51 protein-coding genes and 1 pseudogene (1 of these 52 running past the window's edge) are annotated in these 57,671 nt (G+C 32.9%); 14 read left to right on the forward strand and 38 right to left on the reverse strand.

All coding sequences use genetic code 11. The features are described from left to right. Positions 1–289: transposase (locus tag B8963_RS11495; protein ID WP_143312522.1), on the forward strand; the 289-nt coding region annotated here is incomplete at its 5' end. Between the two features lie 1,171 nt (positions 290–1,460). On the opposite strand, the gene B8963_RS11500 is transcribed toward B8963_RS11495, so the two are convergent. From B8963_RS11500 to B8963_RS11535, 7 genes and pseudogenes are all read right to left on the reverse strand, one after another. Further along, positions 1,461–2,414: a hypothetical protein gene (locus B8963_RS11500; protein ID WP_143312523.1), complete on the reverse strand. Its 954-nt coding sequence runs from the start codon at positions 2,412–2,414 to the stop codon at positions 1,461–1,463. A gap of 146 nt (positions 2,415–2,560) precedes the next feature. Beyond that, positions 2,561–2,902 (reverse strand): hypothetical protein, encoded by a 342-nt coding sequence (locus tag B8963_RS11505; protein ID WP_143312524.1) that lies wholly within the window; start codon positions 2,900–2,902, stop codon positions 2,561–2,563. Between the two features lie 2 nt (positions 2,903–2,904). Continuing rightward, complete coding sequence (locus tag B8963_RS11510) at positions 2,905–3,336, reverse strand: hypothetical protein (RefSeq protein WP_084061680.1); 432 nt, start codon at positions 3,334–3,336, stop codon at positions 2,905–2,907. A gap of 151 nt (positions 3,337–3,487) precedes the next feature. Continuing rightward, entirely contained in the window at positions 3,488–4,528 is a 1,041-nt protein-coding gene (locus tag B8963_RS11515; RefSeq protein WP_159447295.1) for a hypothetical protein, read from the reverse strand. A gap of 172 nt (positions 4,529–4,700) precedes the next feature. After that, positions 4,701–5,519 carry a DUF2726 domain-containing protein gene (locus B8963_RS11520; protein ID WP_084061682.1) on the reverse strand — a complete coding sequence of 273 codons (819 nt, stop codon included), beginning with the start codon at positions 5,517–5,519 and terminating at the stop codon, positions 4,701–4,703. 223 nt (positions 5,520–5,742) lie between these two features. Then, positions 5,743–6,651 carry a hypothetical protein gene (locus tag B8963_RS11525; protein WP_143312526.1) on the reverse strand — a complete coding sequence of 303 codons (909 nt, stop codon included), beginning with the start codon at positions 6,649–6,651 and terminating at the stop codon, positions 5,743–5,745. A gap of 551 nt (positions 6,652–7,202) precedes the next feature. Next, positions 7,203–7,553: pseudogene (locus tag B8963_RS11535) on the reverse strand (DUF2200 domain-containing protein). Positions 7,554–7,732: 179 nt separating this feature from the next. Here B8963_RS11535 and B8963_RS11540 point away from each other — a divergent pair. Then, entirely contained in the window at positions 7,733–8,371 is a 639-nt protein-coding gene (locus B8963_RS11540; protein WP_084061685.1) for a DUF1801 domain-containing protein, read from the forward strand. Positions 8,372–8,516: 145 nt separating this feature from the next. Here B8963_RS11540 and B8963_RS11545 read toward each other — a convergent pair whose 3' ends face one another. From B8963_RS11545 to B8963_RS11570, 6 genes are all read right to left on the reverse strand, one after another. Next, a complete protein-coding gene (locus B8963_RS11545; protein ID WP_159447296.1) occupies positions 8,517–9,014 on the reverse strand; it encodes a hypothetical protein in 498 nt (165 codons plus the stop codon). A 229-nt stretch (positions 9,015–9,243) separates the two neighbouring features. After that, positions 9,244–9,684: a hypothetical protein gene (locus B8963_RS11550; protein ID WP_084061687.1), complete on the reverse strand. Its 441-nt coding sequence runs from the start codon at positions 9,682–9,684 to the stop codon at positions 9,244–9,246. Positions 9,685–9,744: 60 nt separating this feature from the next. After that, positions 9,745–10,524: a hypothetical protein gene (locus B8963_RS11555; protein WP_084061688.1), complete on the reverse strand. Its 780-nt coding sequence runs from the start codon at positions 10,522–10,524 to the stop codon at positions 9,745–9,747. Between the two features lie 33 nt (positions 10,525–10,557). Further along, positions 10,558–12,126 (reverse strand): FMN-binding glutamate synthase family protein, encoded by a 1,569-nt coding sequence (locus tag B8963_RS11560; RefSeq protein WP_084061689.1) that lies wholly within the window; start codon positions 12,124–12,126, stop codon positions 10,558–10,560. A gap of 43 nt (positions 12,127–12,169) precedes the next feature. Further along, on the reverse strand, positions 12,170–13,447 hold the full coding sequence (locus B8963_RS11565; protein WP_084061690.1) for an amidohydrolase: 1,278 nt from the start codon (positions 13,445–13,447) through the stop codon (positions 12,170–12,172). Positions 13,448–13,450: 3 nt separating this feature from the next. Then, entirely contained in the window at positions 13,451–13,990 is a 540-nt protein-coding gene (locus B8963_RS11570; RefSeq protein ID WP_084061691.1) for a DsrE family protein, read from the reverse strand. A 169-nt stretch (positions 13,991–14,159) separates the two neighbouring features. On the opposite strand from B8963_RS11570, the gene B8963_RS11575 reads away from it, so the two are divergent. The 3 genes from B8963_RS11575 to B8963_RS11585 all read left to right on the forward strand — a co-directional run bounded on the left by B8963_RS11575 (position 14,160) and on the right by B8963_RS11585 (position 18,076). After that, positions 14,160–16,490 carry an ATP-dependent helicase gene (locus B8963_RS11575; protein ID WP_084061692.1) on the forward strand — a complete coding sequence of 777 codons (2,331 nt, stop codon included), beginning with the start codon at positions 14,160–14,162 and terminating at the stop codon, positions 16,488–16,490. 172 nt (positions 16,491–16,662) lie between these two features. Continuing rightward, the gene (locus B8963_RS11580; protein ID WP_143312528.1) at positions 16,663–17,244 is read left to right on the forward strand and encodes a hypothetical protein; all 582 of its coding nucleotides are present in this window, start codon (positions 16,663–16,665) and stop codon (positions 17,242–17,244) included. Between the two features lie 211 nt (positions 17,245–17,455). Then, positions 17,456–18,076 carry an L-threonylcarbamoyladenylate synthase gene (locus B8963_RS11585; RefSeq protein ID WP_084061694.1) on the forward strand — a complete coding sequence of 207 codons (621 nt, stop codon included), beginning with the start codon at positions 17,456–17,458 and terminating at the stop codon, positions 18,074–18,076. Positions 18,077–18,186: 110 nt separating this feature from the next. Here B8963_RS11585 and B8963_RS16205 read toward each other — a convergent pair whose 3' ends face one another. The 4 genes from B8963_RS16205 to B8963_RS11605 form a co-directional block, all read right to left on the reverse strand. Then, positions 18,187–19,971 (reverse strand): OmpA family protein, encoded by a 1,785-nt coding sequence (locus tag B8963_RS16205; protein ID WP_084061695.1) that lies wholly within the window; start codon positions 19,969–19,971, stop codon positions 18,187–18,189. 123 nt (positions 19,972–20,094) lie between these two features. After that, entirely contained in the window at positions 20,095–20,946 is an 852-nt protein-coding gene (locus tag B8963_RS11595) for an OmpA/MotB family protein (protein WP_084061696.1), read from the reverse strand. 77 nt (positions 20,947–21,023) lie between these two features. Further along, positions 21,024–22,028 carry a glycosyltransferase family 2 protein gene (locus B8963_RS11600; RefSeq protein WP_084061697.1) on the reverse strand — a complete coding sequence of 335 codons (1,005 nt, stop codon included), beginning with the start codon at positions 22,026–22,028 and terminating at the stop codon, positions 21,024–21,026. 97 nt (positions 22,029–22,125) lie between these two features. Next, positions 22,126–22,572, reverse strand: a complete 447-nt coding sequence (locus B8963_RS11605; protein WP_084061698.1) for a type I restriction enzyme HsdR N-terminal domain-containing protein — start codon at positions 22,570–22,572, stop codon at positions 22,126–22,128. 26 nt (positions 22,573–22,598) lie between these two features. On the opposite strand from B8963_RS11605, the gene holA reads away from it, so the two are divergent. After that, positions 22,599–23,597: a DNA polymerase III subunit delta gene (gene holA, locus B8963_RS11610; protein WP_084061699.1), complete on the forward strand. Its 999-nt coding sequence runs from the start codon at positions 22,599–22,601 to the stop codon at positions 23,595–23,597. Between the two features lie 5 nt (positions 23,598–23,602). Here the strand turns inward: holA and B8963_RS11615 are convergent, their stop codons facing one another. The 5 genes from B8963_RS11615 to uvrA all read right to left on the reverse strand — a co-directional run bounded on the left by B8963_RS11615 (position 23,603) and on the right by uvrA (position 33,094). Next, positions 23,603–23,980 carry a DoxX family protein gene (locus B8963_RS11615; protein WP_084061700.1) on the reverse strand — a complete coding sequence of 126 codons (378 nt, stop codon included), beginning with the start codon at positions 23,978–23,980 and terminating at the stop codon, positions 23,603–23,605. A gap of 110 nt (positions 23,981–24,090) precedes the next feature. Then, positions 24,091–26,502, reverse strand: a complete 2,412-nt coding sequence (locus B8963_RS11620) for an alpha-ketoacid dehydrogenase subunit alpha/beta (RefSeq protein WP_084061701.1) — start codon at positions 26,500–26,502, stop codon at positions 24,091–24,093. A gap of 162 nt (positions 26,503–26,664) precedes the next feature. Further along, positions 26,665–29,475: a gluzincin family metallopeptidase gene (locus B8963_RS11625; RefSeq protein WP_234989659.1), complete on the reverse strand. Its 2,811-nt coding sequence runs from the start codon at positions 29,473–29,475 to the stop codon at positions 26,665–26,667. Positions 29,476–29,512: 37 nt separating this feature from the next. After that, positions 29,513–30,199: an LOG family protein gene (locus B8963_RS11630; RefSeq protein WP_084061703.1), complete on the reverse strand. Its 687-nt coding sequence runs from the start codon at positions 30,197–30,199 to the stop codon at positions 29,513–29,515. Positions 30,200–30,259: 60 nt separating this feature from the next. Beyond that, complete coding sequence (uvrA, locus tag B8963_RS11635) at positions 30,260–33,094, reverse strand: excinuclease ABC subunit UvrA (protein ID WP_084061704.1); 2,835 nt, start codon at positions 33,092–33,094, stop codon at positions 30,260–30,262. A 126-nt stretch (positions 33,095–33,220) separates the two neighbouring features. Between uvrA and B8963_RS11640 the strand changes: the two genes are divergently transcribed. Further along, positions 33,221–33,748: a hypothetical protein gene (locus B8963_RS11640; RefSeq protein WP_084061705.1), complete on the forward strand. Its 528-nt coding sequence runs from the start codon at positions 33,221–33,223 to the stop codon at positions 33,746–33,748. Positions 33,749–33,772: 24 nt separating this feature from the next. On the opposite strand, the gene B8963_RS11645 is transcribed toward B8963_RS11640, so the two are convergent. Genes B8963_RS11645 through B8963_RS11655 form a run of 3 tightly spaced genes read right to left on the reverse strand, consistent with a single transcriptional unit; the run spans position 33,773 to position 36,043 of the window. Then, entirely contained in the window at positions 33,773–34,546 is a 774-nt protein-coding gene (locus B8963_RS11645; protein WP_084061706.1) for a TIGR03915 family putative DNA repair protein, read from the reverse strand. A 16-nt stretch (positions 34,547–34,562) separates the two neighbouring features. Next, complete coding sequence (locus B8963_RS11650; RefSeq protein WP_084061707.1) at positions 34,563–34,751, reverse strand: hypothetical protein; 189 nt, start codon at positions 34,749–34,751, stop codon at positions 34,563–34,565. Positions 34,752–34,780: 29 nt separating this feature from the next. Beyond that, entirely contained in the window at positions 34,781–36,043 is a 1,263-nt protein-coding gene (locus tag B8963_RS11655; protein WP_084061708.1) for a putative DNA modification/repair radical SAM protein, read from the reverse strand. Between the two features lie 116 nt (positions 36,044–36,159). Between B8963_RS11655 and B8963_RS11660 the strand changes: the two genes are divergently transcribed. After that, positions 36,160–36,918, forward strand: a complete 759-nt coding sequence (locus B8963_RS11660) for an XRE family transcriptional regulator (protein ID WP_084061709.1) — start codon at positions 36,160–36,162, stop codon at positions 36,916–36,918. Positions 36,919–36,928: 10 nt separating this feature from the next. Here the strand turns inward: B8963_RS11660 and B8963_RS11665 are convergent, their stop codons facing one another. The 6 genes from B8963_RS11665 to B8963_RS11685 all read right to left on the reverse strand — a co-directional run bounded on the left by B8963_RS11665 (position 36,929) and on the right by B8963_RS11685 (position 41,296). Continuing rightward, positions 36,929–37,693, reverse strand: coding sequence for a YoaK family protein (locus B8963_RS11665; RefSeq protein WP_084061710.1), 765 nt, complete (start codon positions 37,691–37,693; stop codon positions 36,929–36,931). 37 nt (positions 37,694–37,730) lie between these two features. Beyond that, positions 37,731–38,012, reverse strand: coding sequence for a pyrimidine/purine nucleoside phosphorylase (gene ppnP, locus B8963_RS11670; RefSeq protein WP_084061711.1), 282 nt, complete (start codon positions 38,010–38,012; stop codon positions 37,731–37,733). A gap of 92 nt (positions 38,013–38,104) precedes the next feature. Next, positions 38,105–38,257 carry a hypothetical protein gene (locus B8963_RS16030; protein WP_200810833.1) on the reverse strand — a complete coding sequence of 51 codons (153 nt, stop codon included), beginning with the start codon at positions 38,255–38,257 and terminating at the stop codon, positions 38,105–38,107. Between the two features lie 3 nt (positions 38,258–38,260). Next, the gene (locus tag B8963_RS11675) at positions 38,261–38,977 is read right to left on the reverse strand and encodes a hypothetical protein (protein ID WP_084061712.1); all 717 of its coding nucleotides are present in this window, start codon (positions 38,975–38,977) and stop codon (positions 38,261–38,263) included. Positions 38,978–38,987: 10 nt separating this feature from the next. Next, the gene (gene ggt, locus B8963_RS11680) at positions 38,988–40,676 is read right to left on the reverse strand and encodes a gamma-glutamyltransferase (protein ID WP_084061713.1); all 1,689 of its coding nucleotides are present in this window, start codon (positions 40,674–40,676) and stop codon (positions 38,988–38,990) included. A gap of 35 nt (positions 40,677–40,711) precedes the next feature. Further along, positions 40,712–41,296, reverse strand: coding sequence for an acyl carrier protein phosphodiesterase (locus B8963_RS11685; protein ID WP_084061714.1), 585 nt, complete (start codon positions 41,294–41,296; stop codon positions 40,712–40,714). A 95-nt stretch (positions 41,297–41,391) separates the two neighbouring features. On the opposite strand from B8963_RS11685, the gene glmM reads away from it, so the two are divergent. Then, on the forward strand, positions 41,392–42,780 hold the full coding sequence (gene glmM, locus B8963_RS11690) for a phosphoglucosamine mutase (protein WP_084061715.1): 1,389 nt from the start codon (positions 41,392–41,394) through the stop codon (positions 42,778–42,780). A 65-nt stretch (positions 42,781–42,845) separates the two neighbouring features. On the opposite strand, the gene B8963_RS11695 is transcribed toward glmM, so the two are convergent. Then, complete coding sequence (locus B8963_RS11695; protein WP_084062150.1) at positions 42,846–43,727, reverse strand: lysophospholipid acyltransferase family protein; 882 nt, start codon at positions 43,725–43,727, stop codon at positions 42,846–42,848. A 58-nt stretch (positions 43,728–43,785) separates the two neighbouring features. Between B8963_RS11695 and B8963_RS11700 the strand changes: the two genes are divergently transcribed. Together B8963_RS11700 and B8963_RS11705 are read left to right on the forward strand one after the other, a co-directional pair. Next, positions 43,786–44,436, forward strand: coding sequence for a rhomboid family intramembrane serine protease (locus B8963_RS11700; protein ID WP_084061716.1), 651 nt, complete (start codon positions 43,786–43,788; stop codon positions 44,434–44,436). A 144-nt stretch (positions 44,437–44,580) separates the two neighbouring features. Beyond that, positions 44,581–46,218, forward strand: a complete 1,638-nt coding sequence (locus B8963_RS11705) for an LVIVD repeat-containing protein (protein ID WP_084061717.1) — start codon at positions 44,581–44,583, stop codon at positions 46,216–46,218. 73 nt (positions 46,219–46,291) lie between these two features. Here the strand turns inward: B8963_RS11705 and B8963_RS11710 are convergent, their stop codons facing one another. Next, positions 46,292–47,404 (reverse strand): TlpA disulfide reductase family protein, encoded by a 1,113-nt coding sequence (locus B8963_RS11710; RefSeq protein WP_084061718.1) that lies wholly within the window; start codon positions 47,402–47,404, stop codon positions 46,292–46,294. Between the two features lie 90 nt (positions 47,405–47,494). Further along, the gene (locus B8963_RS11715) at positions 47,495–48,010 is read right to left on the reverse strand and encodes a hypothetical protein (protein WP_084061719.1); all 516 of its coding nucleotides are present in this window, start codon (positions 48,008–48,010) and stop codon (positions 47,495–47,497) included. Positions 48,011–48,103: 93 nt separating this feature from the next. On the opposite strand from B8963_RS11715, the gene B8963_RS11720 reads away from it, so the two are divergent. Further along, entirely contained in the window at positions 48,104–51,013 is a 2,910-nt protein-coding gene (locus tag B8963_RS11720; RefSeq protein ID WP_084061720.1) for an FAD-binding and (Fe-S)-binding domain-containing protein, read from the forward strand. A gap of 102 nt (positions 51,014–51,115) precedes the next feature. Here the strand turns inward: B8963_RS11720 and B8963_RS11725 are convergent, their stop codons facing one another. From B8963_RS11725 to B8963_RS11740, 4 genes are all read right to left on the reverse strand, one after another. Then, positions 51,116–51,661, reverse strand: a complete 546-nt coding sequence (locus B8963_RS11725; protein ID WP_084061721.1) for a type 1 periplasmic binding fold superfamily protein — start codon at positions 51,659–51,661, stop codon at positions 51,116–51,118. A gap of 19 nt (positions 51,662–51,680) precedes the next feature. Next, positions 51,681–54,080 carry a TonB-dependent receptor gene (locus tag B8963_RS11730; protein ID WP_084061722.1) on the reverse strand — a complete coding sequence of 800 codons (2,400 nt, stop codon included), beginning with the start codon at positions 54,078–54,080 and terminating at the stop codon, positions 51,681–51,683. Positions 54,081–54,118: 38 nt separating this feature from the next. Continuing rightward, a complete protein-coding gene (locus B8963_RS11735; protein WP_084061723.1) occupies positions 54,119–54,448 on the reverse strand; it encodes a hypothetical protein in 330 nt (109 codons plus the stop codon). 144 nt (positions 54,449–54,592) lie between these two features. Next, positions 54,593–55,462 (reverse strand): UDP-2,3-diacylglucosamine diphosphatase, encoded by an 870-nt coding sequence (locus tag B8963_RS11740; RefSeq protein ID WP_084061724.1) that lies wholly within the window; start codon positions 55,460–55,462, stop codon positions 54,593–54,595. A gap of 192 nt (positions 55,463–55,654) precedes the next feature. Here B8963_RS11740 and aroC point away from each other — a divergent pair, with 192 nt between their 5' ends. Further along, a complete protein-coding gene (gene aroC, locus B8963_RS11745) occupies positions 55,655–56,719 on the forward strand; it encodes a chorismate synthase (RefSeq protein WP_084061725.1) in 1,065 nt (354 codons plus the stop codon). Between the two features lie 58 nt (positions 56,720–56,777). Further along, positions 56,778–57,671, forward strand: partial view of a dicarboxylate/amino acid:cation symporter gene (locus B8963_RS11750; RefSeq protein WP_084061726.1) — the 5' portion only. The gene runs 408 nt beyond the window's last position; the window shows 894 of its 1,302 coding nt (coding positions 1–894); its start codon is at positions 56,778–56,780; its stop codon lies off the right edge, out of view.

Consider the following 57,671-nt stretch of genomic DNA (forward strand, 5'->3'; position numbering starts at 1 on the left):
CCGAATTAGTAAAAAGGGAAACAGTCATATCCGAGCGGCCTTACATATGCCTTCGATGACTTGTGTGCGTTGTAATCCCACATTAAAGCAATTCTACAATAGACTTAAGCCAAAGAAAGCAAAGCCCTTGGTGGCTTTAATAGCAGTTCAGCGGAAGTTGTTAATCCTGATGTTCACCTTATGGAAGAATGAAGAAGTTTATAATTCAGATTTTGAGAAAAAAAAGCAGCAAAAGCATAATACTCTTGCTGCGCAGGATAACAAATTGATAAATCAACTTGTTTCCTAAAATTTTAAAGAAAAAGCTTGCTTTTTGACACAGTACCTATGAGTAGTGCGGAAGCAAGCTTTCGCTTACTTTAGGGTTTTGCACTAAGCAAAAGCTTTATGTTTTGTTTTTAAATTTTTGTTGTCTATGCAAAATCCTAAAGATTTTGCGTAGATATAAATATACACAAACCATTGGATTTAGCACCAAATTCCGCATTACTTATAGGTATTGTTAGCGAGTGTATTTTGTTAAGCGCTTAATATTGTTTAAGCAATAGCCAAGGCATTGAACCCAAGCCCTTTTTTAAAATGGTTTCTTTTTTTTATTTCCCACGAATTTTAATGATTTTGACTTAATAGACTGTGTTTACCCTGAATTTAGCAAGTAAGAGGCAAATCCATCTAGGTAAGAGTTGCGTCTGAGTAAAGTCCTACTAAACAAAGAGTGGTAAGCTAATTTTAGTATTAAAGTGCCGGAATTTTGGAAAACGACGGCTTAAAAGAAACCATTTTTAAAAAAACATGATTGCGCAAACCAAAAGTTTTTAAGTAAAAGAAATATTCAGGAGAATTGCGCTCTGATATTTTTTTTTTAATATACACGCTAACGTTGCGGCTATGCGAAGTGCGGAGGCTGATAAGAACTGATCTTAATTCCTAGCACTAAGGCAAAGCATTTTGTTCGCGTTTATTTTTTAATTTTTCAAATGCCGAATCAAACTGATTTGGCGACCTTATAAATATAGGCAAACCATTTAATTAAACACCGAACCACCGCATTACGCATAGGTTTTGTTAGCAAATCGTTTTTATTTTTTTGCGACCGAGTAAGAAAAAGCCAGCGTACTGCTTGCGTATTGAGAGCGTCTGAGTAAGAAAGTCTTGCGAACACCTCCGAATCCCTCCGAATCAAGCTAAAATCCATTACATATGAGTGAAAACCCTCGATTCCGACCCAGTATTGGAAGACAGGATTATAGATTAAGGACAAAACTAAATACTTGTGTAAAATGTTTGCTAACGGCTTCGGCTATGGCAAGTAGGGCAGGCAGGGAAACGAAGGGTTTCCGTATGCGCACGTAGCCAAAGCTTTTGCATTTTGTTTTTATCTTTATTTTTTAAAAGCCAAATCAAAAGATTTGGCGTACTTAGTAAACAAGTCCAAGCCTTTAAATATAGCACATTATGTCCTATTTGTTATAGCCAATGTTAGCAATAGTTTTTCTCAGTTCATGTTTTGTTCTGAATGAATTTGGCCTCAACTTGCTTTCTGCAATAATTCTTTTTCTGTCTTTTCGTAACTCCTTCAGTTGTCTTCTTATTCCACCAACAAGTCCATTTGAGTTGTCTTTTTCTGCCTCGGAAAGTTCATCTTCTAAGGTTTCGATATCTAAGTCGATTTGATTGAGTTCAAAAATACCGTAATAATAAATTCTCTTTTTTTGCTCGAATTCCTCTAATAATTCGGTCAAACAAGGAGCAAAACTCCCATTTCTAATATCGAATATTATGGGTTCATTATTTGGTAAAGAGTCCAATAGACTAATTAAAGCTTCGTTTCCGTCTCGACATCCAGAAATCCTGCCCGCAACTCGATATTCAATTGGGTTATTACTTACCCTCTTTATTGGTAAGGTGTAATGAAAGTAATCCTGAATATTTTCTGTAAGGCTTTGTCCTTTATTGTTGTTTTTGATTGTACTATGAGCTAATGCAAAAAACGCATCTAGAATTTGGTAGTCTTTAAGATATTTTTCTTGCCTATTTGGGCTTGTTGAAATTAAAGAAATAGAGTCATTCCATTGATTAATTTTACTGAACCTAAAACTAATTCCATCGAGTACTTCGCGATTATGCTGAATTGAACTGTCCAATTTGACAGACTCAATCCTTTCCAAAAATGTATTTAGAACTTTTCTGTCGATTTGGTACTCTTCATTAATTAAGTTGTTTGAACCTTGAATGTGTCCTTCAATTTTTAATTGCTTACTATTCTGGGATAGGATACTTTTTTCAATGTCAATCGTATAGTGAATAGGTGTAATAAATGCAGGGTAAAATTCGTAAACTATTTTATCTCTAGCACATGAGAACAAAAACAATGAAAATAGTATGGTGATAATTCGGTTCAAATTTTTCTTCAAAATTATTGCTAACGGTTTTGTGTATGATTTCGTTGCGTGTTTCAGCAACTAAATTAGTAAACTAAAACGAACCAGAGGAAATTCCGAAGGAATTTCCAAGTAGGCGAGTACTAGCAATGAATTATACACGTTGTTGCCACACGTTTTTATTCGACTGTTCTTGACATTGCAATTGTCATCATAATTCCAAAATATAGAAATGGTAATAAACCAATTAAAATCCAAATCCAATATTTTTTCCATTGTTTTCTCTTTTCTGATATTACAATTAATGGATGGAAAAAAGACCAACCTATCATTAAAAGAACAATTCCTTTTGATAATAAACTACCATATTGATAAATCCATCGATAGTCAGAAAAACGAAACCATTTTTCAAGGTATCTTGCAGTTATCATTCCTGTAAAACAAAGAACACAAATAGTAATCGCTGACAATTTTGGATTGTATAAAAATCGGCTAATCGTATTTAGTTTTTTAGTTTCCAAACTTATTCTTTTATGTTGTTTTTCAGCCAGTAACTTCCCATTGTCAACATTTCGTCCGTAAACATATTTTTGAGTTCAATTTTTTGGAAATAAGTACAACCTGAACAGACAGAAACTAATTCAGTCGATTTTTTAATTTCCGTAATCAAATTCAATTCCGTTTGGTTGAGTTTATATTTTCCGAGTTCAGTCAGTTTCTCCAGAGAGATAACTGACATATATTTTTCCGCTTTATTTTCAGATTCCAGCCGTTTTGAAATCCATTTATAATTTTCACTATTCAGTTTTTTAGTATATTTTTCTACAGTTTTCGAAGGTTGTCCTGCAAAGTAACAAGCAAATCCAACCATTTCATTTTTGAACACGTTTTCTTGAGCGTTCATTACGCTTAAAATTCCGATTAAGAATACTATGGTTAATATTTTAGTTCGCATTTTTTCAAATGTGTGGCAACGTGTTTGTATATGGTTTGTTGCGTGTTTTAAACACCTAATTTAACAAATAAAAACCGAATAGAAAATCCGCGAGGATTTTCGTGAGTAGGCTAGAACTAGCAATAAAATATATACGGTGTTAGCCACAGGTTTATTTTTTTACAGTTGAAATTATTTTCAAAATTTTATCAATTTCTATTTTATCCTTTCCTTCTTCCGATATGAGGTCAACTTCATTACTGATTACTTTTCTATTTAGATGATTTGATATTATTTTATCAAGTGCGCTGTTAACTCTTGTAATTCCATCGTTAATATCAAGCGATAAATTGTTAATCGATAAAAGTAAGCCCTGTATATATTTTATACTATGGATATTATTTGATATTGCTATAAGTTGTCTTTGAGCTCTATTCATTTGAAATATAAATCCCCACATTAATGCTCCTGCGATAGGTAAAGGAAGAAGAATAATTAAGTATTCATTCAATTTTGGTAATTCAACAGAATTAGATATCTTATATAATAGTGTTATTTCGCAAATGACTATTAGAATCAAAGTAATAATGCAAAGAATAGCATAAGCATAATATAAAATATTTAACCTCTTATGTTCATTCTCAATTGGTTTTAAATATTCTTTAAGATTATCAAAAGTTTCATTTATTTTCTGTTCCCAATCATTTTTTGCATCTTCTTGTTTTTCTTTTAATTCGAGTTCTTTCTTTTTTTTATTCAACTCGTTTTCAATGACTTTTAATTGTTCGTTGGTTTCAATTGCTAATCTTCTTTGCTCTTCGGTTTCATTTTTATTGTATTCAAGAAATTTTCTTAATTCAGCCTCTCTTGATTCCAATTCGTTAATTTTTTTACTATAATACTCTTCAGAATTTATACTATTATTTCTATAAGAATCCGACATATTTAGTCGGTCTCTTAAATATTCTAGAGTGTGAATTATATTAGATAAATCTGAATTATCATAATTTACTTCTATATCGCTAAACTGATTAAACAATGAGTCAAGATGTTCAATTATTAGCGCTCTGGTTTTATGATGATTAACATTGTCTAAAAGAACGTTTACTGTCTCAATTGCTCTATCTTTTCTGATATTGCTAAATTTTGAGTTTAACAAAACTTCTCGAAGAATGTATAACTTCTGCTTTAAATCCTCAATTTCTTCGTACATTCTTTTTGTTATTCCCATTTTTTTTTGCGTCTAGGTTTTACTTGTGGCTAACGTGTTTGTGTAAGATTAGTTGCGTTGTTTAAGCACCTAATTTAACAAATACAAACCAAATAGAAAATCCGCGAGGATTTTCGTAAGTAGGCTCGTACCAAGCAATTAATTTTACACGTTGTTAGCACACGTAATTGTTCGTAATGTATAATTCAAATATTTCTTCCATACTCCGATTTTCTTTCTTCCGCAATCTATGTAATTCCATTCCAGCTTTTTCAAAAATCTCGTCTTTCATTCTGTCATTTTCGATTTGCTTTGGTTTGTCGTGCCAACTACTATCTAATTCAATAAAAAACTTTGGTTTAAAAGTTTCTGAATCGACAATACACAAATCCAATGTTGAATGAAAGAAAAAAGTTTTAGTTTTTTTCTCAAGTAGCTCGATAACTTTAGAATTTATAATAGAACTTAAAGCAATATTAGGCAGAATTATTTCACTTTTCAAAATTCTTCTCGAAGCTAAATAAAGTTCTTTTTCCTGCGGTGAATTAAAAATTGATTTTGAAAAATCTAATTTTCCAGAAGCTCCAATTTTAACATTTAAGTTTGATGCAAGAATAGTTTTCTCAATTTTTTCCGTTCTTTCAATATTTTTATTCTTTAGATAATTTTGAGCATCTATATTTTCAGTCAATACTTTTGCGTAATGTTCCGAAGGGTGTTTTTCAAACAAATATTCGGCAAGTTCTAATACACAATTGTTAGATAGTTTTAAAATCTTTGAATTTTGGCTTAATTGAAAAATTCTTGCAAGTACAGTTGAAAGATTTTCATCGCCATTATTTTCGTAACGTCTGACTTCGTTTATTAAATTCGTCTCAAAAATCGAAAAAATTGGGTCGTCCGCTAATTCTTTACAATTATTTTCGTCAGACAGAAGTTCGTTTAACTTCAGCCATTCCTTGGTTTGTAAGAAAATAAGACAGTTTTCAGTCATATTTACGGTTGTTTGTTTTTATGTGTGCTAACGGTTGTGTATATGGCTCGTAGCGTGCAAATTAGCGATTATTTTTCGGTTTAGCACGAGCCGAATTTTTTAATTTTCTTATTACCTTTTCTTTTCAATAAGCCAAATTAAAAAATTTGGCGGACTTGCAAATATGCCTTAACTTCGATTAAGCAACTGATTAGCTATGAGTTATATACGTTGTTGTGAGCAGTTATAATTCGTCAGTTTCTTCATTATTAAATCCAAAAGCATTGTCCAATAGCTCGTGCGTAAATACATTTTTTTCCATTCCGTTCTTTAGGACTTTTAATAGTTCAATTCCGTATTCGTAAACCGCTTCTAATTTTTTCTTTCCGACTGATTTTTTTAGTCGACCGTGGGAAATTTGATTGCGATAATCTCTAAATTGATGATATTTACTTTTCAAGTCAATATATTCTTCTTCGGTCAATTCATTTGTTTCGTTCAGAATTCTCAATAAAACATTCATAGAATACATCATTGGCATTGATAGTTTTCTGCGAATATTTATGTCCTTTGTATTTTTGGTTTCTCTAAATGGCTTTATAATATCAAAACCTATTTTCTCAATATCTCCTGATATTTGCAAAATTGCCATTTCTACAGAAACATCTTTTAATTTCTTGATGTGGTCTAATTCACTTTTTGAAATGCCTAATAGTTCCAAATTATCTTTGGAAAGATAAACTTCTAATTCTTCTCTTAATGAAGAATTATATTCGTCTTTTAGAAAACGATGAAAAAAGTCTTTTGTACCAGTCAAATAGAAATACACCGCTTCTTCATTAGGAAAACCAAATCTGTGCTGAAGTGTATTTCTATCATCGACAAGTAGTTCAATTATTGGTTTTTCAGGAATTTTAATACCTAAATCTGCTAAACCTTTAAAAGATTCCCAAATTCCGATTGTCAAATTCTGATTTTTAGTACTATAAATAGATTTTCCTTCTACTAATAATTTGTCTTTAAGAATTAACTCAACTGAATTCGCCAAATGAAGAATGACAAACTTAAATTTTCTGTCATTTTTTTCTCCGTAAAGTTCGGTTGCGTGTGCTAATAATTCTATTGCACTTACATATAATGGCGATTTCATCATAATTTTACGAATGTTTGTTTTAATTGCTCACAACTTGTTTATATAGATGTAAAATACATCTTTATACAACCAATATGGAATAAAAGTAGTCAAAAAATATGTTTTTATATTAAATTTCAAAATCATTAAATGGGTTTTTTATTTTATCTAAACTAGTAGTGCTTACATGTGTGTAAATCATTGTGGTTATGGGACTATTATGACCTAAAGCTCTTGAATATTTATAATATCTGTTCCATTTTCTACTATAAACATACCATTACTGTACCTTAAGGTAGGTAAGATTACAGCAAGGGCATAACGAATCATTGAAATGGGTTTTGGTGCTAATTTATACACATATTTTTCGAAAAACAAAAAAGGAGAAGTTTATCTGTTTGTGTATGAATATAAATTTATGAAACTAAAAGAAAGCACTTCTGAAAAGTACATTTTAATACAATGGCAAGACTATATGAATAAAGCAAAAAAAAATATTGTAATATCCTTCTAAAAACCATTGGATACTAGCTTTTAATGTATTGCTTCCTGAAAAATATTTTACCTTCTCATTAAGACCGTAAAATACGTTCCATTTTTTTACCTCTGGCTAATTCATCAATCAATTTGTCTAGATACCTGATTTTTTGCATTAATTTATCTTCTATATCCTCTATACGATATCCACAAATTACACCTGTTATTTTAGATACATTGGCATTTAGTTGTGGAGCTTGGTTAAAAAAAGTCTCAAAATCTGTTTTATTAGCAATAATTTCTTGCAAGTCTTCTTGGGTATAGCCTGTTTACCAGCAGATAATAGTATCAACATCTGCCTTAGTTTTACCTTTCTTCTCTGCTTTTGTTATATAATTTGGATACACACTGGAAAATGCCATTTTAAATACGCGATGCTTGGTCATTGCTAAGATATTTTAATACCTTAAATTTAATATAAATTGTGCATTTTTATTTTTATTACCTGTTGAGCTATTATCGGTACTAGGTAATACTGGGATGTTTTTGTAATTTAATCGTTCTGAATTTACTACATAGTAAACCAACTCAAGCAAAAAACAACTAGCTAATAAGACTAAAATATATGAATAGTAAGGTTGATGATTTTATAAACCAAAACGAAAAATGGCAGCAAGAATTTATTCTTTTGCGCAGGTTACTGCTAGATTGTTTGTTTACCGAAGAAATAAAGTGGGGAAAGCCATGCTACACCTACAACCGTAAAAATTGTATTATTCTTTATAGTCCTAAAGATTATTGTGCGTTAGGTTTTATGAAGGGATCCTTAATGAAGGATACCGAAAACTTACTAGTGAAACCTGGTGAAAACTCGCAATCTAGCCGCTACATGAAATTTTTAAATATAGAAGAAATTCATGCCAAAACACCCATCATAAAGGCATACCTATTTGAAGCTATAGCCATAGAAAAATCTGGTATTGAAGTAGATTTTAAAGCGAAAAACAACCTTACTTTTCCTGAAGAATTATTACATTTTTTTGATAAAGACCCAGCTTATAAAGAGGCATTTTTTAGCTTAACACCAGGGCGACAAAGAGCGTATAATTTGCACTTTTGCGGTGCCAAACAATCACAAACAAAAATTACCAGAATACAAAAGTATAGAGACCGAATACTTTCGGGCAAAGGCATAAACGATTGCATTTGTGGGTACTCTAAGCGTATGCCGCAGTGCGATGGTTCGCATAAAAACTATGTTTAAGTAGTGATTTAGAATTCCTAACGGCAGCACACTTATTTTAATGTTGATATATTTCTAATTTTAAAATTATCCACATAAGTCCAGTATACTATGTAGCGTCTTTATAAATACACCTAGGTTTTTTGATTTTGCTGCAAATAGTGTTTTATTCCGGGTATCCTTTACCAACGTATGTAGTGACTACAAAATCAGAATTTGGATCAAGTAAACGGAAAAAATTTAATTTTACCATCGGCAGTACAAAGTCATTTTCATCATAAATTTCTAGCAAAATACTTGCATAAATGAAGCGATTAAATTCTTTGTTTTCTCTAGCTAATTTTGAAACTTTTTGATTAAAAAGAAAACTTTTTGAGTGGGTCTCATTAAAATATTTCACCCTTTTTGCCAAAATTTCAGGAGAAGGACCCTTATAATTGAGTCGTTTCGCGAGATTTTGAAGCGAATCCTCAATATTAAAGTCAATCTTATATTCTTTGTGTTTGTCTAAGCTTACTTCGTTTAGTAATCCAACATAACTTTTATAATCGGAATTTTCGATAATACCTTTTGAAATCAAATGTTCTTGAAATTCTTTTAAAATTGTTTTAAGCCCATTATAATATTGAGGGTTTTCTTGTTCTATTCCTTTTTCAAGTTCCAATTCAAATTTATTCGACGACATTTGGGAATAGGCATTTATGTTAAATAAAAAACCGTAAATTATACATATCAAAATATGTATTTTCATAAATTTCCTCATGGTCTTGTTTAGGGTTTCATTATGGAATGATTTTACTATTCCATTCCGTTGTAAACAAATACGAGCAATTACATAGGGATTTCTTATAGGAAATTCTACAGAAATGCACTATAATCTTTTCTAGCCACTGCTAGTCACTCGTTTTATTCCTATTTTTTATTAGTCCGTAAATTATATTAATCGGAAACATTAATTGACCAATAACAATTAACAGAATAATCAGTGTGATAATCATTGTCAGATTGTCATTAAATTTATACTCCATTAAATCAGTCTTATAAAATTTTGTCAAAATCCAAACAATTAAAGCTCCACCAAAAGTCAATCCAATATGAAACCAATTTAACCACTTTGATAATTTTCTATTTGCTTTTTGCATAATCCAATATCCGATTCCGATTATTCCAAAAATTATTGAAATTAGAATTGCCAAAACTAAATAGGCAATAACGTAATACGTGTTGTGAATATTTATATTAAACGTTGCATCTCCACTCAAAATCCCAATCAATATTAATAATGGAATTGCAAGCAAAAAAATGAGATGTGGTTTTTCAATAATTTTGATCATTCAATTTGTGGTTAACTGTAACCTATCAATAAATAACCCCTTCACAAAGTACTATTAAAACTAATTATTGGTTTTTAATTGTTCTCTTAGTGTAAAATAAAAAGCATCAAACTTTGGTATCACTTTTACATTTAAGCCCTCAGAAAAACCACCATCTTTAGATACCGCAGAAATTCTGTTGGTGTTTATACTATGTTGCTTAACAAATTTATTTACTAGGGTAGTGGCTTGGTTTAACGCTATATCAAATTCTCCTGTATTTGTGGCGGATTCTACAACAATAGTAGCATCACCATAAATTTTTATTACACCGGCTATTTTTTTGATAAATTCATCTGTTTTTGCGCGGGCAGCGGCATCTTTACTTGTAAGTCCGTTTCGGGTAACTTCATTCAATGCCACAATTACGGCACCACTAGCAACAGTAATATTTCCATTTTCACCTAATACTCTTTTAAAATCGGTTAAAACGGCTAAAGCAACAGAATCATGACTACTAAACCTATCGGTAATCGCTTTTAATTGCTTTTCTTTTTCTTGTAAACTTTCTAGCGTTTTTCCAATATTCTCAGACTTTTCTATAGAAGCTTTGGTAAAACTATTAATGTTTTCCATTAAAGACTTATTGGTTTCTAACAATTCATCGGCTTGAGCTTTGTACGATTCTGCTTCGGTTTTACTCACTACTTCTTTTTTACGAGAAATGGCTAAGCTATTTTTTACAGAATCTAATGCGGTTTTTAATTCCGCTATTTCCGAAACTAAATCGCTCTTTTTTTGCGCTTGTACTGATGCACTACTTAGAAATAAAACTACTGCTAGGGTAAAATATTTAATCATACTATTTAAAAAATTAGTTTTAAAAGATCAAAATTAAGATTTGTTTTTATCGCTTGCTAGTTGACCACCTAAATAATTACAATTTAACAAATCTTGTACACTAGTAAAGGGTACAGGGTGTTTTTGATATTTATAGGTAGCTCGTAAATTTCTATTCAGTTCTGTGTCATCCACATTTACTTGAACATCTTCCATATGAAACTGACACGGATGTTCGTAACCTGCAGCATGGGTAATCTCTAACAATTCTTTTCTGAACGATTTAAAGTATTGCCCAAGTCGGTCTGATTTTAAGGGTACATCTATACCGTTTTGTAACCATTTTTTTTGAGTGGCAATTCCAGTAGGGCAGCGGTTGGTATGGCAAACCTGTGCTTGTATGCATCCAATACTCATCATAGCTTCTCGCGCTACGTTAATACAGTCTACACCCATTGCAAATGCCATTGCTGCTTTTGCCGGAAATCCTAATTTACCACTGCCAATAAATACAATTCTATCGGTTAATTCGCGGTCTAAAAACAATTTATATAGACTAGAAAACCCATATACCCATGGTAACGAAACATGGTCTGCAAAACTTGGTGGTGCCGCTCCCGTGCCACCTTCACCACCGTCAATAGTAATAAAATCGGGTCCTTTTCCTGTTTTCTTCATTAAATCTGCCAATTGTTCCCACTGATCTAATTTACCTATGGCGGCTTTAATACCCACCGGTAACCCTGTTTCTTCGGCTATTTTCTCAATTAATTGAAGCAATTCTGGTATACTTTTGAACGCTTTATGCGTTGCCGGAGATAGTACATCTTTACCTACTTCAACACCTCTAATTTCTGCGAGTTCTGGTGTGATTTTAGCGCCTGGTAAAACACCGCCTTTTCCTGGTTTTGCTCCTTGTGACAGCTTAATTTCGATGGCTTTTATACACGGATTATCAGCAACTAATTGCTTCAACTTTTCCATTGATAAACTTCCTTCAGGGCTGCGCACTCCAAAATATCCAGTACCAAAATGAAAGATTACATCGCCCCCTTGCTTATGATAGGGCGATAAACCGCCTTCTCCTGTATTATGATACGCATTTGCTTTGAGTACTCCTTTATTCATTGCTTCAACAGCCGCTGCTGAAAGCGATCCAAAACTCATGGCCGAAACATTTATGACTGACGCCGGACGGTATGGTTTTCTGCGTTTGTTATAAGCTCCCATAACCTTCGCACAAGGCACAAAACTAGTATCGGTATAATTAGGATGGTTCTCTGCAACCTCATACGCCATCATTTGATTTTTTATAAAGATGTGCTGATGTTCATAAATATCTCTATCCGTACCAAAGCCTTCGTAATTATTCTCCTTTTTTGCTGAAGCATAAATCCAACTTCGTTCTATTCGATTAAAAGGAAGTTCTTCGCGGTTATTGGCTACAAAATATTGACGCATTTCGGGTCCTATACTTTCTAACCAATACCTAAAATGACCAACTATCGGAAAATTATGGGAAATGGTATGTGCCCTTTGAAAAAAAACATCTCGAATAGCCACAGCAAATAAAACCACCAAGAGCCAAACCCACCAAGGAATTGAAGTAATAAAATTAATCATGAAAAAAAATCTATTTTAATCTTTAAATAATATAAAAGTATGGCTATTTCTTGTTCAAGTAATCCAAACTCAATTCTGTTAATGCTTTTACCCCAAGTAATAATCCACTATCATCTATTTTAAAATCTGGCGTGTGGTGTGGGTAAGATTCTGTATTTCCTGGCGTCATTCCTCCTAAAAAGAAATATATTCCTGGTACTTTTTCTTGAAAAAAGCTGAAATCTTCACCACCAGTAGTGGCCTTTACTAATTTTACGTGATCCGCACCAGCAACATTTTTTAAGGTTGGAAGCATTTCTTCGGTCAACTGTAAATCGTTATAAGTTATTGCAGTATTATTTTGAAAACTTATGGTAGCAGAACCTCCATAGGCTTTGGCTAAACCTTCGGTCATTTCTGTCATTCTTCGTATAATATGCGATTTCATATCCGGATCGAGTGTACGCACTGTACCAATCATTTCCGCACTTTCTGGAATAATATTAAATCGAACACCAGAAGTTATTTTCCCTACCGTAATTACGGCTGGTTCTACTAATAAATTTGCTTCTCTACTTATTATAGATTGATAACCATCTATGATTTTTGCAGAAATATAAATAGGGTCAACACCGCTCCATGGTTGCGAGCCATGTGTTTGTTTTCCTTTTACAATAACCTTAAATTCTTCGGTTGCAGCCATGGTTCCCCCTGGTTTGTAAGCAATGGTGCCTACTGGAGTAGCACTATTAATATGTAATCCAAAAATGACATCAACATCAGGGTTTTTTAAAACACCCTCTTTGATCATTAATCCTGCACCACCTTCTTCACCAGATGGTGGCCCTTCTTCAGCGGGTTGAAATATGAATTTTATAGTCCCATTAATTTTGTCTTTGTTTTTAGACAATACTTCGGCCACGCCCATTAAAATAGCAATATGAGTATCATGTCCACAGGCATGCATAACTCCTGTATCAACCCCCATAAATTCCGTTCTTACATTAGATTTAAAAGGCAAATCATTACGCTCCGTTACCGGTAAAGCATCAATATCTGCTCGTAAAGCAACAACTTTTCCTGGATTATTACCTTTCAAAACACCTACAACTCCAGTATGTGCAACACCAGTTTGCACTTCAATTCCTAACGACTTTAAATGTTTGGCAATTTTTTCAGCAGTTTTAAATTCTCGGTTTGATAGTTCTGGATTTTGGTGAAAATACCTGCGCCATTCTACTACTTTACCTTCTACTGAAGTGTAATCTTTGTTTAGTTCGGTGTGCTGCCCAAATGCAATACAGCCAAGAAATAAAAAACTTCCAAATAGTAAATTCTTCATATGTTAAAATTTAATTAGTCTATAATTTTCGTTTTGTAATTGAATCAGCGCAGTCATTGCTGATAATGATAACTGTACGCCTGCTATAAGATCCTCTTTTGCAACACCTCTTGACATGGCCGATTGTCCGCAAAAAATTACTTGCACATTTGCTGCAAGTAAGGCTTTAATCAAATCAGCATTCGGATTATTAACACCGTATTTTTTACTATAAGAAGCATTATTCATAATGTCTTTTGATGCTAAATTATGCACAACTATGGCAGCATGCAATTGTTCTTCAGGCACACCTGCCTGCGCATGCATGTTTAAAAACCGAGCCGCCGTTTCTATATACGGATTTATAGCTTCATGCCCTTCAGGGGTGTTCATTACATCAAAAACCGCCTTAAAGTCTTGTCGCAAGTCTGTTTTAAAATCGGTGTTTTCTACTTTAAAGACTTTTCCGTACTCCTTTATTATTGGACCAGCTGCCTTTTCTTGAGCCGTAGAAACATAAAAAAATACTGAACAAAGGAATAACGTAAGGATACTATTTTTCATTTCGAATAGATAAAAACAAACTGTTAGAACATTAAAAAATGCTTGTCTTTCAAATATATTCAAATTCAATTGAATGGATGCGCATTGTTCATAATTATTAAAGTCATCATTTTAGTATGCTACCAATTATAGTTAAATTCACGCTCCCGTAGAAAACAAATAAAATACATTGGAAAACTATATAAATCAGTTAAATGATGCTCAAAGAGCACCAGTATTGCATAAGGATGGTCCTTTAATTGTTATTGCTGGCGCAGGTTCTGGAAAAACTAGGGTGTTAACGTATCGTATTGCTTATTTAATGAGTAAAGGCGTTGATTCTTTTAATATTTTGGCATTGACCTTTACCAATAAAGCCGCTCGCGAAATGAAAGCGCGTATATCCGCAATTGTGGGGAGTTCCGAAGCAAAGAATTTAATGATGGGTACTTTCCATTCTGTTTTTGCTAAATTACTCCGCTATGATGGTGATAAGCTTGGATTTCCTAGCAATTTTACTATTTATGATACACAAGATTCTCAGCGTTTAATTGCCTCAATTATTAAAGAAATGGGGCTTGATAAAGACATCTACAAGTACAAACAAGTACAAAATAGAATATCGTCTTATAAAAATAGTTTAATTACTGTTCGTGCCTATTTTAATGATGCGGAATTACAAGAAGCAGATGCTATGGCAAAACGCCCTAGAATGGGAGATATTTATCAAAATTATGTGGATAGATGTTTTAAAGCAGGGGCTATGGATTTTGATGATTTATTGCTTAGAACTAATGAATTATTAAATAGATTCCCTGAAGTTTTAGCAAAATATCAAGATCGTTTTAGATATATTTTGGTTGATGAGTATCAAGATACCAACCACTCACAATACTTAATTGTAAAAGCCTTATCCGATAAATTTCAGAATATATGTGTTGTAGGTGATGATGCGCAGAGTATTTACTCTTTCCGTGGGGCGAATATTAGCAACATCTTAAACTTTCAAAAAGATTATGATAATGTAGAAATGTATCGCTTGGAGCAAAATTATCGTTCTACACGAAATATTGTAAATGCGGCAAACTCCATTATCGCCAAGAATAAAAATCAATTAGAAAAAGTGGTTTGGACAGATAATGATGATGGCAATGCTATAAAAATTCATCGCAGTCCAACTGATGCGGAGGAAGGAAGGTTTGTAGCTGGTTCTATTTTTGAAAATAGAATGCAGCACCAAATGTCTAACGGAAGTTTTGCTGTTTTATATCGTACCAACTCACAATCTAGAGCTATCGAAGATGCCTTACGTAAGCGTGATATTCCGTATCGTATTTACGGAGGACTTTCTTTTTATCAGCGTAAAGAAATAAAAGATGTGCTTTCTTATCTGCGATTAGTTATCAATCCAAAAGACGAAGAAGCATTAAAGCGTGTTATTAATTTTCCTGCGCGTGGAATAGGGCAGAGCACCTTAGATAAATTAACCGTTGCTGCCAACCATTATGGCAGATCTATTATAGAGGTAATTGAGAATTTAGATAAAATAAACCTAAAAATAAATTCAGGCACAAAAAACAAACTGGTAGATTTTACCAACATGATTAAGAGTTTTCAAATCATGAACGAAACTACCGATGCGTTTACCTTAGCAGAACATGTAGCCAAAAAAACAGGAATACTTTTAGAATTTAAAAAAGATGGTACACCAGAAGGTATTGCCCGTATGGATAATATTGAGGAATTACTAAATGGTATTAAAGATTTTGTTGAAGGTCAAAAAGAAATCGATGGTGCTACCGGTAATATTGGTGAGTTTTTAGAAGATGTAGCACTTGCAACAGATCTTGATAATGATACTGGTGATGATGACCGTGTTGCCTTAATGACCATACATTTGGCGAAAGGATTGGAATTTCCGTATGTGTATATTGTGGGTATGGAAGAAGACTTATTTCCTTCAGGAATGAGTATGAACACCAGAAGCGAATTAGAAGAGGAAAGACGTTTATTCTACGTAGCCTTAACAAGAGCTGAAAAACAAGCGTATTTAACGTACACCCAAAATAGATACCGATGGGGAAAATTAATTGATGCAGAGCCTAGTAGATTTCTTGAGGAAATAGACGAAAAGTATGTTGAAAATTTAACGCCAATTGACAAACCAACTTATCGTTATAAATCTTTAATAGATACTGATATTTTTGGTGATGTAGACAAAAGCAAATTAAGACAAGTAAAACCTACCAATGGCATACCGCCAATAACTTCTAAACCCTCTGAAAATCAGTTACGAAAACTACGTAAACTAAAGCCTGAACTGGCACAACCTATTGGAAACACCAACACCATAGATCCAAATTTAGTAGAAGGTAGTGTTATAAATCACACGCGTTTTGGTAGAGGTAGAGTAGTGAAATTGGAAGGAGTAGGCAATGATCGTAAAGCTGAAATACAGTTTGAATCTGCAGGATTAAAGAAATTGCTTTTACGTTTCGCTAAACTAGATGTAATTGGATAAAGATTAAAAATAATTAAGCTATAAACTAGTACTACAATTATATACTTGTTACCCAACATTTTAAATGTACATTTTCAATAGAAAGACAAACCATAGGCATATTCAACAGTTTGAGTATACTATTGCCGAATTATTAAAGTATGAATTACCCCAATTGAAAAAGGCACTTGATATGTCAAAAATTGAAGGAATTTATTTCACGTATAAACCAAAAGGAATCTCCATTACACATAGTTATTCTGAAAAAGACTTTGCAGAAATCAATCAAAATGTTAAGTCAAGTTTTGTTTTAAATGGTATTTCTGTTTGGAATAAAGAATCAAAAAGTTTTGAAGAAATTTCATTAAGCTACCTAAACAATACTATTTCTTGGTTTGCAGTTCAGAACCCTGAACGTTTTCATAAAACATTTGATTTGAGCCAACTTAAAAAAGGGCAAATCAAACTGGAGCAAAAAGAAATTAAGAATTCCAATAAAGAAAAAGTACAAAAACTTCTAAAATCTTTATCTAAAGAGCAACTTGGGCTTCTGGAATTGGAACATACTTTTGAAATGGAGCTTGATGAAAAACTGTTATATCCGATTTTGAATATGGAAGACGGGAACTATATTGCTGTGGACAACAAAGGAAAAATATATAGGCTAAACCATGACCATGAAGAAGAGGTTAGGTTAATAGCAAATAAGCCCAAAGACTTCTTCGATATCTATAATGGACAAAAAAGTGAACTGGATAAAATCATGTACGACTAAAAACGTTAGGTAAAAAAAGTTTGTAATTGGACAACTCACTCAAACACAACTGTTGTGCTGATGGACTTACCACTCCGATTGAAAAACTAACTCGGACAGAAAAAACGTTGGGTGACAATGCCTAAAGGTAATAATAACCTCAAATCCAAGATTTAAGTTTTAATTACCTAAAAAATTAATGTAATTTGTAAAAAGATTTATAAACTATAGTATGTCCGAATTTATTAAAATATACCCTGAAAATCCTAATCCTAAGGAAATTAAGAAGGTGGTAGATGTGCTAAAAAAAGGTGGATTAGTAATTTATCCGACTGATACCGTGTATGGATTAGGCTGCGATATAACCAATACAAAGGCTCTTGAGAAAATTGCCCGAATAAAAGGCATTAAGCTCGACAAGGCTAATTGGTCATTTATTTGTGCCGATCTTAGTAATTTATCGGATTATACCCGCCAGATTGATACACGTACTTTTAAAATATTAAAACGTGCATTACCAGGTCCTTATACGTTTATTTTGCCTGGAAATAATAACCTACCAAAAGAGTTTAAAAAGAAAAAAACAGTTGGTATACGTGTTCCGGATAATTCCATCGCAAAAACATTGGTAGAAGTGCTAGGAAATCCAATAGTGTCAACCTCCATTCATGATGAAGATGAATTGCTGGAGTACACTACAGATCCTGAACTAATTTATGAAAAGTGGAAAAATTTAGTGGATATTGTGATTGATGGTGGTTATGGCGACAATGTGGCTTCTACGGTCATTGATTTATCGGAAGGAGAGCCAATAGTTTTAAGAGAAGGCAAGGGGAGTATCGATATATTTTAAATAAAAAAACTGTCTCTAAAACTACAATGTTACACTATAATGTTAAAGACAGCTCTTCAATAACTACTATTATTTGTATTTCACCAAATCAAAAAAATACAAATTAAGAATTATTCATTCGGACAGATAACTTTAAATTCTGTTCTTCGGTTTATTGCATATTGCTCTTCGGTACAATTAATATAATCTCTACAAATATTTAAAGGTTTAGTTTCTCCTAACCCAATGGCAATTAAGCGATCTTTAGCTATTCCCTTAGACACCAAATAATCCACCGTGGATTGTGCTCTTTTTTGTGATAAATTTTGATTAAAAGCATTACTACCTCGAGCGTCTGTATGCGAAGACATTTCTACTTTAATAGCTGGATTTTCTACCATTAATTCTATAACATATTCCAATTCTGGAATTGCAGATGGAAGAATATCCCATTTTCCTAAATCAAAATTTATATGCTCTAATCTTATAGCCTTACCGCAAGGGTCTACACACATTTGAAAATCTATAAATAAAGATTTATTTCGGTCGTATTTTTTGGTATCTACCTCAATTTCATGTGAAAAATAGCCATCTTTATTACCTTTTAATTTATATATGGTTACTTGACGTAATTGAAAATTAAACTTTCCATTTAGATCAGATATTGTATTTTTTTGAATTGCAGAATTGGCATCATTTAATAATACATCTACATTAGCAATAGTTACGATTGAATTACATTCAATTATTTCTCCTTCTAGAATAAAATTTTCATCAGTATATAAAATTTCTTTTTCTATAGGCTTACCATTCTCCTTGCAATCTTTAAAATCTTCAATAGTAATTGGCGCTGATTCTAATTCAATTCCAAATCCATTCCCTTTTATAGTATATACTCCGTTCGGAACGGCATCAAAAAATACTGCACCATAAAGATTCGTTTTTCCTGTTCTAATTATTTTACCATCGGCATCTTCTAAAAATACATCAGCTTCAGGTATTCTTTCTTTACTAAACTTATCTTTTGCTACGATATTAACATTGCAGTTTGCTGCAACTTCGCAATGTGGTTTATGGTCTAGTTCACATACAGGACATACTTTTGCTGCTTTTTCAGATGTACCAAAGCGATAACTAATTCCTGCAAATGCGCCAATGGAGCTGATGTCTGTATCTTTTGGTTGCGCAACAACTGGATTTGGTTCTCTACTCAACACATTTATTATATTGCCCTCTTTGTCGGGCATTTCATTAAAAGGCTGGTATGCAGAAGCAAAGCCAAGTGCATTAAGCTCTGTAGCTCCAAAATGTTGCAAATAATAACTACCTACTGTAAATCCGAAATTTTTTGTAAAATAGTATGTTAACCGTATTTGCCCTTTTGCGGCAAGTACATTTTTTACATCGTAACCAGAATGATAATTTAAAAAAGCACCTGTAGCATCTGTTACACTAGTTCTTCCACCTTTAATAATAGACAAACCAACTCTGGTGTTTAATTCAGTAACGAATTTTCTATTTTTTGTCTGATATCTAAAATTTGGTCCTATTCCCCAAAACATTCTAGTAATCTGTTCTTCGCTCAATGTTAAATTAGTTAAAGGCGTTACGCCATCAGATTGAAATAGATTAATAGTTGGATACCTATTTTCAGGAGAATTATTGATGTAATCAAAATCCGCTCCTACACCAATAAAACTAAAATAGTAATCTATTGAAGCCCCTAAGTCTAAACCTCCGCCATAATCCACGTAAGGAGTTTGATTGTTATACGTTGGAATAATGTCATAACCGACTCGGGCTGTCAAAATCAAATCATTTTTTTTCTTCTCAACCTCTTGAGAGAATATTGTTAGCGAGGTAAGAAACAAGAAAAATCCTAGGTATAATTTACAAGTAAAAGTTACATTTTTCATAATAGTAAAGTTTTAAGTATACTATTACATACGTGTACCTATAAAATTGTTACCCTAAAAATTTAAAAATAAAAAAGGCGACCAATTAAGGTCGCCTTTAATACTATAGATTTTTTTTAAATCTTATTTGTTGATTGCTGGATCTTTCATTCCTTCCTCAATCATTTCATAGAACTGATCAATTTTTGGAAGTACAACGATACGAGTTCTTCTGTTTTTAGATTTATCTGTCGAAGATACTGGTACATATTGAGATCTTGCTGCAGCAGTCATACGTTTTGGATCAACTTTGTAATCGTTTTGTAAAATACGAACAACAGCAGTTGCTCTTTTAGCACTTAAATCCCAGTTGTCTAATAAAACACCTCCGCTATATGGTACATCATCTGTATGACCTTCTACCATAAAGTCGAAATCTGGTTTGTTGTTAACTACTTTAGCAACTTTTCCTAAAATTTCTTTAGCTCTGCTAGTTACATTATAACTTCCGCTGCTAAATAATAATTTATCAGATATAGATACGAATACCACACCTTTTTCAACGCTAATTTCAATATCTTGATCATCTAAATTACCAAGAACACCTTTTAAGCTTTGTACTAAAGATAAGTTAACAGAATCTCTACGTGTAATAGCATCGTTTAATTTTCTGATAGTCAAATCTTTTTCTTGTAAACTTTCTAAAGATTTTTCTAAGTTTTGAGCTCCTTTTGAAGAAAGAGTAGTTAAATTACCCATGTTGTTAATTAACTCTTGGTTATTACTCTTCAAGAAAGCGTTTTGATCTTCTAATGTTTTTAATCTAGAAGTAGCAGATGCCTTTTCTTCCAAACAACTATTTAATTTAACAGTTGCAGAATTTAATAAATCTTGTGTTTCTTTACTCTTTGCCTCTAACTCCGCATATTTCTTTTGCGATACACAAGAGGATAGTAATAAAGTAACTCCTATACAGCCTAAAATGATTTTCCTCATAATTATTTATTCTTAAATTAAATTGTTAATTCTCCGCAAAATTATACAAAAACCAATACGTTAACATTCTGAATTCGTTAATCTTTTACTAAAATGTTAAATTTCTTAATGTGATATACAAAATGTGCCCAAACAATGGACTTTGCAGCGTAATAATCTTGTTTATAATTTACAGTTTCCCGTTTTTTATAAATTCTAGAAAAGTTTTTGTAAAAACTCAAATGCGCCTTTAAAATAGCAAAACAATGGCTTAATTTTCCTTGGAATATAAAGCGAACTCCGGCAACACCATCTAACAGCAATCTAATAAAAATAATAGGAAAAGCCTTCTTTCCTGGCAAGTTTTTGGTGATGGAGTAAAGCGAATTCCTGAAATTTAAAAAGGTTTTTTTTGGGTTCATATTACTTAAGGTAGAGCCACCTAAATGATAAACCATAGAAGCGCCAACATAAACTATTTTATACCCCTTATTTTGTGCTCTCCAGCATAAATCTACTTCTTCTTGATGGGCAAAATAATCTTCATCAAAACCGTTCAACACCTTAAAAACACTTGATTTTATAAATAAACAAGCTCCTGTTGCCCAAAATATTTCTTTCTGATCGTTGTATTGACCTTTATCCTTTTCCAATGCTTGAAATATTCTACCACGACAAAATGGATATCCCAATTGATCTATAAAACCACCCGCTGCGCCTGCATATTCAAAGTAATTTTTACGTTTGTAATCTAATATTTTTGGCTGAATAATGGCAATAGAACTATTTTCTTCAAAAGCTTTTGCAATTGGCACCAACCAATCTTTAGTTACTTCCACATCAGAATTTAAAAGACAATAAATTTCAGCATCTACATGTTTTAATGCATCATTATAGCCTTTTGCAAAACCTCCATTCTCTGTATTCTGAATAATTTGTACGTTGGGGTAGTTGGTTTTTATAAATGTAATGGAATTATCGGTAGAGGCATTATCTGCTACATAAATGGTAGCCTCGGAAGAATATTCTTTAACAGAGGGTAAAAATTGCTCTAACAATTGTTCTCCGTTCCAATTAAGTATTACGATTGCTATTTTTGACATCCAAACTTGGTCCAACGAAATTTCCGCTGCCGTTTATTTTTATTTTCTATTGTTTGATTTTAAAATAAGTGTTCCTCTTATTTTTGAAGTTCACAAATTAACGGCTAAAATCAGGAATATTCTCTAAAAAAGTATATTTTTCTTGTTTATGATCTATTTTACAATAAAAATGCTGTAAGCCATTGGTTACCATTAAATACTCCGATTGTAATTGCATATTATACCGCGCAATCTGATCAAACGTAATTTGTGTTATAGAAACTTCTGGAGCTTTACACTCTATAAGTATTTGAATAGCTCCGTTGGGCTCAAAAACAACAATATCATATCTTCGCTTTAAGTTGTTCACCCTGAGTTGTTTTTCAACATTAATTAAGCTTAAGGGATAATTTTTCTCAAAGATTAAATAGTGAATTACGTGTTGCCTTACCCATTCTTCGGGTTGTAATACAACAAATTTTTTGCGGACCACATCAAAAATATAGACTTTATTTTCTGTATTTTTGAAACGAAAGTCATAAGCAGGAAAGTTTAATACTTGCATGATACAAATTTGATGTTTTTTTCTGAATGGATGAAGTAAAAAAAATTGTTAACGATATAAAATCTGGCCATATAAAGCCTATTTACTTTTTAATGGGTGATGAAGCTTACTATATAGATAAGCTTGCTGAATTTATTGAAAACAATATACTTTCCGAAGAAGAGCGTGGTTTTAATCAAATGACTTTATATGGTAAAGATGTTACCATTGAAGATATTATAGGCAATGCCAAAAGGTATCCTATGATGGCGGAGCATCAAGTTATAATTGTAAAAGAAGCACAACATTTATCAAGAACTATTGAGAATTTGAGTGCCTATGCAGAGCATCCTCAAATGTCTACCGTATTAGTGCTTTGTTATAAATATGCAAAGCTAGATAAGCGTAAAAAAATATATAAAGCCATACAGAAGACTGGTCTTATCTTTGAAAGTAAAAAACTTTACGAAAATCAAGTTGCCGATTGGATTAAAAAAGTTCTTGCTGGAAGTGGCTATTCGATAACACCAAAAGCTGCTATATTACTAGTTGAATTTTTAGGTACAGATTTAAGTAAAATAAACAACGAGTTGGAGAAATTGAAATTGGTAATCCCTAAAACCAAAGAAATTGATCCTGAAGCCATTGAAGCAAATATTGGTATTAGTAAAGATTATAATAATTTTGAGCTTAAAAAGGCACTTGGAGAACGCAATGTTTTAAAGGCAACACGAATTTTAAATTATTTTGCGCAAAACCCGAAAGACAATCCTTTTGTATTGACAATTACCTTGTTAAATAGCTTTTTTACGCAGCTATTGCAATATCACGGCATGAAAGACCATAATCCAAAAAATGTAGCGAGTATATTGGGTATTAGTCCTTATTTTGTAAGTGAGTACCAAATTGCTGCAAAAAATTATCCAATGAAAAAAGTAAGTGCAATAATTGCAGACTTACGAGAACTGGATGCTAAAGGTAAAGGTGTTGGTGCTAATTTATCACAAGAAGATTTGTTAAAAGAACTTCTTATCAAGATAATCTAACGTATTTATTTTTTATCTACACTGTATTTACCAGGACCAACCATCATTATGACTACAAAAAATGTTAGGTAGAGTAGTGCTAGTTCTTTTTTCTGTAGTGGATCAGAACCATGAGCTATAAATGCTGCTACCGCCATAGTTATTGCAGCAGGCAATGCCGCCCATCTTGTTTTAAAACCCAAAATAATTAAAATTGGACAAACCAATTCTCCAACCACGGCAAGAAATAAAGAGGGCGCTGGACCAATTCCTATAGGATCACCAAATTTTATATCACCACTTAGTAAGTTTTGTAATTTGGGAAAACCATGTGTTATCATCAGTATTGAAGGAACTACACGTAATAATAATAAACCAATCTCGTTAAATAATTTTTTCTGCATAATCTTTGGGGGATCTTAAAGCACTAAAAGTAATACTATTTTCGTAAAAAAATTAAGCCAACCCATATTTTTCGATAAAAAAACGAAATACAGAATATAATCCCTTTGAATTATTTTAATTTAGGGTAATCTACTGGATTTGTTTCGTGCATCATTCCGTATATTTTTTCAAATATATCTTCAGCATTTGGTTTCGAAAAATAATCTCCATCTGTTGCATAAGCTGGCCTATGGCTGTTTGCTGTTAATGTTTGAGGAGCGCTGTCTAAATAATTATAAGCGCCTTGTTTTTCAACAATCTCATGGATTAAATACGCCGAACATCCACCAGGAACATCTTCATCTACTACCAATAAACGGTTGGTCTTTTGTATGCTTTTCAGCATATCATGATGAACATCAAAAGGCAATAAACTTTGAGCGTCAATAACTTCAACATCAATACCCACTTCTCTTAATTCTTCGGCTACTTGCAGTACTATTCGTAAGGTAGAACCATAAGACAATACGGTGATGTCAGCACCTTCTTTTAGTGTTTCAACAACACCAACTGGAGTGCATAATTCGCCTAAATTATTTGGTAAATCTTCTTTTAAACGGTATCCATTTAAACTTTCGATGACAATAGCTGGTTCATCACTTTTTAAAAGCGTATTATAAAAGCCTGCTGCCTTTACCATGTTTCTAGGCACCAGAATATATATGCCACGTAATAAATGGATTATGCCACCCATCTGAGATCCCGAATGCCAAATACCCTCTAATCTATGACCTCTTGTTCTTATAATTAAAGGTGCTTTTTGCTTCCCAACTGTTCTATAAAGCAATGTAGCCAAATCATCACTTAAGGTTTGGAGTCCGTATAATAAATAATCTAAATACTGAATTTCTGCAATGGGTCTTAATCCTCTTAAAGCGAGTCCAATACCTTGGCCTACAATAGTAGCCTCACGTATTCCTGTATCAGCAACTCGTAATTCGCCATACTTTTTCTGTAAGCCTTCTAAACCTTGATTTACATCGCCAATTGCCCCACTATCCTCTCCAAAAATAAGCGCCTCTGGGTACATTGAAAAAAGCTTATCGAAATTATCTCTTAAAATAACTCTACCATCTACCTTTTCAGGATTTTCATCATATGTAGCCTCAATTTCAGGAATACTTAATACATTATTAGGCAACTCACTGTGTAAATGTGAACTAAATTTAGGTTGATTTTCTGCATAAAAAGCATCAATCCATGCAATAAGTTCTTTTTTCGCTGGTGAATCTTCCCCGATTAAATAACGTAAAGCTTTACGTGCTTTAGAAGCTAAATCTTTTTTAATGGGTTCATCAATAGCAATTAAATCGTTTTTAATTCTACTAATAAACACTTTATTTGGGCTACTTAAACTAACCTTCTCTAAAATAGTAAGCAGTGTATCCTTTGCTTTTTTATGAGGATTCAGAAACTCATTCCAAGCTTCTTTCTTAGCAGTTCTAACATTTTTACGGATGTCTTTTTCTAAAGCTTTTAATTCATCATCAGTAGCAATACCAATTTCAAGAATCCACTCTCTAAATCTTTTGTTACAATCGTTATCTCTTTCCCATTGTAATCGTGCCTCCGATTTATAACGTTCATGTGAGCCTGATGTAGAATGCCCCTGTGGTTGTGTAAGTTCTTTTACATGAATTAATACTGGAACATGTTCTTCACGCGCTATATCCGATGCATTTTCGTAAGCATGTATTAAAGCGGTGTAATCCCAACCGTTAACTTTTAATATTTCATAACCCTTAGCCTTTTCCGTTCTTTGGAATCCTTTTAAAATTTCTGAAATATCTTCTTTGGTTGTTTGATGCTTTGCATGAACGGAAATTCCGTAATTATCATCCCAAACACTTATAACCATAGGAACTTGCAATACTCCGGCAGCGTTAATTGTTTCGAAAAAATGACCTTCACTAGTGCTAGCGTTTCCAATAGTACCCCATGCTACTTCATTTCCATTATTAGAAAATTTGGCAGCATCAATACCTTTTACATTTCTATAAATTTTTGAAGCCTGTGCTAATCCTAAAAGTCTAGGCATTTGCCCAGCAGTTGGCGATATATCCGCGCTACTATTTTTTTGTGCTGTTAAATCTTTCCAGGTGCCGTCTTCATTTAAGCTATGTGTAACAAAATGACCACCCATTTGACGGCCAGCACTCATCGGCTCTTTCTCTAAATTTGTGGTAGCATATAAACCATGGAAAAACTCCTTAGGCGTTAAGTTACCCAAGGCCATCATAAAAGTTTGATCCCTATAGTAACCACTTCTAAAATCTCCATTTTTAAAAGCGCGAGCCATTGCAAGCTGCGGTAGCTCTTTACCATCACCAAATATTCCAAATTTAGCCTTTCCGGTAAGTACTTCTCTTCTTCCTAATAAACTACATTCCCGACTAATAACAGCAATTTCATAATCATTAAGTATTTGCACCTTAAAATCTTCAAAAGAAATATCGTTATTGTACTGTAGATCTACTTTCATTTTTAGGAATATGAATTTTGACAAAAATATCAAAACTGAATGGATTTTACAATCCTAAAGTTGTTATAAATCTTTATAGAATATTAAATTTTTATGAAATTAGTAGAATTGAATTATCATATTGATAAAATAATTGCTATAAAAATAAGAATATTCTAATATTTAGAACCATTTCCTCGTAACTAAACGTGTTAATGTTTTAGGACTTAACGTTACGATAAATCTTATTTTTTCTCCATAATCTGGCTGAGCAATCTCCCATCCATTATTAGAATAGAATGGTAAATAAAGCTCAAAATAATCGGTGACTAGGTTTAAACGCACACCAGCATCATAAACAAAACGTGTGCTTTCTTTCTTATTTTTTATAAATCCTAAATCGCCATACAACTCTATCCAACGCCATACACTAACACTAGTATTTGTAGTTGCAATAAAATCATCAGCAAAAGGATCCTGGATTTTAGATTTAAATCCGCCTTCGGCAACTATTAATTGTTGACTATAAATACCGGAAGACTCTGATCTCCCTAAATAATTATAATCAAACAAATAATCTGTTGGACGGTCTAAAGCAAAACTGTAGAAATCAGAATTACTAGTATTGGTAATAAATTTACCAATAAAGAATCTTGAATTAAACTGCATATTATTTTCAAAGAGCTTTCTATACTCCAAATTAAAAGCCACTTTACTAAAATCACCGGCATATTGCGCGTCTGCAAACCATGAAAAATAATCTATAATTCCGTTATTAAAACTACCATACCTAGCATTAACAACACTATAGTTTGGCGGAGTTTCTAATTCTTCTAAGCCTTCGTCCACAGACCTATAAATATTTACAAATCTTAAATTCAAATAATCCCTTTTATTTGATCTAAAGTCATCTGGACGCCAACCAAAACTGATAGAAGGAGTTACCGATAAATACCGAGAATTTACTTGAAAATGGTAAGTTGAAGCATTAAAAGAGTAGTTAGAAAGATAAAACCCAGTTTTATTGTGGTATTGCCTAAAATTAAACCCTGCTGAACCAACAAGTGCTTTCTCTTTAAATGCATATGCTGGAGAAATATCAAACAAAAACGGACGTTCTAAAAATGTTTTATTATACAATCGCATGGCAGGAGTAATCCCATCGTAAATATTAAAACGAAGCGTTGGTACATAAAAAATTTGGTTGTAAAAAGGATCTTCAGTATCCTTAAAAAATTGAAATTTTAGTTTTTTATTACTGGATAGAAAACCTTTTAATGATTTCCAATTATCGCGTTGGTTAAATTCTGGTATTTTCTGATCATAATTCAACACCAATCTATCCTCACCATTTCTTGGAATACTAAAGGTTTTGGTGCTATCTATTCCTGTAAACCAATAACGAGAAACAATAGAGTCTTTTTGGAGTCCAAACATAGAAATTGGAACATTGGTGCCACTTTTATTTTTTAGCGTTACTTGTAGCGAATCTTCAAACTTGGTAACCGTTTTAATCTTAAAATCTATACGATCATTGGTCGTTACATATTCATCTAAAAACCAAGAAATATCTTTATCTACACTATAGGCCAAAATTCTTTCATAATCTTTAGACGATACTGGTTTTAGTTTGAATTGCGCATAAAAATCTTTTATACTCTCGTTTACCTTTTCTTTGCCTACATAATTTGCTAAAAAAGATAACCCAGCTCCGGCCTTATACCTATTTCCGATTTTATGATTATATTTTAAAAGAGAATCATTTGAGGTAATTAAAGGTTGATCTATATTCTTTCGAGCAGCATACATGTATAATAATGGGTACTGTTCTTCAAACTTTAATTTAGCAAGGTTAAAGCTTCTAAATCCCCAAATTTTAGAAAGTTTACCTAATAATTTTTGATTGGGATAAAATTCTTCAACATAGGATATCATCATATAATTTATTAATGCATCCATTACCCATCGTTCTTTTCTTGGGTCTAAAAAAAGCGTTTCATCAAAGAAATTATTTAAAGCTGTCTTTAAATATTTTAATTCAAACTGAAATTGATCTTCATAAGGTCTAACAAAAGAAGGGAGTTGGTTTATTCCGTATAGCGGATCCTTATTATAATCAATAGTACTCACCAATAACTCGGAATGTGGGTAACTGCCTAGGTGTTCGAAAATATATTTTGATACTTTTTCAATAGCGATAGCCCTAGAAATTTCATCGAATTTAGAAACGTTTATATCTGTAACCACAGTGCCATATTCCGTAACATGCTTGGTAAAAGATGATAACGGAGATAGAATAATTTCACAACTTTTTCTATAATCTCCTCTTAAAATAGCTTCGTTAGCGTCAATAGATTTTATTTCGCTTTCTTTTTCAAAGTTAGAAACTAGAAATAGATTTTGAGGATAGTTGAAGGTGATGTCGGTATTGGTTATACCTGTATATAAATCTTCTAAGTCTTTATTAGAATATAAATGCCATTCTCCATCATACACCGCAGGAGTAAGGTACCAGTCTTTTAAGTAATATTCTCCTCTGGAACTATACCCAAATAATGTAAACCTATTGGGAGGTAAAACTACCTGATAGGTCATAACAAAAGTTACAGACTCATTAGGTGCTAGGGCGGAATTTAGATTAAATTTAATGATATCGCTCTCTGGTGTACGATCCCAATTTACAACAGAAAATTTGTCGTCTACTATATTAAATATTTTAGTAAAACCGCGCTCTTCATCTTTTGCTAGATGAAATGTTTTCTTGAATTCTTCTTCAAAACGCTTTGCTAGCGGAGTTTTTTTGTTACTATAAGCATTCGCCCAATCGTTAAAATATAGTGTTTTAAGGGTGTCTTCTGTTGCGTTTAAATATTTAAACTCTTGAATAATATTAATCGTCTTTTTATCCCCGTTTAATGTCGCGGTAATTTTATTGTAATGTTGGCAATAGGCTTTTCCGCCAAGAAAAAATAGCGCAAAACATAGTATAGCCATAAATAAGAAATTGCATTTCTTTTTTAACATACAACTATTAAAAATTAGGACTGTGAAGATGCCCCTTATAGAAGGAATCTATAATATTTACCACTTCTTCTTTGGTATCTACTAATTGGATTAAATCTAGATCTTTTGGACTAATATTTCCTTGTGTTAGCATTGTATTCTTTACCCAATCTATTAATCCTTCCCAAAAAGTAGTTCCTACCAAAATTATTGGAAACTTCTCTATTTTATTCGTTTGTATAAGTGTAATTGCTTCAAAAAGTTCATCTAATGTTCCGAAACCACCAGGCATAACCACAAAACCTTGGCTATATTTTACAAACATCACTTTTCGAACAAAAAAGTAGTCAAAATCTAGGCTTTTATCACTGTCAATATAAGGATTGTCATGTTGTTCAAATGGAAGATCAATATTTAAACCCACAGAAGTTCCACCGGCTAAATGCGCACCTCTATTTCCTGCCTCCATAATTCCTGGTCCACCACCAGTAATAACGCCGTATCCAGCTTCGGCAATACTTTTTGCAATTTCTATAGCAAGTTGGTAATACTTGTCATTTTCTTTGGTTCTTGCTGATCCAAAAATAGAAACACATGGACCAATTAAACTCATTTTTTCAAATCCGTTTACAAATTCACCCATTATTTTAAATAAAGCCCAGGAATCATTTGTTTTAATTTCATTCCATCCTTTGTGATGCTGCTCTTTTCTCATGCTCTAGTATATAAACTTAAATATTCTTAATTCTTTGCAATTTTATTATATTTTCACGACCTACAAACCTAGTTCTTTTCTAAGAAATTTTGCGGTGTAACTCTTTTTATCTTTCGCAACTTCTTCAGGGGTACCCTCGGCAACTAACATTCCGCCTCCTTTACCACCTTCATAGCCAATATCAAACAAATAATCAGCCATTTTTATTACATCTAAATTATGCTCAATAACTAAAATGGTATTGCCTTTATCCACTAAACGATTTAAAACCTCCATTAACACACGAATATCTTCAAAATGAAGGCCAGTGGTAGGTTCATCTAAAATATAAAATGTATTACCCGTATCGCGTTTTGATAATTCTGTTGCCAGTTTTATACGCTGTGCCTCACCACCAGAAAGTGTTGTGGATTGCTGACCTAATGATATATAACCCAAACCAACCTCCTTTATTGTTTGTAATTTACGGTATATTTTAGGTATGGCTTCAAAAAAATCAACAGCTTCATTTATTGTCATATCCAATACATCAGAAATAGATTTTCCTTTGTACCTAATTTCTAATGTCTCCCGATTAAATCGTTTACCATTACAGGTTTCGCATTCTACATATACATCGGGTAAAAAATTCATTTCAATAACGCGTAAACCACCACCTTGACAGGTTTCGCAGCGACCACCTTTAACATTAAAGCTAAATCTTCCTGGTTTGTAACCGCGTATTGCTGCCTCAGGAGTTTTGGTGAATAACGAACGTATTTCACTAAAAACGCCCGTATACGTGGCAGGGTTTGAGCGTGGTGTTCTCCCAATTGGGGATTGATTAATATCTATAACCTTATCAATATGCTCTAATCCTGTAATTTTTTTATAAGGCATTGGTCTCTTTACACCATTAAAATAATGCGCGTTCATAATAGGGTAGAGGGTTTCATTAATTAAAGTGGACTTACCACTTCCTGAAACACCAGTTACACCTATTAGCTTGCCTAAAGGAATTGTAATCGATATGTTTTTTAAATTATTACCTGTACAACCAGTCAAAGAAATGCTCTTACCATTTCCTTTTCTTCTTTTTTCAGGGACTTCTATTTGTCTTTTACCAGAAATATAATCTGCCGTTAAGGTGTTATATTTTTTAAGATCAGCTGGTTTACCTTGCGATATTATTTCCCCACCATGCTTACCTGCTCTTGGTCCAATATCTATTACATGATCTGCACGTTCAATCATATCTTTGTCGTGCTCCACCACAATTACAGAATTGCCAATATCACGTAAGGACTCTAACGATTTAATCAAGCGTTCATTATCACGCTGGTGCAACCCTATACTTGGCTCATCTAAAATATACAAAACGCCTACTAATTGCGATCCTATTTGAGTGGCTAAACGAATACGTTGCGCCTCTCCACCAGAAAGGGTTTTAGATCCTCTGTTTAAAGACAAATAATCTAGGCCAACATCCAATAGAAACTGAACTCTGGTACTTATTTCTTTAATTATTTCTTCAGCAATTTTTAATTGATTTCCTTCAATTTTACTAGGAAGATTTTCAAAGAAAACAGCTAATTCAGAAATATCTAAAAGTGCGAGTTCGGCAATGTTCTTTTCATTAATCTTAAAGTTTAAAGATTCTTTTCTTAACCGCGATCCCTCACATGTTGAACATTTATTCTTGTCCATGTATTCCTTAGCCCACCTTTTTATTGACGTGGATTCGGCTTCATCAAACTGATTTTTAATAAAATTAGCAATACCATCATAGTCAATCTTATAGGTTCGTTTTACACCTAAAGTTTTAGAATCTATTTCAAAGCTCTCCACGGTACCATTTAGCAGTACATTAATGGCTTCCTCTGATATTTTTTCAATGGGGTCCGTAATAGAAAAATTATACCGCTGACCAATGGTATCAATCTGCTTAAAAGCCCATGAATTTTTATATTCACCCAAAGGAGCAATACCTCCTGCTTTTATTGATAATTTTTTGTTAGGGAAAATTTTATTAACATTCACCTCATAAACATGACCCAAACCATTACAGTCAGGGCACATACCTTTTGGAGAATTAAATGAAAAAGTATTTGGTTCTGGGTTCGGATAGGAGATTCCCGTAGAAGGACACATTAAATCTCTACTAAAATATCGGGCTATTTCGGCGCCTTCTTCCAAGACCATTAGCACATTTTCACCACTATACATTGCTGTATTTATGGTTTCAGATAAACGCTTATCAAAATCTTCGGTATCGATAACTTTTAGCCTATCAATTACTATTTCTATATCGTGAACCTTATAACGGTCCACTTTCATACCCTTGGTAATATCTTTTACCTCGCCATCTACCCGTACTTTTACAAAGCCTTGCTTGGCTATTTGTTCAAATAATTCGCGATAATGCCCTTTACGAGATTTTATAACGGGAGCTAGAATATTTATTTTCTTCTGATCGTATTCTTGCTTAATTAAATCTCTAATTTGCTCATCGCTATAACTGACCATTTTTTCGCCAGTATTATAACTGTAAGCATCAGCGGCACGAGCAAAAAGTAATCGGAGAAAATCGTAAATCTCGGTAATAGTCCCAACTGTTGAACGTGGTGACTTAGAAGTAGTTTTTTGTTCAATAGCAATTACAGGTGATAATCCATCTATTTTATCCACATCGGGGCGTTCCAAACCGCCTAAAAATTGCCTTGCGTAGGCTGAAAAAGTTTCGATATACCGGCGTTGCCCTTCTGCATAAATGGTATCAAAAGCTAAGGATGATTTTCCACTGCCGGAAAGCCCTGTAATCACAACTAACTTTTCTCTGGGAATTGTAATATCTATATTTTTAAGGTTATGGACACGAGCGCCCTTAACCTCTATATTCTCTTCGTAATTTATCATTTTCTTTATCTGCAACTACAAAAATACAATTTTGACAGCTATTTTAATAGTAGGCTAGGTTTAGTTTTTTGTGATTTGAAAAGCTTAACATAAATTAGCATTTTAAACTTTCAATTTAATAGAATTATGCAATTATTAGGAATAGGATCAAGAATAAAACATGCAGAATATGGACTTGGTGTGGTTACCAATGTAACTTCAAAACACTACTGGGTTACTTTTATTGAAAACGGATTAGAAACAATTGACATAAATTCTGAATTTGAAGTAATTGAAGCTCTTGAAGACGAGGTGGATACCATAAGTTTTTCTGAAGTAGAGCAATCACTTATTTCCATACTTAGAAAATGGAGCGATGCAAGTTCTTTAACTCCAATTGCCGATAAATGGCGTGGTGGAAGTTTGGTATTAAAACCAGGTGATGCTAATTTGAGTGACAAAGAAGTTCCGATTGATACATTTTTTCATAAAATAGTAATGGTTCGTGATCGAATTCGCGTGATGGAGCAAAAAATTAACTCAAGCAATAATTTAGACGACCAAGAAAAAGTGGATCTTCAGCAATATATTACTAGAATTTACGGTAGTCTAACCACTTTTAATGTTTTGTTTAAAAACCAAAGTGACAATTTTGTAGGCGATAAATCTAAGTAGACTTAATTTAAAAGTTTACTCCAACTATACCGCTTTTTTTTCACTTAAATATTTCCAATAGCGTTTTGGCACATGTTGAATATGAAGCTTCATATTCACCCGAGACGCTATATTTGTACTTTTAAAATAGTTATTCCAAAGGTCTTGATACTCATATTCACCAGTAGTAAATGCCGCACTTTTTATTGTTTTATTGGTATACACTTCGTTTAAATTTAATGTAACCATTTCCACAGAATGTAAATCATAATAAATCCCGTATTTCCGTTTAACATCATAAATAAGCCATTTTTGATCCGCATATCTACTCTTAAAGTGTTTAGAAATTAAGGGCAACACATCAAAATCTGGTTCTATATTAGAAAAATAGATCTCATCTTTAGTTAATTGAAAACGAACAAAAGCTTCCATTCTATGTTTTTCACGCCCCACTGATTTCGCCAACTGAGCTACTTTTATAACATGATCATCGGAAAAATTTAAATGCAGCATTTCTGTTTTAGAAAATAATTTTTGAATGTATCTATAAAGCAATAATTCTATACCAGGATTTTCACTTAAAAAAGCAAAATAAATATTTTTAATAGTGGTATTACTCTTTTTTTCAATCCCATTCCATACGCGTTTTGCCTTATCAACATCAGTATAAACCGTTTCTACATCAGAAAACAAACCACTTTGCGATTGTGAATCTTTCTGAATATCTGCAATTACTAATTTTTGCTCAAAAGCAGTAAATATTGCAGTTAAATAGCCATTAAAGCTACCATCATATACTAAAATTTTTGCTTCTTTCATTTGTAAGATTTTTTGATTAAACCATTCGTCTGTTTTGATGTATTCTGTTTAATTTACTCGGCTTTGAAACGGATTGTTTTTTAACAATTTGTTTAAAAACTAATTTTAACTTCCTTTTTAGTACACTTTTAAATTCGATAAAATCATAGCCTAATTTCAAAATAGCACCTCTGCCTTTTTCAAGTTTTGTGTTAGATGTTTTCATAATTTTAAAATATAATTAGCTTGTCTTTTTTAATTGAATAATGAAAGTTGGCTACTATAATTACTTCTAAATTTTCCTTGAGAATTCTGCAAAATCAACCCCTTTATTTGTATCGCCTGTAAATCTTTATGCGTATAATCATTGCCATTGCAAACCATAAAATATTTAGCTCTATTTAAAGCCACCCCAATTTTTTTAAGATGATCAAAGCTCAACCTTCTATACTTTCTAGCATTGATTATTTTGTAAACAGAGTTCATTCCTAATCCAGGAATTCGCGCAAGCATTCTTGGCTCTGCAGTATTAACATCAATTGGAAACTGTGATAAATTACGCAAAGCCCAACTCAATTTTGGATCTATGTCCACATCAAGATTTGGATGCGAATCATTCAGTATTTCGTTAACACTAAATCCGTAAAAGCGTAACAACCAATCTGTTTGATATAATCTATTTTCACGCAACATAGGCACTTCTGAACCAATAGCTGGTAACCTACTATCGTCTGCAATAGGTACATAACCAGAGTAATACACCCTTTTCATGTTATAGTTTTTATAATAATGGGTAGCAGAATACATAATATCTTTATCAGATTCGCCTGTGGCTCCTATAATCATTTGTGTACTTTGGCCTGCAGGAGCATATTTGGGCGTGCTTTTGATTATTTTCTTTTCTGCTTTGTACAATAAAATTTCATTCTTAACCTTCAGCATTGGTTTAGTAAAATCTTCATGTTTTTTATCAGGAGCTAATAATTTTAATCCAGAAATTGTGGGAACCTCAATATTCACTGATAAACGATCTGCGTACAAACCAGCTTCATACATTAATTCATCACTTGCTCCAGGAATGGATTTTAAATGTATATAGCCATTAAAATTTTCCTCCAAGCGTAATTTTTTAGCCACAGCAACTAAGCGTTCCATAGTATAATCAGGACTTTTGAAGATACCCGAACTCAAAAACAAGCCTTCTATATAATTACGTCTGTAAAAATTAATAGTAAGATCTACCGCTTCTTGTATCTTAAAAGCAGCTCTTTTTATATCATTGCTTTTTCTGGTTACACAATAGGCACAATCAAAAATGCAATGATTGGTAAGTAGAATTTTTAGTAAAGAAACACAACGACCATCCTCAGTGTACGTATGGCAAATTCCCATTCCTGTGCTATCTCCAAGTCCTTTATTCTTATTAGAACGATTGCTTCCGCTACTAGAGCAAGAAACATCATACTTGGCCGCATCTGCCAATATATTTAGTTTTTCTTTTATTCTTTCAAAAGACATAATCTTGAATTGTAATTATTCCAAATTTATGGAAATATTCCTAATTATGGAATTTTTCCATATTAAATTTTGGAATATATCCAAATTGTGTATATTTGACTTATTACTAAAGGATTATGGAAAACGAAATTACCCTGAAACGTTTTATTGAAATACGAAGAGATTTGGGTTTTACCCAAGCAGAATTTGCCGCAATCATTGGTGTATCTAATACTACAGCGGATATTGAGCGAGGCAGAACTAAACTTTCTGGGAAAATTGTTGCTGAGCTTTTAAAGCAATATAAAATTAATCCACTATGGTTATTTGGCGAAAGTGACACCAAATATATTGAAACTTCGCACACGAGCGTCATTCCAAAAGTTGTTACCGTTGATTCTGCCGATCGAGAAAATATGGTATTGGTAAATGCAAAAGCTGCAGCTGGTTATCCACAGAATATTCAAGATACGAGTTGGTATCAGCAATTACCAGCATTTGATTTGCCTATCCCGGAGTTTAGAAATGCTACCTATAGAGGCTTTCAAGTAGAAGGAGATAGTATGTTACCTAATTTAAGGCCGGGGGAGTGGGTACTAGCCAAAGCCATTGAGCACATAGATGATGTGAGTCCTAATAAAATTTATGTGGTCGTATTACAAGATGCTGTTTTGGTGAAAAAAGTAATTAAAAAGCCAAATTCTAATAACGTGACTTTAGTTTCTTTAAATGAGAATTACCCTCCGTATGAAATAAAACCGTTCCAGATTCAAGAGATTTGGCAAGTAAATAGTAAAATTACTTTTGGTATTGATGCTACCACAGAAACTGGACTTTTAAAACAATTGCAAGAATCTATGGAAGAATTGAAGCGTCAGTTGAAAAATAAGAATTAAGTAATTTAATTTAATTTATTAAGGTTTTATCATTTCTGTTTCTATTGTTTTGAATGTAACTTCTTCTAATCTTAATAAACTTAAATCTTAAATCATCATAAACGAGACTTGCCACTAAAATCAAGGCGCCAAATATCAAAGTATTTAATTTGAAATTAAATCTTGAATACAAAAGGCCACCAAGGATACCGCCTGCAAAAAAGAATAAAATAATATAAATTCGAAGTTTAATATTTGATTTGAGTTTATCTCTTTGTGGATGTGACTTCGGAAAAAATAGCTGAGAAATATCAATTCCTAAGTCAGTAAAAAGCCCAGTTAAATGGGTAGTTCGCACAACTGCATTTGAAATTTTAGTTACAAAAGAGTTTTGAAGCCCCATAGCAAATAGAAGCAAACAAACAATTAGATTTGGATATGTAATTAGCACAAAATTACTAGTTACTCCTATAGCAATTAATATTATACACTCTAGTATTGTCGGTAGTAGAAATATGTGATGTTGCTTATTTTCTTTTAATTTTTCAATTAAAAAACTAGATAAAAAGGAACCAAAAAGAAAAGAGAAAATATATAGAAAATAAATTGTTCCTTTCCAGAATTCAAAATTAGCAACATCATTTATAAATAGAGCAAAATGTCCGGTGACATTTGTAGTCAATTCCTTAAAAGACAAAAAACCTGTAACATTAACTATTCCTGCAACAAAAGACAGAACTGTAGCAATACGCAGATTATGTTTTAAAGTTCTACTTTTTCCTTGATGCCGGAACATTTTTTTATAGAATTAAATGTTTTTTGCTTACTGTTAATTATTCATACACACAATTATATGATGTTTCTTCACTAACTTTTACATTAAAAGAACTATTGGCCTCTACTTTAAAAGTTTCGAATGGTTTATAGGTTTTCCATGTTGTTTCACCTTTTAATTGCACTTGCATGTTGCCAGAAATAACAGTCATAAATTCTACGGTACTTGTACCAAAAGTATATTCTCCTGGCTTCATAACACCAACAGTTGCTTTACCATTTTTATTTTCGTAAGCTACAGATATCACGGTATTATCAAAATAGGTATTTGTTTTAAACATATAATTAAAGAATTAAATTTTTGGTAAATCTAAATAGAATTTAGCAGGAATAAATACGCTTCACAAAGCCTAAAAATTTTGTGCTATTTAAATTATTTTTCAACTTCTTTCGATTTCTTAATGATCGCTTTCAATCGTTGCTTACGCAGTTCTTTTTCATCTCGTTGCTTATTAATTTTCCTATTCATAAGCTTGCTATGCTTAGCTTTGTTTTTGGTGTTTTTTTCTTTTCCTTTCTTAGGCATAATTTATTCATTATAAGCGCGTACTTCACCCATATCTAAAGTTACCGGACCAATTTTATGTGAAACAGGAAGAAAAACTCCATTTTCCATCACCTGCCAATCATCCCATGTTGCTTTTAGTCCGCCAATAGGAATAATTTTCACCCACATTTTAAAACTAATAGGAAATCCATTTTCTTGTAATTCCCACAAATACGAATCTCCTGGCGTTGTTCCTCCAGATTTATACGTTACCAAAAGCGCTTCCGAACCATTTTCTAATGTTACTATTGATCTGGTTGTTCCCGAATCAAAAACTTTAAAAGGGGCAACAAGCCAAAAAGAATCGTTATTAAAATATGCTAAGGCTTTACTTATCAATTTTAATTTTTCAGATCCAATTACCCGTTTTCCATTATCAAAAACAATACTTTTATTGGTCTTATTTAAATTTAAATTCACCAAGTATTTACTCCATTTTACTTCAACTTTGCCATTTTCTTTATCCCATTTATAACTGTGTCTACCACCTGCAAATGACCATTCTAAAAAGCGCGTACTTTCATATTCGGAGTTTTTTACGGCTATTAACATTTTTTGAGCTAGTGCATCTGCATCATTAGGATTAGTGCCTATAGGAAGTGATTCATTAAAACTAAAATATAGAATACCCGCTGTGAGCATAAGTAATCCCAAGACAATTAATAACACTTTAAAAGCGCGTTTTAGAAATCTATTCATCTTCTAATTTTTAAAATCCGACTGCCTTATCATCACCACGCCTATCGGCACCACCTTCTAATTGACCATTAGGCAACACAAGAATTGCATCTACTTTACCGATTATCGTATTGTTTTCTATGTTAACTTGATATCCCTTGGCTTTTAAATTTGTAATTAGTTCTGGTGAAAATCCATCTGGTTCAAAAATTAGAACATCAGGCACCCATTGATGATGAAATCTAGGCGCATTAACTGCTTCTTGCATACTTAAGTTGAATTCGTAAGTATTTAAAATTGTTTCAGCTACTGCAGTGATAATAGTGGATCCGCCTGGTGTACCAACGACCATCCATAATTTTCCATCTTTTTCCACAATTGTAGGCGTCATGCTACTAAGCATACGCTTCTCTGGTTGTATATTATTTGCCTCTGCACCTATTAAACCAAACATATTAGGTACACCAGCTTTGGAACTAAAATCGTCCATTTCATTATTTAAAAAGAAACCTAATTCATCACAATACAATTTAGAACCAAAATTACCATTTAAGGTAGTAGTTACAGAAACAGCATTGCCATCGGCATCTATAATAGAGTAGTGGGTTGTTTCCATACTTTCTACAACCTCCACTTTACCATGTGAAACGGCTTCAGAACTTGTAGCTTTGTCAAAAGAAAAATTGGACATGCGTTGTTTTAAATACGAATCTTTTAAAAGATAATCTAAAGGTATTTCCACGAAATCAGGATCACCTAAATAGTAATTTCTATCGGCATAGGATCGTCTGAAAGCTTCTGTTAATACTTGAATGGTTTTCTCTGAATTATGTCCGAATGTAGCGAGATCATAAGGCTTAATCATTTTAAATATCTGATTCATCGTAACACCACCACTGCTTGGTGGAGCCATAGAAATAATATTTAAATCTTTATAATTAAACCGTACAGGATCGCGCCAAACTGCTTGATATCTTGCAAGATCTTCTTCAGTTACAAAACCACCATTTTTTTGGATAAATGCTGCTAATTTCTGAGCAATTTCTCCTTTGTAAAATCCGTCATGACCTCGTTCTTGAATTATTTTTAAAGTTTTTGCCAATGCTGGATATTTGATTACATCGCCTGCGTTATAAACGGAAGCAAATTTAGTGCTATCGCTATTTACTTCAATAAAAGTTTTCCGATAGCCTTTAAGTATTTCTGCTTGTTTTTCAGTGACTTTAACACCATTTTCAGCTAAAGCAATTACTGGTTCAAAGATATCTTTTAGAGATAGTTTCCCTAGCTTTTTATGCACTTCTATAATTCCTGCAATGGAACCTGGTACCCCCACCGAAGTTGCTCCTTTTGTGCTCATATCGGGAATTACATTACCTAAAGAATCTAAGTACATATCGCGATGTGCAGATAATGGTGCTTTTTCTCTAAAATCTAAAGTACCCACTTCTCCAGTATTTTTTCTGTAGACCATAAAACCGCCACCACCTATATTACCGGCTCTAGGGTAGGCCACGGCTAATGCTAATTGTGTACCAACCATAGCATCGAAAGCATTTCCGCCCTTCGCCATAATGTCAGCACCAATTTTAGAGGCTTCCTCACGCGCAGAAACAACCATCGCTTTTTGGGTTACCAATCCTGTAGGAGTAATTGCCTGCTGGTTTTTACAGTTGATAAAAACAAATAGAACTAAAAATAAATAGCTATACTTTTTCATATATTGTTATGATTTTTCAAACCTGTTGATTTTATTTAAAGTGAAATATATTTTTGTTTAGAAAAACTAATTAATTCTTCGAAAAAGATAGTGAATTCTTTTTCAAATTCTACGTAATAAGTTTCTAAATCTAGAATCGCAAAATTCATTTTAGACCTATTTTTGGTTCTCCTATTCATACCATCCAAAACACGACTAATCCCTTCCATTTTTGAATAATTAAAAATCCAATTATCAGCAATCATATAAGGCATTATATGTCTTGTGGCATCGGGCAGTATTTCGTAGTTATTCTCTAATAAATCATAAAAATTATCCACAAAAGTATCTAAAGGAATGTCGGAATAATTTGGCCAATTTTTGGCTAAAAAGTGATCGTAAAAAATATCGACAATAATCCCACTATAATGGCTATAGTTTTCGTGAAGTCTTTTAGTGCTTTTTCTTACCGTTGGATGCGCATCAGTGAACGTATCTATATGTCTATGCAATTTTATACCTTTCTGTACACGTTCGGGTAAATGCTTGTATTTGTTGCCGCGAATGCTATCTGCAATAAAATTACCGAGGGTTATTTCCTCATCACCAAAGGATAAATATATATGTGCTAAAAAATTCATAGGACGAAAGAAAGACTATTCCTATCGAATTTACAAATAAGTCTACTAGCTTTTAGGTCTATACCTTTATATTTGCAAAAAACTTATTAATAACTATGACACTAATTAAATCTATTTCTGGAATACGTGGAACCATTGGCGGTAAGCCAGGTGATAATTTAACGCCAATCGATGCTGTAAAATTTGCTGCGGCCTATGGCATATGGTTAAAAGTGTATTCTAAAAAAGAAAAACTAAAAGTAGTTATTGGTAGGGATGCACGTTTATCTGGTGAAATGATCCAAAATATTGTGGTTTCTACTTTAGTAGGGTTAGGGATAGATGTTATCGATTTAGATTTATCTACAACACCTACAGTGGAAATTGCTGTGCCGCTGGAAAATGCCGATGGTGGTATAATTTTAACCGCAAGTCATAATCCAAAACAATGGAACGCCCTTAAATTATTAAATGAAAAAGGTGAGTTTTTAGATGCTGCTCAAGGTGCAATTATCTTAGACATAGCAGAAAAGGAAGATTTTAATTTTTCTGAAGTGGATGATTTAGGTACTATTACCAAAAATGATTCTTACATAGACATACATATTGATGAAGTATTAGAACTTCCTTTGGTAGACGCTGATACAATTAGAGCAGCCAAATTCAAAGTGGTGGTTGATGGTGTTAATTCTACAGGTGGAATTGCTATTCCCAAACTTCTTAAAGAATTAGGAGTAGAGGTTGTAGAATTGTACTGTGATCCTACCGGCCATTTTCCACACAATCCTGAACCATTAAAAGAGCATTTAGGAGATATTTGTGAATTGGTAGTTAAAGAAAAAGCTGATTTCGGAATTGTTGTTGACCCAGATGTAGACCGTTTGGCATTTATTAGCAATGATGGTGAAATGTTTGGCGAAGAATATACCCTAGTGGCTTGTGCTGATTATGTATTAGGTAAAACAAAAGGAAATACAGTATCTAACTTATCATCTTCTAGAGCTTTAAGAGATATCACCCAAAAGCATGGCGGAACGTATGAAGCTGCTGCAGTGGGTGAAGTAAATGTTGTGACTAAAATGAAAGCCAATAAAGCTATTATTGGTGGTGAAGGTAATGGCGGAATCATTTACCCAGAAAGTCATTATGGAAGAGATTCATTAGTGGGTACCGCTTTATTTTTAATGTTAATGGCTGAAAAAGGTGGAACCGTAGCAGACTTAAGAGCTAGCTACCCTTCCTATTTCATGAGTAAGAAAAAAATTGAATTAACTCCTGGTTTAGATGTGGATGGCATTTTAGTCACTATGGCGGATAACTATAAAAATGAAGAAATTTCTACCATTGATGGCGTAAAGATCGATTTTCCTGAGAATTGGGTGCATTTAAGAAAATCTAATACAGAACCTATTATTAGAATATACACCGAAGCTAAATCTCAATCCGAAGCAGATGCATTAGCCGACAGAATTATAGGTGAAATAAAAGAGATTGCTGGATTGTAAAACGATTATCTATTATTTAGCAACTTGAAATACAAAAAGGGAGCGATTTAAAATCGCTCCCTTTTTTAATGCTGATCAGCTTTATCCTTATGCTTCCAGCGTCTATGTGTCCATAAATAATGTTCAGGGCGCTCTCTAATTTGTTCTTCTGTAAGTCGTAAAAACTTATCTGTTATTTCATGCTCTTCAGTAGATTTTCCAGCAGTAGTTATTGGAATAAACTCCGCTTGATAAAAACCTCTTTTTACTTTTGATACTTTTAAGAACACCACAGCCAAATCCATTTTACGTGCCATAGTTTCTGCGCCACTAAACACAGGAACTTTTACACCCATAAACTGGGTCCAGTAAGGTGCTCTGTGCGCCTGTGGAGATTGATCACTAACCATTCCATACACACTTCTTTTATTATCTCGTACATTTTTAACCACCGTTTTCACAGTTTCTTCTTGAGTAATTAGCGTAGTATTCCACCGAGCACGCACTTTTCTAATCCATTTATCAAAATACTTATTTGCTATTTTTTGATATACTGCATATCCATGAGTATCTAGATAATTATTAATACTCACATTCCACTCCCAATTTGCATAATGTGCACAAACAATTAAAACACTTTTATGTTTTTCAATTTCTTTTAAAACATCAATATTCAAAACATGATAACGCTTTTTTACTTCCTCTTTGGAGAGTGACATGGTTTTGATCATTTCCATAAAAGTATCAATCAAATGACTGTAAAATTCGCGCTGTATTTTTAATAATTCTTTTTTATCCTTTTCAGGGAAAACAAGTACTAAATTAGCATAGACTACCTTTTTTCTGTAGCCGAAAAGCGTGTAAACAAGAAAAAACACAAAATCCGAAAGCCAATAAAATGGCTTGTATGGTAGAATAGAAATAAACCAAAGTATTGGGTAAACTAAAATAAATACTAGTAGTTGCATGCCTAAAATTATAGCGCAAATATAGCTATATTTGAAACCAAACAGAATAGTAAAAAATATGTTTGATTTACATTTAGTAATTGTAGGTATTATTGCCATTAATATTTTAATGTCTCTAAAGGGTTTTAACGACAGTAATTTTTTTGATCGCTATAAATTCTCTGTAGGTGCTATCAATGCCGGACAGAAAGATCGCATGTTAACCTCTGGATTTTTACATGTAGATTTTTCACACTTGTTTTTCAACATGTTTACCCTGTTCTTTTTTGCACCTGTAGTGATAGATTGGTTAAATCCTATAAAATTTGTAATTATTTATGTGATAAGTTTATTAGCAGGTTCTTTGCTATCATTAGTGTTTCATAAAGATGAACCCTATTACTCCGCGGTTGGGGCTAGTGGAGCAGTTACTGGAATACTCTACGCCGCAATACTTTTTGAACCTAATATGACTTTAGGATTACTATTTATTCCATTACCAATCCCTGCCTACGTTTTCGGAATCGGTTATTTGCTATATTCCATTTATGGTATGAAGAGCAGATTAGGCAATATTGGACATACGGCGCATTTTGGAGGGGCAATTGGAGGTTATGTTACCACTTTAATATTTCTACCGAGTTTATTAGAGACAGATACTTTAATGGTTGGACTACTCGCTATTCCTATTGTTTTGTTATTTATTCTTCAGAAAATAGGTAAAATTTAATCCGATAAATAGTTCTATTCTTAGGATTAAATGTAAAAAAACATTGGTATTTAAGTAGTTTATCGAAAAAAAATAAGCAGCCTATACAATTTTTCTAATTTTGGCGTTAAAAGAGAACCCAATCTCTAATAAAACCTACTTATAATGAAAAGAGTTTCCCTACTATTAGCGTTTACGCTAGTTTTTATTTCGTCATGTTCTGATGAAACTACAGTATTTGAAGATTCCAACAGCAATTTAAGCTTACAAGACAATCAAGATTTTCTTAACCAAAGTATTAGCTTTGAAAAAGCGGGTGTTTTAGACATCACTAGCAATGACGCTGTTTCTGGTAAAACCGGAAAAGAAGGCGATGAACTTGCAGGAAATTATCCATTATCATTGATAGCGCAGGTAATGCCTCCAAGTTTTACAGGAGGAGAAAACCTAACGGCAACACATGTAAATATAGTGGATGATATTGCTTATGTATCGTACAACACCGTAGATTCGGATTATGTTGGCGCCATTGATGTTATTGATGTTAAAGATCCATATAATCCAAAATTAACTTCTAGATTATACTATACCAATGCAGATATAAATTCTGTGGTATATGACAATGGGTACATTTATATTGCAGGTGGAGTAGATGCCGAAAAATCAGTACGTGCGACTACCAATTCTTTTGTAGCAAAAATACCAGTGTCTAATGGAAAAATTAATATTGATGCAGGAATTACTTATGGTTTTCAAGAAGGATTCATTGCAACAGATGTTGCTATTTCTGGCAATAATTTATATGTTACTAGCGGTAAAGATGGTTCTTTAACCGTTTATGATAAAAATAGTGTTGAAATTAAAAACGAACTTCCATTTGCCGACTTACGTTCAGTAACCATAGATAATGGTAAAATTGCCGTTCTTGACGCAAGTAAAGGTGTATCTATATTGGATTCTAATTTTTCAATTTTAAAAGAAATAGGAATCACTTCAGATTTTGGTTTAAACTCTAAAAGAACGTTAGATTTTTCAAATAACAGAATTATTGTTTCTGAAGGATCAAATGGAGCCGGTATTTACAATAGCTTAACAGGTGATTTTATTGAGTATATTCCAATTCTTATTAACCCATCTGGATCAGATGCAGCCGATAATGTAACTAATGCAGTTGCCGTAAATGAAGAGGTTATTTTAATGGCCAATGGTGGTGCTGGATTATCTATATCAGAAGAAGCATCCGATAGTACTATTCCTGTTGGAATTATAGACCTTGATGGCTCTATAAACTTTGTAGCCTCTAAGGGTGATTATATTTTTGCAGCATCTGGTACAGCAGGCTTGCAGATTATTAAAATGAATAAACCAAGTGGCAGTTTAGTTCAAAAATGTACAGATGTAATCGAGTATCAAGGTAGTGCAAATTTAAACATAAATACTGGCGAAGTATTAGCATACACTGGTGCTAAAAGACTAAACAATGTAAATATTGGTGGTCAATTATTACTTTGTGGATCATGGACTGTAAGAGGTGATGTTACTGTAAACGAAGGCGGTATTTTTGAAATGAATGGTTCATTTATTGTAGGCCGTAATAATGGTAAAAAGAATATCACTATTAATAAAAATGCTACATTTAGAGTAGAAGGCAACTTAACTATTTACGGTGATTTAATCTTAAATGAAGGTGCTAAATTAGAATTTGTAGGTGCCAATTCAGACGTATACATTACTGGAAAAGTTACTAAGGCTAACTCAGCAACAGTTACTGGAAATTATACCGATTTATTAGATAAATTCTAAATCAACGTTTAAATTAAAAAATGCCCAATATGTTTAAAACATATTGGGCATTTTTATTTGGTTAATACTGGAATTAAATACTTCCGATTAACTCAGCTATTTTTTGTTCTAATTCTGCACCTCTAAGATCTTTAGCAATAATAACGCCATTAGCATCTAAAATAAACATTGCAGGTATAGCTCTTACATTATACATTTTAGCAATTTCATCAAAATATTGCACATTAGATACTTGATTCCAAGTTAAACCATCAGCTGCGATAGCCGCTACCCATTCTTCTTTTGATTTATCTAAAGAAACTCCTAAAATACTTAAACCACTATCTTTATACTTATTATAAATATTTACAAGATTTGGATTTTCAGCTCTACAAGGTCTACACCATCCTGCCCAAAAATCTATAATGGTGATTTTCCCTAAGGCATCTTTTAATGCTAATTGCTGACCGTCTGGTGTTGGAGCAGAAAACTCAGGTGCTTTGGAGCCTATGGCAGTACTTTTTGTTAAATCTAATTGCTTTTTAATTCTTTTACCCGTTGCAGTTTCTTTAATTAATGGTGTAAAACCTTCAAAAATAGTACTTATTTCATTTTCTGGTAAACCTTGTCCCATTAAAACACGTTCTAAGATTAAAACCGATACTAGGGCATTTGGATTTTCTTTAATGTAAGTTATTTCATAGTTTTTTGCCTGCTCTTGCATTTCCATACTTTCGGCCTGTATAGCTTCTTGAGTAGCTAAATCTCCATTGGCTCTAGCTTTTTCAAAATCATTACGCATAGACATTGCACGTTTTGAAAAAGTTCTGCTATTCTCTAAGAACTTATAAAATAAATCATTCTGCTCTGTTCCTTCTATCTTGGCAAAAGCCATACTATCTTTTTGAAAACCAATTTCAATAGTACCATTTTCGATAATTACAGGAATGTTCCCTTGTAATTTGTCTATAAATATGTACTGCAGGTCAAGTGAATCTGCTTTTCCTGTAAAAGTAAACTTACCGTTTTCAACAGTTGTAGTATCTACGTCAACTGGTTGGTTTACTTCATTTATTCTCTTTAAATAAACTTTTGTTCCATTTTCAATCTCGCCATCGATCTTAGCCTCAATTGAAAATCCGTCAGGATTGCTGTTACATGACACCAAAAGTGCTGTTGCAAATAATCCTAGTATTAATTTCTTCATTAGTGTAATATTTTATTTTCGCAAATGTAATTATATTTTAGACAAAAAAAAGGCCATAATAAATTCGTTCCTTATTGATCTGCAGATGCATTAAAATTGATATCTTATTCCTAAACCAATATCAAAATCAAAATTATCAGAAAATCCACTATAACCTATAAGTCCAATTTCTGGTCTCATGTCTAATGAAATTACTAAAGGAAAATCAAAATTATATTCAATACCTAGATTTCCTGCTCCAAAAACAAACAGACCCCCATCTACTTCTTCAGCAAAATTTGGATTGCTACTAGATGGTCTAGGTTCAAAATTTACGCTTCCTAATCCACCTCCAAAGCCATAATACCAGTTAAAATCACCCTCTAATGGTCTTACCCATTGATAAAGTCCGGCAAGTTTAAATGCATCGTACGCACGACTATCTCTAAATCCAAGATTTAGTTCCAAACGATTGGATCTGTTTATAGATTTTTGATAGGATATTTCAGCACCAAGTCCATCGCTATCACCAAGTCTTAAACCTATGGTGTTATCAGACATACTTTGACCATGTATCAACAATGGCAATGCAAAAAGAAATAGAAAATTAATTTTTAACAATTTCATAGTTTTTATTTAAAATTTCAGCTCAAAAATAGCATATTACTAGTGTTTTGAAGTTAATAAAAACTTAATTTAGCATTCAAATTAATTAGAAGATTGGAAACTTTACGTTTAGAAAAATTAAGAGAAAGTTTAAAAGGAGAATTAAGAATTGATACACTTTCTAAAGCATTATACGCTACCGATGCATCTGTTTACAGAAAAACTCCTCTAGGGGTTGCCTTTCCAAAGGGCACTTCAGATATTAAAAAACTGATTCTTTTTGCACAGGAAAATAACATAGGATTAATTCCTAGAACAGCTGGAACATCTTTAGCTGGGCAATGTGTGGGTGATGGTTTAGTTGTGGATGTATCTGTACATTTAAACCAAATACTTTCGGTTGATCAAGAAAAAATGCAAGTTACTGTTCAACCAGGAGTTATACGCGATGAATTAAATTCTTACTTAGAGCCTTACGGATTATTTTTTGGACCGAATACCTCCACAGCAAATCGGTGTATGATTGGCGGCATGGTGGGTAATAATTCCTCCGGAACAACTTCCATCCGATATGGTGTTACACGTGAATTCACAGCCAGCTTAAAAGCCGTATTATCTAATGGAGAAGAAGTGGAGTTCAAGGCATTAACTTCTGACGAATTTATTGCAAAAACAAAACTAAACTCACTAGAAGGCTCAATTTATAAAAACTTATACGAGGAATTATCTAATAAAGATACACAAGAAGAGATTATTAGCGAGTTTCCCAAGCCACAAATTCATAGAAGAAACACAGGTTACGCTATTGATATGCTCCTTAAGAGTGATGTCTTTGGTGGGCCAGAAAAACATATAAATGTTTGCGAATTATTAAGTGGGAGTGAGGGAACCTTAGCTTTCACCACAGAAATTACTTTGCAATTAGCAAAACTACCACCAAAGTTATCGGCTATGGTAGTTACGCATTACCACACATTAGAAGATTGTTTGATGGATGTTGTACCAACCATGCAACACAATTTACACACTTGCGAAATGATGGATAAAACCATCTTAGATTGTACTAAAAACAATCGAGAGCAATTAAAAAATAGATTTTTTGTTTCCGGTGATCCTGCGGCATTGTTAATGCTAGAAGTAAAATCAGATACTGAAGAAGACCTAAAAGCACAAATAGATGCGTTACTAAATACTATTAACGCCTCTGGTTTGAGTTATGCAAATGCTATTTTGAATAATGAAGAAGGTAAAATGGCTGCCGAACTTAGAAAAGCCGGATTAGGTTTACTTGGTAATATTGTGGGCGACATGAAAGCTGTTGCTTGTATTGAAGATACTGCGGTAGCCGTGGAAGATTTAAATGATTTTATTGGGGAATTCAGTCAAATTATGGCAGGTTACCAACAAAACGCAGTTTATTATGCACATGCGGGAGCAGGGGAATTACATTTACGCCCTATTTTAAACCTAAAAAAATCTGAAGACGTAGAATTATTTAGGGCAATCACCACTGATGTTGCTAAACTTACTAAAAAATATAAAGGCTCATTTAGTGGAGAACACGGTGATGGAATTGTAAGAGCTGAATTTATCCCCTTAATGATTGGGGATAAAAATTATCAACTTTTAAAACGTGTAAAATCGTATTTTGATCCTAAAAACATTTTTAATCCTGGTAAAATTGTCGATGCGTTCCCTATGGACGAGTCACTTCGATATGAAATAAATCGTACAGAGCCAGAAATTAAAACGTTATTAGATTTCTCTGATAGTGAAGGAATATTAAAAGCTGCGGAAAAATGTAACGGAAGTGGTGATTGTAGAAAAACACACCATAGTGCAGGTGGAATGTGTCCAAGTTATCATGCTACTAAAAATGAAAAAGATACCACAAGGGGTAGAGCCAATGCATTAAGAGAATTTTTAACCACTTCAGATGCCGCAAATAAGTTTAATCAAAAAGAATTAAAAGAAGTTTTTGATTTTTGTCTAAGCTGTAAAGCATGCGCTAGTGAATGTCCAAGTAATGTGGACATCGCCACTTTAAAAGCAGAATTTTTATATCAATATCAAGAAGAAAACGGGTATTCTTTACGTTCAAAATTATTTGCACATAACACAAAACTAAACAAAATAGGAAGCAAATTATCCGGATTAACTAATGCCATTTATAACTCCGAAACTTTGGGAGGCTTACTAAAAAAGTCTTCTGGTGTAGCCAAGGAGCGTAGCATGCCAAATGTTTATAATTTTAATTTCAATAAACACCTCGAAAAAACTAGATTAGAGTATGTTACATCTAAAAAATCTATTGTTTTATATATTGATGAATTTACTCAGTATATGGATATTGAGTTAGGGAAAGATGCTATTAATGTACTATTAAAACTAGGTTATGATGTGCAATTATTTTTTGCCGAAAGTGGAAGAACTTACATCTCAAAAGGATTTTTAAAACAAGCCAAAAAAATTGCGTTAGACAACATCGACAAATTAAAAGTTTATGCAGCTAAAAATATTCCTGTTGTAGGATTGGAACCTTCTGCAGTTTTGACTTTTAGAGATGAATACAAACGATTTACTGAAGACAAAGAAACTACAAATGCCATTGCCGCAAATGCTTTTATTATTGAAGAGTTTTTGGCTAGCGAGATAAAAAATGGTGTGATCACAGCTGATCTTTTTACTAAAGAGTCAAAAAAAATAAAAATTCATGGACATTGCCATCAGAAAGCACTATCCAATCAAAAAGTGACCTTTGATATTTTAAATTTACCAGAAAATTACGAAGTTACCATTATTACTTCTGGATGTTGTGGTATGGCTGGTTCTTTTGGATACGAAAAAGAACATTATGAAGTAAGTATGCAAATTGGCGAATTAAAATTATTTCCTGCAGTACGAAAGGCATCGGAAGAAACTATAATCTCAGCAAATGGAACCAGTTGTAGGCATCAAATTTATGACGGAACTAAAAGACAGGCAAAGCACCCAATCAGTATTTTAAATGAGGCATTACTTTAAAAAAGCTTCATATTACCTTGCTTATTAAGCTAAAAAAAATGCACCAAATTAGATTATTCAATTTGGTGCATTTATATTAAAATTAAGCTTTATTTAATCTTTTTACTGTACTACAACATTAAATGACGCTAAAATATCTGTTTCTCCACCAGCATCAGAAATTCCAGTATTTGGTTTTGTAGGCTCATGACGCAATGTAAATGTTAAAGTTCCATTACTGGCCTCTCCTGTAACAGCTGTAAATTCAGTACCTAAAGGATTATCATTACTATCAAAATTGTCATATGAAGTAGTTATATTTAATCCACTGCCTACAGTATAAAAAAATTGGTGTTCCTCTGCTTCTTCAATTACTTCAAGAGTAATATCCTCTGCAGGGCTAACTGTTTCATTAAGTAAAACTATACTTCCACTGTAGTTAGTATTTGCTAACAATACTCCAGATACGGTAATATCAGCACCAGTACCATCTAAATCCTGAGACTGTAAAATAACCGTTGCACTACCATCATCTGGTGTTAGTGTTACAGTTAATGTAGTTATTACTTCTTCTTCGTTAATTAATTCTGGTGTATCATCATCGGAACATGAAGTTAGACCAACAAAAAGTGTGAAAATTGCTGCTTTAAATAAATTTACTTGTTTCATTTGTTTTAAAATTTAATAATTAATAATTGATTTTTATATTTAAAAAGGTATTTCTACCCAAATCATCCGCATAGTAGCGCAGACGATTTAGATAATTTCTGTAAGAGGTATTAAATAAATTGGTAGTTCCAATAGCTATTGAAAGCTTTGAAATCTTATTAATATTGAAATCCATACTAGCTTTAATGTTTATTAGATGGTAAGCATCTGGCGGAGTACTTACATCAACATCTTCTGTAGTTTCCGTTTCTGCTAGGTAAACTTCAAAATTGTTATCAGGGAATTCATTTTGGCGAAAAACATAATTGCTTTCTATAGAAAATTTTAGATTATTGAAACCTATATTTTGATAAATAAGTTCATTCTTAGTATTGACAGGTGGCATACTAATTAAAGGTTCATCCTTTAAAACATCATATCCTTTAACGATAGAAAATTGATGCTTAAAACTAAAATTATCACTAAAATTATAGCTAGCATCAATATCTGCACCAAGTAACTGAGCATTGGTTTGACGGTATTCCCATACTTGAAAATTACCTCGAATAGTAGTCAAAACTGATGTAGGTTCATTCACAATAAAATCTTTAATTAGATTTATATATGGATTTACCGAAAAAGAAAAATCTCCCTTATTTCCTTGCAGTGTTGCAGAAAATTTATTCCCAATTTCAGATTGAAATTGTAAATCTCCTATTTCAATTCGCGATGCACTTTGATGCAAGCCATCACTAAACAATTCGGACGGGTTGGGTGCTCTGGAAGCCAAAGAATAGTTGAAAAGCAACTTATAACTCTCTTTAAAATTGTATGCTGCGCCGAATGTTGCAGATAAATTGTTATAAGTAAATTTAGGATTGGTTAATACTTGAGTGTTATACTTTTCGACAACAAAATCAGGATACAGATCATCGTAACCCCTAGATTGCCAGAATGTACTATAATAAAATTTGTAGGCATCTATAAAACTATAATCAAATCTTCCTCCGAGTTCCAATAGCCATTTATCATTTATTTGATAATCCGCAACAGCATAAACACCAAAATTATACTCATCATAATCAGGTATTAAACGTCTTACGCCAGTAGATGGATCTGCAAAATTGTTTTGATATTTAGCTGAAACTCCTGTTTTAAAATTCAATGAATCTGATATTTTGGCATCAAAATCAAGCAGGATTGTATGGGATTTTAGTTCCAAGTCTAAAGATGGATCGTCTTTATCATCTCCACGTCTAATATCAAATTCTAACCTATCGTTATTCTGAAAATCGTACTGCAAACTAAGTTTACCTAAGCCTTTAATTTTACTAAAGGCTTTAATTCGTGCTAAATGGTGAACTATATCTTGTTTCGGAGCATCAATTGCGTAAGTATAATCCTCAACTATTAAAGGAACAACACTATTTATTGCTCGCACTTGATCCTCAGCTCCTCCTAAATGCGAAGCTCTTAAAATTCCAATTTCATTTTTAAAATAAGAATAATACCCATCTATCCCATATTTATACTTATTAAGCCCAATTACCGTAGAAAAACTTTGCTGCAAAACTCCTGTATTACTTAATATGTAGTTAGGCGCATTAAAATCTCCTGAATGTTTTAACAGTCCTTGAACGTTACCATACCAACCACTTTTAGTAGTTTTTATTAGCTGTGAGGTAAGCGAAGTACCACGCCCATTCGAAGAAATAGTAGTTAATGTCTTTCCATATAAACTATCTTTAACTTGGTATTTTAAAGGCTCTACAACAATAATTCCTCCAACTGCATCTCCGCTATATTGCACCGCAGCTGCTCCTTTTATTATCGTAAGCCCTCCAGCCGCGTTTACATCTATATTCGGCGCATGCTCTTCACCCCATTCTTGATCTTCCATCCGGACCCCATTGTTAATAATGACAATGCGAGAACTATGTAAACCATTAATTATTGGTTTAACTATATTATTACCCGTATTAAGAGATGAAATGCCGCTTAAAGTATTTAAAGCGTCCCCTAGTGAGCTATTGCTGTAGGTTTCCAACGTACTGTTTGTAATGGTCTTTTGGCTTAATGTTTTAGAGTTATCACCGTAAGCCTTCCCATTTATAATAACTTCATTTAGTTGCTCAATATGATGCTCTAGCTGAAAATTTGCAGTTACATTCCCAGATATTTTAATAGTAAAGTACCGCACATCACAACTAGGATGTAAAACTTCTATGCTATAAGTTTTGGCACATAAGCCAGAAATACTATACTTCCCATCAAAGTCCGCAAGTGTTGATTTTTCTTCATCCAAAACAGTAATTGTAGCACCAATTAAGATGGAATCATCATGGAGGTCTGTTACTGTACCAGAAAGCGTATAATTACACTGCTGACAAAAACATAGCATACTGTACATAAACAGCATACAGAATATGTATAAACGCATTTAAATTCTTAATTAAGTTAAAAAAGCTTTGTTCTTACTTAAGAATTTTTTGGTGGTGCACGTAATTGCTTGTGAGTTAAGTTAAATGATTTGAAATTGATTGAAACAATATTTGTTTCAATATGCCTAGGTGGTACTGAAATTATTAATTCAGGAAAACGAATGATCTCGTAATTAAAAACCACAAAGTGAAAATCGCAAATTTCACATTTGGTTACTTTAGCATCGATATGGGTGCTATTATCAGTGCAAATAGTGTGTTTATGCCCTTCAAGAACATGCGAAAATTGGATAACAGTAGGCATAAGAAAAATTGCAAAAAGCAATAGCCCCAAAATGCTTTTACCAAACTGTTTTTTAAACTCCATTTATCTTCTTGTAGAAAATCAAAGAACAAACTTAAATAAATATTATTTAATTGAGTCCTAAAAAAAATCTATTAACATGAAATTAATTAAACCATCCTTTAAATTAAAAAACTAAATCTTTTAATTTTGAAAGTGAAATAATTCTTACTCTTGCGAGTAATCTTCAATAGAGTTTGAATCCTTTTCTTTGTCTTTTTTAAAAGTAATAGACGCAATTAATTGGTTAATATCCAATTCTTTTAAATCCTCATCAACATAAAATGGCGAAAGTTTATCATTATTATAATGGTAAACTTTCCAACGTTTAAAAGAATACTCCAAAGCGGTTAAATTTTCTACCCAATCCCCTGAATTTAAGTAGGTACACTGGCCATATTTATTTTCATAAACTTCTTTTTTTGGTTGATGAATATGTCCGCATATGACATAGTCGTACCCATTTTCAATAGCTAAATCAGCAGCCGTTTTTTCAAAGTCATTAATATATTTAACTGCTCCTTTTACACTGTTTTTAATGCGTTTTGATAACGAATACTTTTCTTTCCCTAAGCGTTCTAAAAACCAATTTATAAAACGGTTTATCAGTATTAACATATCATATCCATAACCTCCAAGCTTAGCTAACCACTTGGCATTTTGAATGGAAGCATCAAACACATCGCCATGAAAAAACCAGTTCTTTTTTCCATTTAAATCTAGGACCAGTTTGTCTACAATACTCACATATCCTATAGATGTATCACTAAATTTACGTAGCATTTCATCATGGTTCCCAGTAATATAGGTTACTTCTGTTCCATTAGAAGCCATACCTATAATTTTTTTTAAAACCTTTAAATGTGATGGAGGGAAATAGCGTTTACTAAATTGCCAAATATCAATAATATCACCATTAAGAATTAGTTTTTGGGGCTGTATGCTACTCAAATACGCGATAAGTTCATCGGCATGACAACCATAAGTCCCTAAATGCACATCTGAAATGACAACAACGTCTACTTTTCTTTTTTTCAAATCAATATGTTTTTACAAAAATAAACCCACTAGCGTCAAGCTATCATCAATTGAAAATCAACATTATATCAGTTAAATGTTAAATATATATTATGTGGTTCATTACAAAGTAAATTCTACATTAAGCGCGGTTTAAGTTTTGGTTTATATGAATTTAGAATTACCTTTGAAATTGTTAAAATTTAGATACTAATGGCAGGAAATACGTACGGATCAATATTTAAACTTTCCACTTTTGGAGAATCACATGGTGTGGCAATTGGTGGTGTTCTAGATGGTTGCCCTGCTGGTATTACCCTAGATTTTGAACAAATTCAGAACGAATTAGATCGTCGTAAACCAGGACAATCTGCAATCGTAACCCAACGAAAAGAACCAGATACGGTTGAATTTTATTCTGGGATTTTTGAAGGTAAAACTACGGGTACACCAATTGGTTTTGCAATCCATAACACCAACCAAAAATCGCACGATTATACACACATTAAAGATTCCTACCGTCCATCGCATGCTGATTATGTGTACGATCAAAAATATGGCTTTAGAGATTATCGTGGTGGCGGAAGAAGTTCTGCCCGTGAAACAGCAAGTAGGGTAGTTGCTGGAGCAATTGCCAAACAATTTTTAAAAAATATTAAAATTAACGCCTTTGTTTCTCAAGTTGGCGACTTAAAACTTAACAAATCATATACTGAATTAGATTTTTCTTTAATTGAAAGCAACCCTGTTCGTTGTCCAGATCCTGAGACAGCAGGCAAAATGGAAGATTATATAAAAGAAATTCGTAAAGAAGGCGACACCATTGGTGGCGTTGTAACTTGTGTTATTCAAAACGTACCTGTAGGATTAGGAGAACCTGTTTTTGATAAACTTCATGCAGAATTAGGCAAGGCAATGTTATCTATAAACGCCGTTAAAGGGTTTGAATATGGTAGTGGTTTTGATGGTGTTGCAATGAAAGGAAGTCAGCATAACGATCAGTTTAATTCAGATGGCACCACCAAAACAAATCAAAGCGGTGGAATACAAGGTGGCATATCTAATGGTATGGATATTTACTTTAATGTGGCCTTTAAACCCGTTGCTACCGTTATCCAGCCATACGAAACTATTGACAAAGAAGGGAATATGATTAAAACTCAAGGTAAAGGACGCCATGATCCATGCGTTGTTCCAAGGGCTGTTCCTATTGTAGAAGCAATGGCAGCTATAGTCTTGGCTGACTTCACTTTACTAAATAGAACAATAAAATTATAGTAAACCTATTGGTATTTTTCTACTCAAAAGAGTATCTTACTAGCCTAAATTATTTTTTATGAAGAAGCTAGAATTGCATTGGCAAATTTTAATCGGTATGCTAGCCGGAGTTTTATTTGCTTTTTTAATGGTACAGTTTGAATGGGGATCAAAATTTGTATCTGATTGGATTAAGCCTTTTGGAAACATTTTTATCAATTCTCTTAAACTAATCGCGGTTCCATTAATTCTTGCCTCGTTAATAAAAGGAATTTCAGATTTAAAGGATATCTCCAAGCTGTCTAAAATGGGTGGCCGTACCATTGGAATTTATATCGTTACCACAGTAATCGCTGTATCCATTGGACTTACAGTTGTAAATATTGTAAAGCCAGGAAAATCAATTTCAGAAGAAACTCGCGCTACACTTGTAGAAAACTATAAAGGTGATGCAGATTCTAGAATTGCCCAAGCAAACAAACAAAAAGAAGCTGGACCATTGCAGGCTTTAGAAGATATAGTACCAAGTAATATTTTTGCAGCAGCAAGCGATAATGGCAATATGTTACAAGTAATTTTCTTTGCTATTTTCTTCGGTATTGGTCTTATATTAATACCAGAAGAACAGTCTTCTCCTGTAAAAAAATTCTTTGACGGGTTTAATGAAGTCATTCTTAAACTTATAGATTTAATCATGTTAGCCGCGCCATATGGCGTATTTGCATTGTTAGCTGCTCTTGTTGTAGAATCTCCCAGTCTAGATCTATTTAAAGCACTAGGTTGGTATGCGCTTTGTGTAATTCTAGGTTTAATTTTAATGATCGGAGTATATATGAGTTTGGTATGGATTTTTACAAAAAAATCACCCTCATTTTTCTTAAAAGGCATTTCTCCAGCGCAACTATTAGCTTTTTCAACAAGCTCTAGTGCCGCAACATTACCTGTAACTATGGAACGCACAGAGGAACACCTT

Origin of the sequence: Cellulophaga tyrosinoxydans (assembly GCF_900176415.1) — a bacterium.
GTDB lineage: Bacteria > Bacteroidota > Bacteroidia > Flavobacteriales > Flavobacteriaceae > Cellulophaga > Cellulophaga tyrosinoxydans.

What these genes read in the sequence shown, in the direction of transcription:
- B8963_RS11510 (WP_084061680.1), bottom strand. Translation starts at nt 3,336, where the DNA reads ATGCGAACTAAAATATTAACCATAGTATTCTTAATCGGAATTTTAAGC.
- B8963_RS11515 (WP_159447295.1), bottom strand. Translation starts at nt 4,528, where the DNA reads ATGTACGAAGAAATTGAGGATTTAAAGCAGAAGTTATACATTCTTCGA.
- B8963_RS11520 (WP_084061682.1), bottom strand. Translation starts at nt 5,519, where the DNA reads ATGACTGAAAACTGTCTTATTTTCTTACAAACCAAGGAATGGCTGAAG.
- B8963_RS11525 (WP_143312526.1), bottom strand. Translation starts at nt 6,651, where the DNA reads ATGATGAAATCGCCATTATATGTAAGTGCAATAGAATTATTAGCACAC.
- B8963_RS11540 (WP_084061685.1), top strand. Translation starts at nt 7,733, where the DNA reads ATGAATAGTAAGGTTGATGATTTTATAAACCAAAACGAAAAATGGCAG.
- B8963_RS11550 (WP_084061687.1), bottom strand. Translation starts at nt 9,684, where the DNA reads ATGATCAAAATTATTGAAAAACCACATCTCATTTTTTTGCTTGCAATT.
- B8963_RS11555 (WP_084061688.1), bottom strand. Translation starts at nt 10,524, where the DNA reads ATGATTAAATATTTTACCCTAGCAGTAGTTTTATTTCTAAGTAGTGCA.
- B8963_RS11560 (WP_084061689.1), bottom strand. Translation starts at nt 12,126, where the DNA reads ATGATTAATTTTATTACTTCAATTCCTTGGTGGGTTTGGCTCTTGGTG.
- B8963_RS11565 (WP_084061690.1), bottom strand. Translation starts at nt 13,447, where the DNA reads ATGAAGAATTTACTATTTGGAAGTTTTTTATTTCTTGGCTGTATTGCA.
- B8963_RS11570 (WP_084061691.1), bottom strand. Translation starts at nt 13,990, where the DNA reads ATGAAAAATAGTATCCTTACGTTATTCCTTTGTTCAGTATTTTTTTAT.
- B8963_RS11580 (WP_143312528.1), top strand. Translation starts at nt 16,663, where the DNA reads ATGTCAAAAATTGAAGGAATTTATTTCACGTATAAACCAAAAGGAATC.
- B8963_RS11585 (WP_084061694.1), top strand. Translation starts at nt 17,456, where the DNA reads ATGTCCGAATTTATTAAAATATACCCTGAAAATCCTAATCCTAAGGAA.
- B8963_RS16205 (WP_084061695.1), bottom strand. Translation starts at nt 19,971, where the DNA reads ATGAAAAATGTAACTTTTACTTGTAAATTATACCTAGGATTTTTCTTG.
- B8963_RS11595 (WP_084061696.1), bottom strand. Translation starts at nt 20,946, where the DNA reads ATGAGGAAAATCATTTTAGGCTGTATAGGAGTTACTTTATTACTATCC.
- B8963_RS11600 (WP_084061697.1), bottom strand. Translation starts at nt 22,028, where the DNA reads ATGTCAAAAATAGCAATCGTAATACTTAATTGGAACGGAGAACAATTG.
- B8963_RS11605 (WP_084061698.1), bottom strand. Translation starts at nt 22,572, where the DNA reads ATGCAAGTATTAAACTTTCCTGCTTATGACTTTCGTTTCAAAAATACA.
- holA (WP_084061699.1), top strand. Translation starts at nt 22,599, where the DNA reads ATGGATGAAGTAAAAAAAATTGTTAACGATATAAAATCTGGCCATATA.
- B8963_RS11615 (WP_084061700.1), bottom strand. Translation starts at nt 23,980, where the DNA reads ATGCAGAAAAAATTATTTAACGAGATTGGTTTATTATTATTACGTGTA.
- B8963_RS11620 (WP_084061701.1), bottom strand. Translation starts at nt 26,502, where the DNA reads ATGAAAGTAGATCTACAGTACAATAACGATATTTCTTTTGAAGATTTT.
- B8963_RS11625 (WP_234989659.1), bottom strand. Translation starts at nt 29,475, where the DNA reads ATGGCTATACTATGTTTTGCGCTATTTTTTCTTGGCGGAAAAGCCTAT.
- B8963_RS11630 (WP_084061703.1), bottom strand. Translation starts at nt 30,199, where the DNA reads ATGAGAAAAGAGCAGCATCACAAAGGATGGAATGAAATTAAAACAAAT.
- uvrA (WP_084061704.1), bottom strand. Translation starts at nt 33,094, where the DNA reads ATGATAAATTACGAAGAGAATATAGAGGTTAAGGGCGCTCGTGTCCAT.
- B8963_RS11640 (WP_084061705.1), top strand. Translation starts at nt 33,221, where the DNA reads ATGCAATTATTAGGAATAGGATCAAGAATAAAACATGCAGAATATGGA.
- B8963_RS11645 (WP_084061706.1), bottom strand. Translation starts at nt 34,546, where the DNA reads ATGAAAGAAGCAAAAATTTTAGTATATGATGGTAGCTTTAATGGCTAT.
- B8963_RS11650 (WP_084061707.1), bottom strand. Translation starts at nt 34,751, where the DNA reads ATGAAAACATCTAACACAAAACTTGAAAAAGGCAGAGGTGCTATTTTG.
- B8963_RS11655 (WP_084061708.1), bottom strand. Translation starts at nt 36,043, where the DNA reads ATGTCTTTTGAAAGAATAAAAGAAAAACTAAATATATTGGCAGATGCG.
- B8963_RS11660 (WP_084061709.1), top strand. Translation starts at nt 36,160, where the DNA reads ATGGAAAACGAAATTACCCTGAAACGTTTTATTGAAATACGAAGAGAT.
- B8963_RS11665 (WP_084061710.1), bottom strand. Translation starts at nt 37,693, where the DNA reads ATGTTCCGGCATCAAGGAAAAAGTAGAACTTTAAAACATAATCTGCGT.
- ppnP (WP_084061711.1), bottom strand. Translation starts at nt 38,012, where the DNA reads ATGTTTAAAACAAATACCTATTTTGATAATACCGTGATATCTGTAGCT.
- B8963_RS16030 (WP_200810833.1), bottom strand. Translation starts at nt 38,257, where the DNA reads ATGCCTAAGAAAGGAAAAGAAAAAAACACCAAAAACAAAGCTAAGCAT.
- B8963_RS11675 (WP_084061712.1), bottom strand. Translation starts at nt 38,977, where the DNA reads ATGAATAGATTTCTAAAACGCGCTTTTAAAGTGTTATTAATTGTCTTG.
- ggt (WP_084061713.1), bottom strand. Translation starts at nt 40,676, where the DNA reads ATGAAAAAGTATAGCTATTTATTTTTAGTTCTATTTGTTTTTATCAAC.
- B8963_RS11685 (WP_084061714.1), bottom strand. Translation starts at nt 41,296, where the DNA reads ATGAATTTTTTAGCACATATATATTTATCCTTTGGTGATGAGGAAATA.
- glmM (WP_084061715.1), top strand. Translation starts at nt 41,392, where the DNA reads ATGACACTAATTAAATCTATTTCTGGAATACGTGGAACCATTGGCGGT.
- B8963_RS11695 (WP_084062150.1), bottom strand. Translation starts at nt 43,727, where the DNA reads ATGCAACTACTAGTATTTATTTTAGTTTACCCAATACTTTGGTTTATT.
- B8963_RS11700 (WP_084061716.1), top strand. Translation starts at nt 43,786, where the DNA reads ATGTTTGATTTACATTTAGTAATTGTAGGTATTATTGCCATTAATATT.
- B8963_RS11705 (WP_084061717.1), top strand. Translation starts at nt 44,581, where the DNA reads ATGAAAAGAGTTTCCCTACTATTAGCGTTTACGCTAGTTTTTATTTCG.
- B8963_RS11710 (WP_084061718.1), bottom strand. Translation starts at nt 47,404, where the DNA reads ATGAAGAAATTAATACTAGGATTATTTGCAACAGCACTTTTGGTGTCA.
- B8963_RS11715 (WP_084061719.1), bottom strand. Translation starts at nt 48,010, where the DNA reads ATGAAATTGTTAAAAATTAATTTTCTATTTCTTTTTGCATTGCCATTG.
- B8963_RS11725 (WP_084061721.1), bottom strand. Translation starts at nt 51,661, where the DNA reads ATGAAACAAGTAAATTTATTTAAAGCAGCAATTTTCACACTTTTTGTT.
- B8963_RS11730 (WP_084061722.1), bottom strand. Translation starts at nt 54,080, where the DNA reads ATGCGTTTATACATATTCTGTATGCTGTTTATGTACAGTATGCTATGT.
- B8963_RS11735 (WP_084061723.1), bottom strand. Translation starts at nt 54,448, where the DNA reads ATGGAGTTTAAAAAACAGTTTGGTAAAAGCATTTTGGGGCTATTGCTT.
- aroC (WP_084061725.1), top strand. Translation starts at nt 55,655, where the DNA reads ATGGCAGGAAATACGTACGGATCAATATTTAAACTTTCCACTTTTGGA.